General features: G+C 35.1%; 35 protein-coding genes, 1 other RNA gene and 1 pseudogene. 18 read left to right on the plus strand and 19 right to left on the minus strand.

Annotated elements, in window-relative coordinates:
• Nucleotides 1-470 precede the first annotated feature (470 nt).
• Nucleotides 471-2,315, plus strand: a complete 1,845-nt coding sequence (locus tag VKJ25_RS13180) for a hypothetical protein (RefSeq protein ID WP_324237088.1) — start codon at nt 471-473, stop codon at nt 2,313-2,315.
• Between the two features lie 47 nt (nt 2,316-2,362).
• On the opposite strand, the pseudogene VKJ25_RS24635 reads toward VKJ25_RS13180, so the two are convergent.
• The 6 genes and pseudogenes from VKJ25_RS24635 to VKJ25_RS13205 all read right to left on the minus strand — a co-directional run.
• Nucleotides 2,363-2,494 (minus strand): annotated as a pseudogene (locus VKJ25_RS24635) (MerR family DNA-binding transcriptional regulator); the annotation flags it as partial.
• Between the two features lie 895 nt (nt 2,495-3,389).
• Nucleotides 3,390-3,596, minus strand: a complete 207-nt coding sequence (locus VKJ25_RS13185) for a hypothetical protein (RefSeq protein ID WP_324237089.1) — start codon at nt 3,594-3,596, stop codon at nt 3,390-3,392.
• Nucleotides 3,597-3,824: 228 nt separating this feature from the next.
• Nucleotides 3,825-4,124, minus strand: a complete 300-nt coding sequence (locus tag VKJ25_RS13190; RefSeq protein ID WP_324237090.1) for a Uma2 family endonuclease — start codon at nt 4,122-4,124, stop codon at nt 3,825-3,827.
• 222 nt (nt 4,125-4,346) lie between these two features.
• Nucleotides 4,347-6,146, minus strand: coding sequence for a ribonuclease J (locus tag VKJ25_RS13195; protein WP_324237091.1), 1,800 nt, complete (start codon nt 6,144-6,146; stop codon nt 4,347-4,349).
• Nucleotides 6,147-6,978: 832 nt separating this feature from the next.
• Nucleotides 6,979-7,863, minus strand: coding sequence for a 4-hydroxy-tetrahydrodipicolinate synthase (gene dapA / locus VKJ25_RS13200; protein ID WP_324237092.1), 885 nt, complete (start codon nt 7,861-7,863; stop codon nt 6,979-6,981).
• 211 nt (nt 7,864-8,074) lie between these two features.
• On the minus strand, nt 8,075-9,118 hold the full coding sequence (locus tag VKJ25_RS13205; RefSeq protein ID WP_324237093.1) for an aspartate-semialdehyde dehydrogenase: 1,044 nt from the start codon (nt 9,116-9,118) through the stop codon (nt 8,075-8,077).
• Nucleotides 9,119-10,210: 1,092 nt separating this feature from the next.
• Between VKJ25_RS13205 and tig the strand changes: the two genes are divergently transcribed.
• From tig to clpX, 3 genes are all read left to right on the plus strand, one after another.
• Nucleotides 10,211-11,668: a trigger factor gene (gene tig, locus VKJ25_RS13210; RefSeq protein ID WP_324237094.1), complete on the plus strand. Its 1,458-nt coding sequence runs from the start codon at nt 10,211-10,213 to the stop codon at nt 11,666-11,668.
• 290 nt (nt 11,669-11,958) lie between these two features.
• Complete coding sequence (gene clpP, locus VKJ25_RS13215; RefSeq protein WP_324237095.1) at nt 11,959-12,648, plus strand: ATP-dependent Clp endopeptidase proteolytic subunit ClpP; 690 nt, start codon at nt 11,959-11,961, stop codon at nt 12,646-12,648.
• Between the two features lie 12 nt (nt 12,649-12,660).
• Complete coding sequence (gene clpX, locus VKJ25_RS13220; RefSeq protein ID WP_324237096.1) at nt 12,661-14,010, plus strand: ATP-dependent protease ATP-binding subunit ClpX; 1,350 nt, start codon at nt 12,661-12,663, stop codon at nt 14,008-14,010.
• Nucleotides 14,011-14,432: 422 nt separating this feature from the next.
• Here the strand turns inward: clpX and purD are convergent, their stop codons facing one another.
• Nucleotides 14,433-15,740: a phosphoribosylamine--glycine ligase gene (purD, locus tag VKJ25_RS13225; RefSeq protein WP_324237097.1), complete on the minus strand. Its 1,308-nt coding sequence runs from the start codon at nt 15,738-15,740 to the stop codon at nt 14,433-14,435.
• A gap of 689 nt (nt 15,741-16,429) precedes the next feature.
• Between purD and VKJ25_RS13230 the strand changes: the two genes are divergently transcribed.
• On the plus strand, nt 16,430-16,837 hold the full coding sequence (locus VKJ25_RS13230) for a KGK domain-containing protein (protein WP_324237098.1): 408 nt from the start codon (nt 16,430-16,432) through the stop codon (nt 16,835-16,837).
• Nucleotides 16,838-17,114: 277 nt separating this feature from the next.
• Here the strand turns inward: VKJ25_RS13230 and VKJ25_RS13235 are convergent, their stop codons facing one another.
• A complete protein-coding gene (locus VKJ25_RS13235) occupies nt 17,115-18,299 on the minus strand; it encodes a serine hydrolase domain-containing protein (RefSeq protein WP_324237099.1) in 1,185 nt (394 codons plus the stop codon).
• Nucleotides 18,300-19,519: 1,220 nt separating this feature from the next.
• Here VKJ25_RS13235 and VKJ25_RS13240 point away from each other — a divergent pair.
• Both VKJ25_RS13240 and ssrS read left to right on the plus strand, forming a co-directional pair.
• Entirely contained in the window at nt 19,520-20,671 is a 1,152-nt protein-coding gene (locus tag VKJ25_RS13240; RefSeq protein ID WP_324237100.1) for a 5-(carboxyamino)imidazole ribonucleotide synthase, read from the plus strand.
• Nucleotides 20,672-20,900: 229 nt separating this feature from the next.
• Nucleotides 20,901-21,087, plus strand: a non-coding RNA gene (gene ssrS / locus VKJ25_RS13245) — 6S RNA.
• 412 nt (nt 21,088-21,499) lie between these two features.
• Here ssrS and VKJ25_RS13250 read toward each other — a convergent pair.
• Together VKJ25_RS13250 and VKJ25_RS13255 are read right to left on the minus strand one after the other, a co-directional pair.
• A complete protein-coding gene (locus VKJ25_RS13250; RefSeq protein ID WP_324237101.1) occupies nt 21,500-22,924 on the minus strand; it encodes an FAD-binding domain-containing protein in 1,425 nt (474 codons plus the stop codon).
• A gap of 547 nt (nt 22,925-23,471) precedes the next feature.
• Nucleotides 23,472-24,014, minus strand: a complete 543-nt coding sequence (locus VKJ25_RS13255) for an NUDIX hydrolase (protein WP_324237102.1) — start codon at nt 24,012-24,014, stop codon at nt 23,472-23,474.
• Between the two features lie 281 nt (nt 24,015-24,295).
• Here VKJ25_RS13255 and VKJ25_RS13260 point away from each other — a divergent pair, with 281 nt between their 5' ends.
• Nucleotides 24,296-25,234 carry a hypothetical protein gene (locus VKJ25_RS13260; RefSeq protein WP_324237103.1) on the plus strand — a complete coding sequence of 313 codons (939 nt, stop codon included), beginning with the start codon at nt 24,296-24,298 and terminating at the stop codon, nt 25,232-25,234.
• A gap of 358 nt (nt 25,235-25,592) precedes the next feature.
• Here VKJ25_RS13260 and VKJ25_RS13265 read toward each other — a convergent pair whose 3' ends face one another.
• The 3 genes from VKJ25_RS13265 to VKJ25_RS13275 form a co-directional block, all read right to left on the minus strand.
• On the minus strand, nt 25,593-26,468 hold the full coding sequence (locus VKJ25_RS13265) for an ABC transporter permease (protein ID WP_324237104.1): 876 nt from the start codon (nt 26,466-26,468) through the stop codon (nt 25,593-25,595).
• A gap of 490 nt (nt 26,469-26,958) precedes the next feature.
• Complete coding sequence (locus VKJ25_RS13270) at nt 26,959-27,603, minus strand: 2OG-Fe(II) oxygenase (protein ID WP_324237105.1); 645 nt, start codon at nt 27,601-27,603, stop codon at nt 26,959-26,961.
• A gap of 349 nt (nt 27,604-27,952) precedes the next feature.
• The gene (locus VKJ25_RS13275; RefSeq protein WP_324237106.1) at nt 27,953-28,858 is read right to left on the minus strand and encodes a 2OG-Fe(II) oxygenase; all 906 of its coding nucleotides are present in this window, start codon (nt 28,856-28,858) and stop codon (nt 27,953-27,955) included.
• 703 nt (nt 28,859-29,561) lie between these two features.
• Between VKJ25_RS13275 and VKJ25_RS13280 the strand changes: the two genes are divergently transcribed.
• The 4 genes from VKJ25_RS13280 to VKJ25_RS13295 all read left to right on the plus strand — a co-directional run bounded on the left by VKJ25_RS13280 (nt 29,562) and on the right by VKJ25_RS13295 (nt 37,190).
• Nucleotides 29,562-29,759: a DUF4089 domain-containing protein gene (locus tag VKJ25_RS13280; protein ID WP_324237107.1), complete on the plus strand. Its 198-nt coding sequence runs from the start codon at nt 29,562-29,564 to the stop codon at nt 29,757-29,759.
• A 264-nt stretch (nt 29,760-30,023) separates the two neighbouring features.
• A complete protein-coding gene (locus VKJ25_RS13285) occupies nt 30,024-31,427 on the plus strand; it encodes an AtzE family amidohydrolase (RefSeq protein ID WP_324237108.1) in 1,404 nt (467 codons plus the stop codon).
• 689 nt (nt 31,428-32,116) lie between these two features.
• Complete coding sequence (locus VKJ25_RS13290) at nt 32,117-33,796, plus strand: iron uptake porin (protein WP_324237109.1); 1,680 nt, start codon at nt 32,117-32,119, stop codon at nt 33,794-33,796.
• A 1,225-nt stretch (nt 33,797-35,021) separates the two neighbouring features.
• Entirely contained in the window at nt 35,022-37,190 is a 2,169-nt protein-coding gene (locus VKJ25_RS13295; protein ID WP_324237110.1) for an alkaline phosphatase PhoX, read from the plus strand.
• 247 nt (nt 37,191-37,437) lie between these two features.
• Here the strand turns inward: VKJ25_RS13295 and VKJ25_RS13300 are convergent, their stop codons facing one another.
• A complete protein-coding gene (locus tag VKJ25_RS13300; RefSeq protein WP_324237111.1) occupies nt 37,438-39,051 on the minus strand; it encodes an aminotransferase class I/II-fold pyridoxal phosphate-dependent enzyme in 1,614 nt (537 codons plus the stop codon).
• A gap of 715 nt (nt 39,052-39,766) precedes the next feature.
• Nucleotides 39,767-41,605: a fatty acyl-AMP ligase gene (locus tag VKJ25_RS13305; protein ID WP_324237112.1), complete on the minus strand. Its 1,839-nt coding sequence runs from the start codon at nt 41,603-41,605 to the stop codon at nt 39,767-39,769.
• A 402-nt stretch (nt 41,606-42,007) separates the two neighbouring features.
• Between VKJ25_RS13305 and VKJ25_RS13310 the strand changes: the two genes are divergently transcribed.
• The 4 genes from VKJ25_RS13310 to VKJ25_RS13325 all read left to right on the plus strand — a co-directional run bounded on the left by VKJ25_RS13310 (nt 42,008) and on the right by VKJ25_RS13325 (nt 44,794).
• A complete protein-coding gene (locus VKJ25_RS13310) occupies nt 42,008-42,487 on the plus strand; it encodes an MEKHLA domain-containing protein (protein WP_324237113.1) in 480 nt (159 codons plus the stop codon).
• A gap of 348 nt (nt 42,488-42,835) precedes the next feature.
• Nucleotides 42,836-43,045 (plus strand): AAA family ATPase, encoded by a 210-nt coding sequence (locus VKJ25_RS13315; RefSeq protein WP_324237114.1) that lies wholly within the window; start codon nt 42,836-42,838, stop codon nt 43,043-43,045.
• 148 nt (nt 43,046-43,193) lie between these two features.
• The gene (locus VKJ25_RS13320; protein ID WP_324237115.1) at nt 43,194-44,219 is read left to right on the plus strand and encodes an AAA family ATPase; all 1,026 of its coding nucleotides are present in this window, start codon (nt 43,194-43,196) and stop codon (nt 44,217-44,219) included.
• Nucleotides 44,220-44,251: 32 nt separating this feature from the next.
• The gene (locus tag VKJ25_RS13325; RefSeq protein ID WP_324237116.1) at nt 44,252-44,794 is read left to right on the plus strand and encodes a hypothetical protein; all 543 of its coding nucleotides are present in this window, start codon (nt 44,252-44,254) and stop codon (nt 44,792-44,794) included.
• 352 nt (nt 44,795-45,146) lie between these two features.
• Here the strand turns inward: VKJ25_RS13325 and VKJ25_RS13330 are convergent, their stop codons facing one another.
• Nucleotides 45,147-46,010 (minus strand): fructosamine kinase family protein, encoded by an 864-nt coding sequence (locus VKJ25_RS13330; RefSeq protein ID WP_324237117.1) that lies wholly within the window; start codon nt 46,008-46,010, stop codon nt 45,147-45,149.
• A gap of 252 nt (nt 46,011-46,262) precedes the next feature.
• Nucleotides 46,263-47,345 carry a 3-isopropylmalate dehydrogenase gene (gene leuB, locus VKJ25_RS13335; RefSeq protein WP_324237118.1) on the minus strand — a complete coding sequence of 361 codons (1,083 nt, stop codon included), beginning with the start codon at nt 47,343-47,345 and terminating at the stop codon, nt 46,263-46,265.
• 77 nt (nt 47,346-47,422) lie between these two features.
• On the opposite strand from leuB, the gene VKJ25_RS13340 reads away from it, so the two are divergent.
• Nucleotides 47,423-47,809: a hypothetical protein gene (locus tag VKJ25_RS13340; protein ID WP_324237119.1), complete on the plus strand. Its 387-nt coding sequence runs from the start codon at nt 47,423-47,425 to the stop codon at nt 47,807-47,809.
• Nucleotides 47,810-48,822: 1,013 nt separating this feature from the next.
• On the opposite strand, the gene VKJ25_RS13345 is transcribed toward VKJ25_RS13340, so the two are convergent.
• The gene (locus VKJ25_RS13345; RefSeq protein WP_324237120.1) at nt 48,823-50,577 is read right to left on the minus strand and encodes an ABC transporter ATP-binding protein; all 1,755 of its coding nucleotides are present in this window, start codon (nt 50,575-50,577) and stop codon (nt 48,823-48,825) included.
• A 516-nt stretch (nt 50,578-51,093) separates the two neighbouring features.
• Here VKJ25_RS13345 and VKJ25_RS13350 point away from each other — a divergent pair.
• Nucleotides 51,094-51,450 (plus strand): hypothetical protein, encoded by a 357-nt coding sequence (locus VKJ25_RS13350; protein ID WP_324237121.1) that lies wholly within the window; start codon nt 51,094-51,096, stop codon nt 51,448-51,450.
• Between the two features lie 573 nt (nt 51,451-52,023).
• On the opposite strand, the gene VKJ25_RS13355 is transcribed toward VKJ25_RS13350, so the two are convergent.
• A complete protein-coding gene (locus VKJ25_RS13355) occupies nt 52,024-53,010 on the minus strand; it encodes a YdcF family protein (RefSeq protein ID WP_324237122.1) in 987 nt (328 codons plus the stop codon).
• Nucleotides 53,011-54,564 lie beyond the last annotated feature (1,554 nt).

Genomic DNA, 54,564 nt, shown 5'->3' on the forward strand with positions numbered 1-54,564 from the left:
AATTTCTAGATGAGAGTCGTTAACTCACTTGTTAAACCCGCCCCTGAGACGGTGGTTTATATCATTGGGGGCGGGTTTGTGTAATTTCTAGATGAGAGTCGTTAACTCACTTGTTAAACCCGCCCCTACGGTGTCTTTCTTCCTAATGCAGTGTAATTATTAAAACTTCACGAGTATCTAAACAATAATTAAATATTATGAAGAAATATTAAATCATTTAACTATTTGAAAATGAATGTAAACTATGCAATAAATACCAAGTTTTTTGCATAGTTTTTTTTGCATAATTATTGAGTTTTAAACAGCACAATTTTCAGTTAAATTTATTATTTAATTTTTTTTAATAGTTCGGCAAAACTTCCTACCGAAAAGCTCTTTCAATCCTAGAGAAAAGAATCTAAATTATCAAAAGCTGATAATTAATTTTCTTTTGTTTAATATGATGACAAATATTAGGAGATTTGTAGATTATGGCCTCTGGAAATAATGAACTTCTCTGGACTAAGCGTTTCGGTAAAGATTTATCTCAGGAATGGAATTTAGGTAAGCTCATAGGTATTCCGAATGAAGCTGACTATAGTGCATTTTTAGGTATTACTCACCGAGGAGATGGTAAAAAATATGACGATTTATTCGGAACAGAATTTGGTATTAAAGAATTTTTTAGCTTAGATACTGGCAAAATAGGTTTATCTGGTGTGGCATCGGCGAGTGCTAATGCTTCTGTAGGAATTGCTAATTCAAAAGATAAAAACAAGGAAGCATCTATCAAAGCTGGTTTAGAATTAAAAACAGGTTATAATTTTGGCAGTGTAGGTTTTGATTTACCTCTTTATGCCGATTTTAATTTAGGTATTGATAATGGTGAATTAAAATTTGATATAGACACAGATTTTGAAGGTGGTTTATTTAATTATTCTTTGCCTTATTTGTATCTGAATGTTGCTGGAATTTTAGAGTCTGATGCTGCCATATATCTAGATGGCGGTTTGAACTATGAATATATTGATTTTTGGGAGTCTTTTTGGAGCTGGGAGAAAAAAGTTAACCGAGGTTCTTCTGGTTTTAGTGAAAAAGTTGATTTATCCCATAAATTTAGGCATGACTTTATTGATTTTGATACTCGAAAGGAAGAGCAAGTTGTTGATTGGATTGAGGGTAAGGAAGTATTTACATTAGGAAATTCTGCTGGCAATAAAGAGGCAATTGATATTACCAAATATTTTGATTTAGGATTTGAGCTGCCAGATTTTCCTAATCTTAATTTTGAACGGCTAAATTCTCTTGATGGTTTATTAGATATAAATATTCCAGACTTTGATATTGGTGATATTAATATCAAAGATTCTTATGTCTATTCCATTAAAGATGAGTTTAATCTGTTGGAAATGGGAATTGATTTTGACCAAATTATTGCTTCTTCTTATCCTATCAGTTTTGCAAGTAAGGAGAATTTTGAAGTTTTTGGTTACGATGTCGGTTATGATTTATTAGTTGCTCTCATGGATGCAGATCTAGACCTAGGTTTAAAGACTGGATATCAAGTTGATTTTGGAATTACAAATTTAAGTCCGGAAATTAGAATAGAAAATGGTGATTGGTTAAACATAACAGAATTTGGAGAGTTTATAGAAAAGCAAAATTTTGCCATTGGAGATTCAGACAGTAATAGTTCAACAGTCCGAGCGATAAAAGACTTAGATCGAGACAGAGATAAGCAGCTTGATTTTCATATAAGATTCAACCCAGAGTTATTTGTTAATGTCGATGTTTATGTGAAACCAACAGCAGACTTAAAAATGGGTATTGGTGAATATAAACTCGAAGTCGAACCTTTGGGACAGTTTGGTGGTAAAGACAAATATTTATTAGATGTACCAGATATCGAATTATTTGAACTGGATAAATATTCCTTGTTTGAAAAGAATTACAACAAAAAGCTCTCCGATCTAGGAATTATTGATGACATTACTGCCATACCCTTTTCCATTCCTTTAGACTTTATTGACGAGGCATTGAATGTTAGGACTTATATTGGTGATGAAAATGCAAACTTCTATGGAGGTAGTGATGCAGACGATTTAGTTCTTTTTGAGGGAGGTCCAAATCTAACGAGTCTGTCTGGGTGGGCAACCACAAGGCGCTTGATATCACCTGTGCAAATTCTGTCCAAAAGGTCGAGGAATCATTTCCGCTTAAAATTAAGTCCGCTGCCAATTTCTGATACGATTTCCGCTTCTGGGAATCTTGAGAGCAATAGTTCAATTTGTCCCTCAATATCGTCTCGTTGGGAATGGCTCGACACCCTTGCATAACAAACAGTGGTAATTGCCCTGGGCAAACCTGCTGCTTGTTCGATTTCTGCGATTGAGTACCGCCTGTGCCCCGATGGGGTTTTGATTGCTTTGATTTTGCCTTCTTCTTCCCATCGTCTGAGACTTGAGACTGCAACTCCAAGGATGGAAGCTGCTTCTTTGGGTCTGACATATTTCATTTGAAACACTTATTTTTTTCTATCTTAGCACCATTTATTACTTTTTGAGCGTTTTAGATAGAAAAATAATAATTTGTTACAAACTCTTTACTTACAAACCAAGTTTAAGAACATTCTGTCATGGCAATATAAGCCCACAACCACTCTTTATTAATCAGTGGTGACACTTTTTTTGGAATTAGTTGTAATATTAACACGCTTGTTAGAAAAAATCATCTTTATTTTTGTAAAGATTGAAAATTTTTTCTGGAATCCCTTCTATTGATTATATAGCAACAATTACACTACTTTTTTTCCAAAAAATTGCATAGTTTTTGACTTCAAAATACGATATATATTAATGAGATTTTTTTCTCTGCAAAAATTGCATAGTTTTAGATTTCAAAGTTTAAAGTGAAAATAAACTTTTGTAATACATATAGCGCTGCGCCCAGGGAACCGGGAACACTTAACTGGGAACAGAAAGAATGAATGGCCGATAATATAAGGCTTTTATCTATTGGACAGTTCCTGCAATTTGTAAAGATTAAGTGCGCACATTGCTATATCTGTCTATAGTCTATAGTAAAGAAGATCTAATACCAATTTGAAAAAATAATGTTACCAATAGTTTCAAACTTTAGATGTCGAATAATTTGCTGAAGTTATTGAAGCATCAAAGTCTTGAGCTATAAAATCATCAGGCATGAATTTTGACTTTTGAATGGATAAATTCCGTGAAACGGTATAACCGTATCTCTGCAAAGGTAGAGGTTTTTGGCAAAAAAGTCATATGTTTATGCTTTGCTTAAGTTTTTTCTTACAGCATTTTTCATAAAGATGATATTACACAGGTGAACCCAGAAACCCGGTTTCTAAGCTCGTACCGGGTTTCTTTCCGTAAGTCCTAAACTATTTAACTTAGCTCATCAGGATCGATACCCAACTCTCGCAGTTTTGCTGCCAAGCGCTCCTTTTGTTGTTCAGCATTGGCAGCTTGTTGTTTAGCTACTGCTGCTTCCTGTTTAGGTACTGCTACCTCCTGTTCAGCTACTGCTGCCTCCTCTTTGGCTGCTGCTTCCTTCTCTTCTGGAGTCAGTATCAAATCTCCTTCCCAAGTCATCTACCGTAACCAGAGTCTATTTACACTATGAAAACTACCTTGCTATAAACCCAGACTTAGTTTTACTTCCGGAAGCAACAAACGTCCCTGATTTAATTCCGCTCTTTAGTAGCGATCGCCTACCAAATGAAATGCTTGTATTTTATTTGTATAGCGACTAAATGTCACATAATAAGGGACTCGCAGAATACTCTCATAAACTTCCGACAAAGTGGGAAGTTTTTGCTCTTATCTTAGTGTCTGTCCTAAGTATTCACTTTCTGTACCCGGAGATAATAACTCGACCACTACCAAGGGGTTCACTTTTTCATCCCAAACTACATAGCTCCAGCGCAGTTCCCATTGCTCATACAAGTTTGGTACTCCCACAACTGCAAACCAGTCTGGGCGTTTGTACCATTTAGGATGTTTAACATCGTAGTAGAGATTCAGATCGGTACCACAAAATAATTGATCGGGATACCAGTTGCGAGGTTGAAAAGTTTGGCGCCAAAGTTCAGGTTGAAAGTCTAGAAATACGTCTGGCAAACCAGGTGACTCCGGATTTTCGCTTGGTAAGTCCTAGATAGTAGGCAAAGTTGACTTTGCTGACAGTTGTGGTTCATATTTTTTAACGGATATATTTTTCATATTGGTTTATTCCCGGTTTCATAAAAAAAAAGCGCAGAAACCGGGTTGGTTTTAAATGCCACACTATACTATAGCATTATCACCCACAAACCCGGTTTCTCATAACTAATTTTAAACTACTTAAGATGCTACCTTCGCAGTCGATCGCCGTCTCCGTCTTCCCACTGGTTTCGTCGTCACCTGTTTTTCCTCTTCTACTTCACCTTCAACTTCTCCATCTGGAGTTTGCATCAAAAACACCAACAACGGTTGACTTTGAAATTCTCGTCGTAACATCCGCTGAATAGAAGATTCAAGTTCATTTTGCAACCCAAACCAATCAACTTGAGTATTATTATCGCCATTCAACTTAGCATACTCAGACCAACAATGACTCAAATCTTTTTCTAAGACTCTAATCACTAATTCTTGCAATTTTGCTTTATCTATAGAATTTACCACACCACGCAAATGCAACTGAGGTTTACCAATCAATTTACCATCCAAACCAACTCCCAACGCTACTGTCACCACACCATCCTCTGCTAGTTGTTGTCGCTCCTTGAGAATCTTATCTTCAACGATACCCGAACGAGAAGAGTCTACTAACTCAATACCCGAAGATACTCTATCGGCAACATAAATAGAATCCTGAGTTAGTTCGATCACATCACCATTTTGCACCACAACCATATTTTGCCGAGGCACTCCCATACTTTGAGCAGTTTGACTATGTTTCACTAACATCCTATGTTCTCCATGAAATGGTACAAAGAACTTCGGACGAGTCAGCGCCAACATTAATTTTTGGTCTTCCTGACAACCGTGACCAGAAACATGAATACCCTTATCTTTACCATAAATAACATTTGCTCCTAGCATCATTAATTTATCTATAGTATTGACAACAGCGATCGTATTGCCAGGAATAGGGTTCGCAGAAAAGATCACCGTATCTCCTTTCCGAATTTTGATTTGTCTATGTTCACCTTTAGCAATACGAGTGATCGCTGACATTGGTTCCCCCTGAGAACCTGTAGTCAAAATCAATAATTTTTCATCAGGTACATTCCTCACACTATGGAGAGGTACGAACAAACTGTCCTCACATTTAATGTAACCCAAAGTCCGAGAATGAGCAATCACATTCAACATAGATCGCCCAACTACTGCCACTACCCTACCATGTTTTTTCGCTAGCTCCAGAACTACTTGTAATCTGTGTACACTAGAAGCAAAAGTTGTCAACATCACCCTTCCTGGTGCTTCCGAAAATACTCGGTCTAAATTTGGATAAACCGATCTTTCCGAAGGAGTGAAACCAGGTACTTCTGAATTTGTAGAATCACTAATTAAACAGTGAACTCCTTTTTCTCCATACTCTGCCAACTTTTGGAAATCGAATTTTTCTCCATCTACAGGAGTATGATCAATTTTGAAATCACCTGTATGAATAACTACTCCCACTGGCGTTGTTATGGCAACAGTAAAGCTATCCGCCATCGAGTGAGTATTACGAATATATTCCACACTGAAATATTTACCCAACTTCACCACATCACGAGGGCGAACAGTTTTTAATTCTGTACGATTTTGAACACCTGCTTCCTCTAATTTATGATAAAGAAGAGCCATCGCTAGTCTAGGTCCATAGATGACAGGAATTTCTATATTTTTCAAATGGAAGGGTATGCCCCCAATATGATCTTCGTGACCGTGAGTCACAATCATACCCTTAATTTTATGGCGATTTTCCAGTAGATATGTTACATCTGGTAAAACTATATTGACACCGTGCATTCCATCTGTGGGAAATGCTAATCCAGCATCAAGTAAAATGATTTCGTCATTATACTCGAATACACAAGTGTTTTTGCCGATTTCATGGAGTCCACCAAGGGGAATAATTTTTAGAGCGGAAGATGATTTTTTTCTAATCATAATTATCCTATTTTTACTATTGTTTGCTTGTTTATGATTTTTAGTGATTATTAATCATATTTGATATCCATTAACACTTATGAAAACTCATCTCTGATGCACAAAATTAAAGATTAGATAATCATAATCATTGTTTATGTTATTAAGGAATTCAAAAGTTTGTTTCTTTCATTAATTGATAATAGATAGTGCATAATAAAAACTCTCTCTAATTAGGGTTTACTGAAAAAGTCTGTTGGTCAAGGTAGGCAATGGGTATGGCGACAATAGTTACAGGTATTAATTTTTCTACATTTTTTCAAGTTTGGTGAGAAAAAAATCTAGAGTCTTTCAGATTAATTTACTAATTTATTGGCACTTTTTGTCACCTAAAAAAGCCTTTCAGCTTCATCTGTCAATGCGAGCGAGATTTAATCAGCAAACCCTAATTATCAATTATTAATTATCCATTATCCATTAGTAACATAGATTTTGAGCAACCCTGCAAAAACATTTCGCCTGAAAACCAAAGTTTTAGACTAAATTATTTTGATAATATTTAATTGTAGGAAAAACTTTTTTGTCTGTAAAAACAGCTATAGCGCTACTTGAATCGGGAATAGGAAACAGGAAATAGTAGAATATCAAAGGGTTTTAGGATTTAGAAATGTCCGCACTCTTTGCTTCGACTGCTATATCAGAAGTCAGTCAGGGCAAATTATAGACAGGAAACAGTGAAAATCTTGTGGTGCGGCCATCTTGCCCGCTATAGCTTTAGATCATAACCATCGAAAGCGCTGTTGTTTTCCCTAAATTTGAGAATAGCGAAATTCCCTTACTATCCTGGCAACTGCTACAATAAACCTAACTTACCCATTTCTACTGATAATTTTTCAGTGACTTCTGTTGGTGGATCGCATAATGGAGGGCGAGTAGTACCTACTTTCCATCCTAACAGATTCATAGCTGCTTTGACAGGAATGGGATTAGTTGTAGCAAATAAAGCTTTAAATAAATGGAATAGTTGTAAATGAATTTCTGTAGCAAGCTGTACTTTACCTGTTTCAAATTTTACGATCATCTCCTGTAGTTGGTTTCCTACCAGATGACTAGCTACACTGACAACCCCACTGCCACCAAGAGCTATTAATGGTAAAGTCAAAGAATCATCCCCAGAGTAAATCTTAAACTCTGGTGCAGTCAACTTTCTAATCTCACTTGCTTGGTCTAAGTTACCACTTGCTTCTTTAACAGCAACAATATTAGGAATCTCTGCCAGTCTCGCTATAGTTTCCGGCAGCATATTTTGACCAGTACGCCCTGGTATATTGTACAACATTATTGGTAATTCTGGTACTGCTTGGGCGATCGCTTGAAAATGCCGATAAAGTCCCGACTGTGGTGGTTTATTATAATATGGTACCACTTGTAATGAACCGTCTAAACCCAATCTAGCTGCTTTTTGAGTGGCCGAGATCGCTTCTCTAGTCGAGTTCGATCCAGTACCTGCTATAACTTTGGCTTTTCCTGCTACTGCTTTCTGCACTACTTGGAATAGCTGATATTCTTCTTCCCATGTTAAACTAGGGGACTCACCTGTTGTTCCACATACTACTAATGAGTCTGTTCCATTTTCTGTCAACCATACTGATAACTTTTCTGCTTCTTCATAATTAACACTACCGTCCACATTAAACGGTGTAATCATTGCAGTCAAAACTCTCCCAAAGTCTACCACACTATTTCCACTCCTTCTAGATATTATTTGTACTAGATATTATTAAATTGTTAAGGCCATACATAAACCTAATTTTTTTTAGATTCATATCGCCTTACCGAAAAATAAAGGTATAAAGTCTCTCCATTCATGGAGAAAAAAGAAAAAATTTCTTTTAGCCAATCCTCTTTTCTCTAAGAATAAGTAACTATTAATTATTAATTATTAATTGTTAATTATTAATTGTTCCTACTGGCATTTTTAACCAATTTTTGGCAACCAATAATTCAGCTATTTGTACAGCATTCAAAGCAGCTCCTTTTTTGATCTGGTCTCCACTTAACCATAATTCTAACCCACAAGGATGAGAAATATCTTGACGAATTCTCCCCACCAATACATCATCTTTACCACTTGCTTCTATTGGCATCGGGAAATAATTTTCTTGCCAATTTTCTACCAGTTTCACACCTGGTGCTTGACTTAATATTTCCCGTGCTTTAACAACACTAAATGGTTCAGCAAATTCTAAATTAATTGCTTCTGAATGTGCCCTAAATACTGGTACTCTAATACAAGTTGCTGTAATTCTCAGTTCATTAGAGCCAAAGATTTTTCTGGTTTCATTGAGCATTTTCATTTCTTCTTGACAATATCCTTGCTCATTCAGTTGGGTATTGTGTGGGAATAAATTAAATGCTAATGGATAAGGAAAAATATCTGTAGTTGGAGTTTTTCCATCTAATATTTCTTGAGCTTGAGTTCTCATTTCTGCCATTGCCCTTGCTCCTGCCCCACTTGCCGATTGATAAGTGGCCACCATTAATCTTTGGATTGGCTGGACTTGGTGTAATGGCCATATTGCCACACTCATTAATATGGTTGTACAGTTAGGGTTAGCTATTATACCATTATGTGAAGCCGCTGCTTCTGGGTTTACTTCTGGGACTATCAGAGGCACTTCGGGGTCCATCCGAAAAGCACTGGAATTGTCAATAACTACAGCTCCAGCCTCGACTGCTTTTTTGGCCCATACTTTGGATGTAGATGCACCTGCTGATGCTAGCACTAAATCTACTTCTATAAATGAATCATCTGTTACGGCTTCTACTTGTAGGTTTTGTCCCTTAAATTTCAAAATTTTGCCTGCTGAACGTTCAGATGCCAGTAATTTTAATTCTGCTACTGGAAAGTTTCTAGTTTCTAGCAATTCTAGCAACTCTGTACCTACTGCACCAGTTACTCCTAATATTGCGACTCTGTATGAATCTGACAAGTTATTTTCCTCCTTTTTTTACTATCTTAATTTTTTTATTAGTTACCATATCCAGCTAATATTTTCTTTTTACTGTTATTTTTGATAATGATTTACATAATATTTGTTATCTTAAATTATAGCAATTTCCATACTTTTGAGGTAGAAAATTATAGGTTTTAGGTAACAGCGAATCAGAATATATGTACCTTATTACTTTGAGAAACCCTATACATACATGATAGTATATTATAATCTTTAAAAAAATTATGTTATTGGATTAACTTTTCTTCTTTATGTTTATGGAATTAAAACTATGATGATAGTATATTATAATCTTTAAAAAGATTACATTATTGGATTAACTTTTCTTCTTTATGAAATTAAAACTATTTGATTAATAGACTAAAAAAGATATTTATTTTAAACCAACTTAGTCATAATGCAATTGAAGATAACTATATTAAGTGCCCGTCCAAAATTAATTTCCTATTTGATATAGAGAACAAGTAACAGATCAGGAACAACAGATAATCAACAAAATGTGTAATTAATTTGGCTGATACACTTAGTACCATTATAATTTTAATAAAATTTTTTATATAGTTTTTTATCTATAATTTAACCAGAAACATTTTTCTGATCTCTATTCTAATAACTTAAGCATTCAGCTAATAGCTATTTGCACAGCATTCCCAAGGAAATACTTACCCCTTAACAGTCATAATTGCCATTGAAAAAATCATTGATAATGATAACCATATGTAAAAAAAATAATTTTTAAGGCATAGTTATAATTTTTCAACCGACTTATTTATTTGATAAATTTTGACAATATAATACTTAGTCGTTATATACTAAACTACTATTCAATACCATTTTTATGTAAAATCTCAACTTAGTTCTGATTTATCAATAATCAGTAAGTGACAATAAAATTAAAAAAAATCCTAAATTTAAGTCATTACTAGCAGTTTTAGATGGATAATACACTAATCTAAACAGACAACTGTTAGAAATTCTTGGGAAAACTTAACAATTTCCCCAGCCAAGGAATATTCGTATACCTTCATAAAAGAATCATAACTAATAATAACTAAATTAGCAAAAACGATGAAAGTTACCCAGGAAAAGCTACCAGCTAGCCAAATCGGTCTAGAAATTGAGATTACAGCAGAAATGTCCAAGAATGCTTATGAGCAGATAATTAAAAAATATACCCGTTCGGCTAATATTCCTGGGTTCAGAAAAGGTAAAGTCCCTCGAAACATATTGATCCAAAGGATGGGAAAAAATTATCTGACGGCAATGGCCTTAGATGACTTAATCAATAATTGCTTAGAAAAAGTAAAAGAAAAAGAGGAAATCAGGCCAATAGGCCAATTTGAACTAAGCAAAGAGTTTGACGAACTGGTAAAAGATTTTGAACCAGGAAAAGAAATGATTTTCTCGGTCAAGGTAGATGTTGAGCCTGAGGCCAAGGTTGAAAATTATAAGGGATTAGTGGTTAAGGCTGAAGAGGCTAAGTATGACCCTGCCCAAGTAGATGAATTTCTAGAAGAACGTCGCTCTCAAATGGCAACCTTAATTCCTGTAGAAGAAAGACCTGCTCAGTTGGGAGATGTGGCCATAGTTGATTTTGTTGGTGTAATTCCATCAGAAACGGAAGGGGAAGAACCGAAAGAAGTTCCTGGTGGTAAGGCTCAAGATTTCCAAATGGATTTAAAGGAAGGACAATTTATTCCTGGCTTTATTGAGGGAATAGTAGGGATGAAGCCAGACGAAACTAAGGAAATTTCTGCACAGTTTCCTCCAGAATATAGTGAAAAGGATTTAGCTGGCAAACCAGCAGTATTTACTGTAACTCTGAAAGAACTGAAAGAAAAGGAATTACCAGAATTAGATGATGATTTGGCTCAAGAAATTAGTGAGTTTGAAACAATAGCTGCATTACGGGAGTTCTTGGAGAAAAGATATACTAAGGAAAAAGAGGAAAAAACAAAGCAAAACAAGGAAATAGCTATTGTAGAAGAGCTGGTGACTCATTTGGAAGTAGAAATTCCAGAAACTTTAATTAAAAATGAAGTTCAGCAAATGTTAGCTCAAAGTGCGATGGAGTTGAGTCAGTATGGAATAGATGTCAAAGAATTTTTTCAGAGTGATACATTGCCAGAAATGCAAGAGCGTTCTAGACCAGATGCGATTAAACGGTTGAGAAGAGATTTAGCTATAGCTACAGTGGCCAAACAAGAGTCTATTACGGTGGACGAGGCAGAAATAGCAGCAGAATCAGCTAAGGTAATGGAACAACTTAAAGGAAAGGATGTTGACCCAGGTAGGTTAAGACAAGTAGTTACTGAGGACTTGTTAAAGGAAAAAACTATCAAATGGTTAGAGGAAAATGGTACTGTAGAATTAGTACCTGAAGGAACTTTAGATACAAAGTCGGAAACTTCTGAAGAGATAGAAGTGGAAACTCAGGTAGTATCAGAAATACCTACAGCTAGCGAAACTATTCTAGAAGTAGAAGCAGAGCAGGTAACTACGGTCGAAAGTTCTCAGGAGAAATAGGAAAATAATCCTGTAGAATTAGTCCCTGAAGGAACTTTAGGTAGAGAATCAGAAAGTTCTGAAAATATAGAATAAGTAGAAGCTCAAGTAGAGTCACAAATATCTCAAGCTACTGAAACTACTGAACCAGAACAAGTAACTACGGTCGAAAGTTCTCAGGATCAAGAGTAAATTGACAATAGTCCGGTTAATCGGCTACCAAGATTAGTTAAGATCGGGCATAATGTTAACTGACTCAGAATATACTGACTGAGCAAAAAATATAAAATTGGTAAACAAACCAGCATATTATGGTTATATCTCAATATTCTGATAATCTAATTAGTAGTTATAACAAATTAAAAATCTACTCCGGTCTTAGTAACAACATTGTGCCAATGGTTGTCGAACAATCTGGCATGGGAGAAAGAGCTTTTGACCTCTACTCACGACTGCTCCGGGAAAGAATAATTTTTCTTGGTACTCAAGTAGACGATAATTTGGCAAATACTATCACAGCCCAAATGTTATTCCTAGATGCTGAAGATCCAGAAAAAGATATACAATTATATATCAACTCTCCTGGAGGCTCAGTTACTGCTGGAATGGCTATATACGATACCATGCAACAGGTACGAGCTGATGTAGTAACAATATGCTATGGTTTAGCCGCAAGTATGGGGGCTTTTCTTTTATCTGGTGGGGCAAAAGGTAAGAGAATGTCCCTTCCTAGTTCGAGAATTATGATTCACCAACCTTTAGGTGGGGCTCAAGGTCAAGCTGTAGATATTGAGATTCAAGCTAAGGAAATCCTGTATCATAAAGGTAAGCTAAATCAATTATTAGCAGAACATACAGGTCAACCTCTAGAAAGAATAGAGATTGATACGGAGCGGGACTTTTTTATGTCCGCCGAAGAGGCTAAAGAATATGGCCTGATAGATCAAGTGATAACTAGACAGAATCTTCCTGTACCAGGAGAGTCTGTCCCTGCAATGTAAGAAGAGGCAGTTATGTCTAAATACGACTCCCATCTAAAATGTTCATTTTGTGGCAAGTCTCAAGAACAGGTCCGGAAATTAATAGCTGGACCTGGGGTTTATATATGCGATGAATGTGTAGAGTTGTGCAATGAAATTTTAGATGAGGAGCTTTTTGACTCCAATAATAAAGGAACACAACCTCCAGCTCCACGTCCAGCACCTGCACCCTCAAAACGAGGGACTGGTGCTAAGAGGTTGTCTGTTAATGAAATTCCTAAACCTAGAGAAATCAAGGATTATCTGGATGCTCATGTGATTGGGCAGGAGGAAGGTAAGAAGGTTTTGTCGGTGGCGGTTTATAATCACTATAAACGTCTGAGTTTTCTGGAAGCTAAAAAAAATGGTAAGTCGGCTCCAGATGAGGTGGAGTTACAAAAGTCTAATATTTTGTTGATTGGACCGACTGGTTGCGGTAAGACTTTATTGGCTCAAACTTTGGCGGAGTTATTGGATGTGCCTTTTGCGGTGGCAGATGCGACGACTTTGACGGAAGCTGGATATGTTGGGGAGGATGTGGAGAATATTTTGCTACGACTTTTGCAAGTGGCAGATTTAAATGTGGATGAAGCCCAACGGGGGATTGTATATATTGATGAGATTGATAAAATAGCTCGCAAGAGTGAGAATCCTTCTATTACGAGGGATGTTTCTGGAGAGGGTGTCCAGCAAGCTTTGTTGAAAATGTTGGAGGGTACTGTGGCCAATGTTCCTCCGCAAGGTGGCAGGAAGCATCCTTATCAAGATTGTATTCAAATTGATACGAGTAATATTTTATTTATTTGTGGTGGGGCTTTTGTTGGTTTGGAAAAAATTGTAGATCAGAGAATTGGTAAAAAGTCAATGGGCTTTATTCAGCAAGTGCCAGAAGATGATCGGGTCAAGGAGAAAAAGGTGGTAGATTTGGTGAAGCAAATGGAGCCGAATGATTTGGTGAAGTTTGGTTTGATTCCTGAGTTGATTGGACGAATACCTGTTTTGGCGGTGGTTGAACCTCTGGATGAGGACACTTTGATGGCTATTTTGACGGAACCTCAAAATGCTCTGGCAAAGCAGTATCAAAAGTTGTTGCGGATGGATGATGTCAAGTTGGAGTTTGAGGAGGAGGCGATCCGGGCGATCGCTAAGGAGGCTTTTAGGAGAAAGACTGGGGCGAGGGCGCTACGGGGTATTGTGGAGGAGTTGATGCTGGATGTGATGTATGAGTTACCGTCCCGGAAGGATGTGACTTGTTGTACTATTACTAAGGAGATGGTGGAGAAGCGGTCAACTGCTGAGTTATTGCTACATCCTTCCTCTTTACCTAAGCCTGAGTCTGCTTAATTTTTTCTTAGGTTCAAGTATTTGGATAAAGGTTTTATGTTTGTATAGAACTGAAATATAATCATTTCTTTTTTATTGATTAAAAAGTCATGCATAGGGACGAGCAAAGCCCAGTGATTAGACATTAACATAATTTAATTTCGGATGCAAGGGGAATATCTTTATTTAGGGCTGATTTTTTTTGGAGCTTCACAGAATGCAGATAAGGTTTTAACCTTTTTTGGATAAAAAAAGTACCAGCTTTAGGTTGCTCAGATACGGCTCCCGAACAATCAAAAAGTTAGAATTTTGGGTAAGAGTTGAGTAAGAAAATTACTCCCCCTGACCCTATCTCCTTCCTTATACAGACTTTTGAGCGCCAACCCTATAAGCTAAATGAGTCAAAGCTAATCTCTGTTTCAAAGATTAGTCAATTCTAATTTCTAATTACCAAAAACCCGACTACCGATATCTCGACGATAGTACATTCCCTCAAATTGAATATAATTTACTGCATCATAAGCTTTTGCTCTAGCTTCAGCAAAATTCTCTCCTACTGCTGTTACTCCCAAAACACGACCACCATCAGTAATTAAATTTTCTCCCTGGAATTTTGTTCCAGCATGAAATATAGTTACTCCAGTAGCTTCGGCTTTTTCTATCCCAGAAATTATTTTACCTTTCTCATAACTTCCTGGATAACCCCCAGAAGCTAAAACTACACATACCGCTACTCCTGGTTTCCATTTAATAGGAGGCAACTGAGCCAAACGTTGCTCACAACAAGCTAATAATAATTCCTCCAATGGAGTTTCCAACAGATAGAGAATAGGTTGAGTTTCTGGGTCGCCGAATCTACAGTTAAATTCTAATACTTTTGGTTCTCCAGTCGGACTAATCATTAATCCAGCATAAATCACACCTCGGTAATCGATACCACGTTTTTGTAAATTCGTCAAAGTTGGTTCTAGGACTTGTTGTTGAATGGAGTCCATGAGTTCTGGGGTGACAATAGGAGTAGGAGCATAAGCCCCCATTCCTCCGGTGTTAGGTCCTGTGTCTGCTTCTCCTACTTGTTTATGATCTTGAGCTGGTAACAGGGGACGAATAGTTAGTCCATCGGTGAGGGCTAATACTGATACTTCTTGACCTGTGAGCAACTCTTCTATTACCACAAATTGGTTATTTTTGTCAAGTTCTGCTTGTATCCCGCCTGGCACTCCTTTGGAAGGGGGGAACTGGAAAATAGCATCTATGGCATTATGAGCCATTTCGACTGTAGTGGCGATGGTGACTCCTTTTCCTGCTGCTAGACCATCGGCTTTAATTACTATGGGAGTTGTTGTAATGTATTCTTTGGCGGTTTCAGCACTGGTAAAGGTGGCTGATTTGGCTGTGGGAATATTTGCTTCGGCCATGAAGTCTTTAGCCCAAGATTTGCTGGCTTCGAGAATGGCGCCTGCTTTGGTAGGGCCGAATATTCTGAGGTTGGGTTGTTGTAGGTAGTCGGTGATACCGAGGGCGAGGGGTACTTCGGGACCGACAACTACTAGAGAGATATTTTGGTCATTGATGAGTTGTTTGAGTGCTGGAAAGTCTGTGACTGGGATGGGGATATTTTGACATTTTTCCTGGGTGGTAATACCTCCGTTTCCAGGGGTACAAAATATTTGTTGAACTTGGGGAGAGTGGGATAGTTTTTTGGCGATCGCGTGTTCTCTACCGCCGTTACCTATTATTAATATTTTCATAAGTTAGGAAGGAAGAAGTAAGAAGGAAGAAGTAAAGATATTCTATACTAAATCTGGTTATAAATATCTATAGTAACCCACTGTGCAACTTTCTACGAAAGTACAACTGCTTACTGCCATAAAGCTGAAAAGGTTATTTTTAGAACTATCTAAATTTCGTAAGTTAGAAAAAATTGCACATGGCAGATAGTAATCTTAAATTATAATATTTTATCGTCGGTGTTTGGCTTCCAAATCCCATTTTGTTTTGGGTTTGGAGAGCAAATTTCTACAGTTTTTTTTACAAGTTACTATATGTTATGCTTCACTTTACAACTAATCTAATAATAACCAGATTTGGTATTTGTTATCAAGAGGATAAAGTTAAATTTTAAATAATACAGTATAAAAGTATTATTAAAAATTCAGGATAGGTAGCTATACTCATTTTAGTTTAGACTGAGACAAAAATTTATTACTGTCAAAGGATTTAAACTAAAAAAATGTTTTTTTCTTATTTAAAATGACTATAAGTTGATATGTTGATTAATGGATAATGAATCATTACCTCTGGTTAAATCATCTAAGTTTTAACCAAGTTCGGAAATCTTATTTCTTTTTTATCCTTAAAAGGAGAGGTTTTAAATCTCTGAGGATTAATTATTAATTATTGGTTGGTAAAGGTTGTTTGTTGAGATGAGTTGGTTAATATGAGTAATAATTTTGAATTACTTAACAGTAATGATGATATTTTGTTATTTGATCAACATACATTTATAGTAGGAAGATTTAGGGAGCTATGTTTTGAGGAAGTAAGAAGAAGAATTTATTTAACACAGGATAAGTCTATGGTTATTTTTAACCAACTAGATAGATGGCTTAACATTAGTAATGGACTGTCTATGTATTTTAATAGTAGAAAATGGGAATCAATGACTGAAGAAATAGAATGCAAATTTCTAAAAATTGGTGATAGTTGTTGGCGTCAAGGTAAACTTAGAATGAAAAATTATGTTGATTTTTTGCCAGAAGAGTATAGAAAGTATAAATATAATTATCGGTCATTTCAGTATCGGAAAGATAAGATTAAAATAGAACTAGAATTTTCCCAGATTTAACTATTGAATAGGAATCACTATTGGATGATATTCGCTGTTAGTGAAAGATTATAACAATCCTAAATAGGTTGTAAAAAATCAAAAACTAGAAATAAATTCTCAAACTCTTACCGATTGGCTATTGCCGATTACCTATTCCCGAAAAAAGGCAAGACTTTTGACACGGATAAAATAAGATTACTATATAACAAAAACTTAAAATTTCCTTTCTTGTAGGGATATTAGCATTTTTGTTATGCAACCTCCCTACCATTTGTAAAAACATTCATTAAACTTCCTATAACTCATTAGCAACTGCTCGAAATAAAGCAATTGTTTCTACATCATCAATACTTCTATAAATCTTATTACCAGAACCTGTTTTTACTCCAACAAAATTCTTTTCGGGATTAATATAAAGATATTGCCCCCAAGCTCCAGTGGCACAATAATCACCTTTTGAACCTTCAGGAATCCACCAATGATATTGATAACCCCACCTAAAATAACTTTCGTCTGTTGCTCCTGGTTTTAAGTGAGGAATATCGGGTATTGTTGATTCTTTTATCCAACTTTTAGGGATAATTTGTTGTCCGTTAAAATATCCATTATGTAGATAAATTAAACCGAATTTTGCATAATCTCTCAAAGTACAATTCATCCCACAAAAAGTTACCTCAGTTCCATAATTATCTGTTAACCAATAAGCATCTGATTCTGCTCCCATTGGTTGCCATATTTTCTTCTCTAAATAAGTAACAATATTTTGTCCTGTGGTTCGCTTTAATAATAAACTTAATATCTGACTATTTAAACCCATGTATTCAAAAAATTTTCCTGATTTACGTTGAGAAGGATAATTTAAAACTGCTTTTTCCATTGGCTGCATATAAAGAAATAATTTATATAAAAGTTGATAAATATCTGTATTTTGATGACCAAAATCTTCAGTAAATTTGACACCAGATTGCATCTGCAAAATATGTTTAATTGGTACGTTGTTATAACCAGATACTTTCAATTCTGGCATATATTTAGTAATCGGGTCATCTATACTTTCGATGTAATTATCTTTTAAGGCAATTCCTATCAAAGCAGAAATAAAAGCTTTGGCTACTGACCAAGATGTAATTTTATTGGTCTTTGTATAATCTTGAAAGTATTTTTCATAGATAATTATATCATTTTTTACTAATAGAAATCCAGTCGTTTTTAAACGCTGCAAAAATTCTGACATTTTTCTAGTTTCACCCTGGAAATTATAAGATACATTTAAGTCGATCAAGTTTTCCTCAAATTGATATTTTTTTTGAGCACTATAAATAATTGTGCTGGTAAAAACACGATTCATATTACGAAAGTTTATCGCTCTTTTATTGTCGTCAAACAAAGTAAATTTTGGTTCAAAATAAAATTTCCAGAGCATTAAAATTATGGTAACTAGAGGTAGAGTAAAAATGACTATAAATTTGATAATTTTCATGGTTATTATTGAAATAGTAGATAGGTACTAATCCGGTTCATTTTATCATCTGAAAATAAAATTTTCTAGATGTTATTTCAGTTATTGGTTAACAGTAGTTATGGCTAAAGTTATAGTTTAAAATTGAGATTTTATTGCTGGAAAATTCTCATGCTAAAGCATTTATAGCAGGGGTGCATCTCAATTTTGAATAAACACAAAAACTTATTGCTTTTAGGGAACACTTAACTGGGAACAGGGGAGAGCTATACAAGAAATAAGTATGGAGGAAAAAAGTATTTTTGCAAATATTTAAGATGCGCCCTATGGCAGATTCAATTTTGGTAAGGTACACCCACCGGAGCTTTTTGGCTCGCACTGAGAATATTTAATTATTAAATCTGTAGTTTTTATGCTTGGAATTTGCTGTATATTTTTATAGCAAATCTAAATTATTTGGGAAAAAAAGTGTAGGGGTTGAGTTTCTAAACCCTAGCCAAAATGGGATTTGGAAACCAAACATATACCATAAAATGTTACCATCTCTAAGATTGCTATATAAAAAAATATTAAATAGTAACAAGCACTAGAATTAGTTGGTACTTAGTCAGCAGGCTTTTTTAATAAAAAACCTGAATCTATATTTACATATCGTTTGAAAAAAATATAGCAATCTTAAATAGGTTGTAACAACAAAAAGTAAATACAAAAACTGAAGCTTGTATCTATTCCCAGCTCCCTAAAAAGCAATGAAATTTTGTACAGAATTAAAATAGGATTTCTATATATATAGATATCCAAACTAATGTTGTAATATTTTATTCTATGGGTTTGGTTTTTTACTTGATTTTCCCTGGGTTTACAGTTTTTTTTTGTAAATTATTTCATATTGTTATATAGATTATCTATAGCAATCCTATTTTATTCATTTCAAAAATATTTCTACTCTTTGGCAATAGATTAGGAAACAATAATTAATGGGTCATTTCAGTTATCAGTTATCACTGAACCTCCAACTAAAGTTGAGGGCTTGAAATACTGAGTTAAATATTTTTTATCCCCGAACAAGGGGAGGCTTTATACCTCATTTTTTGGTAAAAGTTTCAGAGTTAATTCCTCGTTTTTGAATTTTTACAACCTATTTAAAACTGCTATATTTGTTTTCCTTCTAGTAATTAAGGAAATCACAATAGTTTTTTTGTTGATAAAATACAAAAGTTGTAATTGGATTAATTATAAAAATGAAAAACACTAAAGTTAGTCAAAACGAACCTATAAAAATTCAAAAAGTTGGTGTTATTGGTGGAGGTCAGTTGGCATGGATGATGGCAGATGCAGCTAAAAACTTAGGAATAGATTTAGTTATTCAAACTCCTTATAAAGATGACCCAGCAGTATCTATAGCTAAGGATTTTATTTTGGCAAAAGTTGATGATAGTCAGGCAACTACTAAGTTGGCAAATAGTTGTGATGTGATTACTTTTGAGAATGAATTTATTAATATACATGAGTTGTCATCTTTGATTGAAAAGGATGTAATTTTTCGTCCGAGTTTATCTGTGTTGAAGCCGTTGTTAGATAAATATGAACAGTTGTGTTATTTGCAAAATTTAGGTTTGCCTGTTCCTAATTTTTGGGAGTGGGGAAAAGAAATTGAGTTTTTATCTTTTCCTCTAGTATTGAAAGCTCGTCGTCATGGTTATGACGGACAAGGTACTTTTATTATTAAGGATATTGAAAGCTTAAAATTTCAGGGAAATTCTGAATTTTTCATACAAGAATTTATTCCTTTTGACCGAGAGGTTGCTGTTATTGCTGCTCGTTCCATAACTGGTGAAGTTAAAGTTTATTCTGTGGTAGAAACTCAACAAGAAAATCAGGTTTGTCGGCGAGTTTTTGTACCTGATAAAAATTTAGCATTAGTAACAGAAATTAAAGCGATCGCTCAAACTCTCCTCAATAGTTTAGAGGTAGTAGGAGTATTTGGAATTGAAATATTTATTACTAAAGATGAGAAAGTTTTAATTAATGAAGTTGCTCCCAGAACTCATAATTCTGGTCACTATACTTTGGATGCTTGTGAGACTTCTCAATTTGAACAACATTTACGGGCAGTTTGTGGTCTACCTTTAGGTAACACTGCTTTGAAAACTAAAGGAGCGGTGATGGTAAATTTATTGGGTTATGAATTTGGGGGAAATAACTACTTGACAAAACGGCAAATGTTAGAACAGATTCCTAATGCTTCAGTTTGGTGGTATGGCAAAAAAGAATCTCGCCCTGGTCGCAAGTTAGGTCATGTCACAGTTTTGCTTGATGAAGAAAATTTGGAAATTATGGGTCGAGAGGGTGAAGCGATCGCTGACAAAATAGAAAAAATATGGTACAGCTAAAGCCAAATTTGTAAGATGTGTTAGACGGCTTAAATTGATACTATGAAAGAGATTGAAAAATCTTTTGTAACCTACCCTACTGAACTTTTTCAATTAAAACTGTGCATTAGCTTTTAACTTGAAAATTCTGACTTTGGACTTTTGAATTCAATTGACTTTTGAATTTTGACTTATGACTTTCAAAAAGAGGGGGTGACATATAAAAAATAACGGCTATAATATTTGATAGCTCCTACTGTGGCGTTGGTGACTGCCAATAATGTTTTTTTGACCTACAAATCAAAAAACATTGGGTATCTAGATGTTTGAGTGGCAGTAAACTGGGCTTGTACCCAGAAACTTTAAACTTGGACCGAGAAACCCACCTGGTGTTATCCAGGTCAAAAGCTGAGGTAAGACGGCGTTGCGGTGAGCTATCTTTTTTTTGAAGTATGGAAGAAGGAAGAGGGAAGAAGGAGTAAATCTTAAAATAAAGAGAGAAATGATCAAGATAATTGTCGGCAATTAATTATAATTAATTTTTTCTATTATATTGAGTATTGAGTAAAAAATAGACAAGCCAGAAAATATCTTTATCCTATCTTGCTCGTAAGTATTCAACTTTAAATCCACAGCTTAAAATTGTTCTAGTAAATATTCTTATCAGTCGAAAAAGTCAAGTAACTTCCTAATCAATTTTTCTGTTCTTGATATTTAGGTAGTAAAAAATAGACAAGCCAGAAAATATCTTTATCCTATTTTGCTCGTAAGTATTCAACTTTAAATCCACAGCTTAAAATTGTTCTAGTAAATATTCTTATCAGTCGAAAAAGTCAAGTAACTTCCTAATCAATTTTTCTGTTCTTGGTAAAGAGACTTAAACATTCGTTGTCTTTCTTTATGGTTAACAATAGGTAAAGGATAACCTGCCGCTTCTCGTTTATCCTGAGAAATTTTGCCAATAACCAAACATTCCGCATCTATACTCCTTAACTCCGAAACCCACTGCCAAATATATTCTGCTTCTGGGTCATATCTTTGTGTTTGAGATGTGGGGTTAAATATTCTCAAAGGTTTTGGATCCATTCCACTCGAAGCACTCCACTGCCAACCTCCATTATTAGCAGAAAGATCTCCATCTATTAATTTTTGCATAAAATACTTTTCGCCCCACTGCCAATTAATAATTAAATCTTTAGTCAGAAAACTAGCGACTATCATTCGACAACGGTTGTGCATCCAACCTGTTTCATTTAACTGACGCATAGCAGCATCAACAATAGGATAACCTGTTTTGCCTTCGCACCAAGCTTGAAAATATTCTTCATTATTCTCCCAAGGAAAATTTTGCCAATGTTGTCTATAAGGACCTGTTTCTAGTTCGGGATAATGATACATAACATATTGATAAAATTCCCGCCATGCTATTTCTTTTTGCCAGGTTTCTATGTTTTGAAATGCTTCATCACTACGACAGTTTTGAATTAATTCTTGAGTTTTTTGCCAAATTGTACGAATACTAATAGTGCCAAATTTTAGAGCAGGACTTAGTTGGGATGTTCCATCAATACTGGGGAAGTCTCGTTGTTCTTGATATGAAAATATTGCTTCATTAGAAAATGTTTCTAATTTTTCTAATGCTGCTATTTCTCCAGGTTCAAGAATGAGTTGGTTTTCCCAATTAAATCCTAATTCTTTAGGAGTGGGTAAGTCAATTATTCCTATTTTTTTTGTGTGTTGAAGTTGTTCTTCAGTTAAACCTTGGAATGAGGGAATGTTAACCGGAGCTGATTTTTTTTTGCTCCTCCAATTTTTCCAGAAAGGAGTGTAGACAGTGTAAGGTTTTTTGGTTCCAGTAAATATTTCTTCTGGAGAATTAAGTAGTTGATCCCAAAAGGTTTTTACTTGAATATTTACCCCTTCTAAATTATTTCTAACTTGGCGATCGCGTTCTTTGCTGTAAGGTTCAACATCTAGGTTCCAATAGACAGCTTTTGCTTCTAAAAAAGTGGCTAATTTTGGTATGGTTTCTGTAGGTTTTCCGGAGATTATTAATAGTTGACTTCCTATTTGTTTATAGCGTTTTTGTAAATGTTGTAAACAACCAATCATATAGGTAACTCTTGCCGGAGCAATATCGTCTCGTTTAAGAATATTTTCATCCAGGCAAAATATGCCTACTACTTTTTGAGTTTCTTCAGATGCTTTTGTCAGTCCGATATTATCTGAAATTCGTAAATCACGTCGATGCCAAAAGAGAATTAAGTTAGACATTTTGTTTTAGTTTACTGTTGGAAAAAGAAGGAATAAGGAATAAGGAAGGCAGAAAACAAGAATAATTTAGTTATATTTTTCTGATTAAATATTAAAGCATTGATAGATAAAAGTTTTAGCAATTTTAGGTCGGAAAAAAGTACCATATTTGTGGCAAATAGAGCCTGAAAAATTTAGCATCTGGGTAAGAGTGTGGCAGAGTTGGGGAAGGGGTAATTTTTCCGATTTATCGGGAACCGTGTATCTTTTCTATAACTTCCTACTACCTAACTTAGCAAAAAAAAACTTTTTCACCAAACCCTAGTTATCTAGAAGAGAAGGAAGAAATGAATTGTATTAGCTATTTTTCAGTATATCAGAAAAAAATCTACTTTTTTTTGTAGGATTCTTTTTTCCAAATGCTATAATACCACTTTTAATAAAAGAGTAGATAAAATTCATTTCATACAGTTATCGCTATCATTTTTTCTTTTTTTTTAAATTTACACCTTTTCTCTTAGATCACTAAATTATTCACTCTTCATCCTTCATCCTTTCTCCCTCTTCCTTACAAAAATGATTTAGCTAAGAAAAAACTACAGATTGATTTAGCATCTACAACCTCTCCATCTAAAATAGCCTTTTCTAACTCTTTAGGAGTCATCAAAACCGTTTCTATATCTTCATCAATATCTTGTGCTGGAGGATTTTCTAACTTCTCTAAATCTTGTGCCAAAAAAGCATAAATAAATTCATCTGAATATCCAGGAGCAAGGGGAAATTCTCCTAATTTTTGCCATTTATTGGCTCGATAACCTGTTTCTTCTTCTATCTCTCGTTTGATAGTATCAGCAGGATTTTCATTTTCCTCTATTGTACCAGCAGGAAATTCTAAAATTCTACCTTGAACGGCAAATCTATATTGTTTTACTAATACTAATTTTCCATCTGAAGTAACAGGAATACATAAAGCGCCCCCAGGATGACGAATACATTCCCAGTCTCCTTCAACTCCATTAGGTAGACGTAAATGGTTAACTTGAAAATTAAATTTTCTGCCTTTATACAAGAGGCGTTCTTTAAGAATTTCGGGTGGTTCTTGATTTTCCATAAAACTTAAGTAGGTTGGTAGATATAATTATATAATGAATAATGAAAACTTTCTCTAATTATCAATTAGAGTAATTTTATCCTAAAAAAGAGAGACTTTAAACCTCTAGGAATTAATTTAATTATCCATTAGTAAGCATTCAGCTATTAGCTACTAATTCATTATAGCTTTTGAACCAGAGTTAGTATTGAGAGAATTAAGGAGAATTAACAGTATTGGAAAAAACTTACCTTGACGAGGAAAAGTATATTTTCATTCTGGGCGAAATAGCTAAAAGCTGAATGCTTAAATCAATTATTCATTATCAATTATCCATTATGAAAGATTTATCTGACAATCAAACAAACATATTTAGCAAAATAATTTGGGGTATAATTGGTGGTACTGTTTGGGGTATTCTATTTTTTGCTGCTTTAGCTGGTTTATTTATCGGCATGAATCAAAATTTAACGACTATTATAAGTGCATTATTAATGGGTGTTTTGTGGTGTACAATTATCAGCTTAATTTGGAAATCATTAATGAGTAGAGAAGATGAATCTAGCAAAAATTATGTAATAGGCGGAATTGTTAGTGGTCTTCTTCTAGGTGCTGCTGTTGGAGGATTAATGTTAGCAATATTAAACCGAGATGCTAGCTTTGGTAGAGTTTATATATTAGGAGCATTTCTCGGAGGAAGTTTTGGTTTAGTTTGGAGTTTATTTAAACCTCCTATGTTGTTGGGAGGTGTGAGAATTTGGGGAATATCTGGAGCAATTTTAGGTGGAACTTGGGGTTCATTTTTTGGCTCAATTATAGGTATAGCTGCTACAGTTTGGTTAGTATTTTTAAGTCAAACAAATATTGATATTAGTAATAGTAATTCAACTCAATTATTAATAGCTGCTTTGATTTTTGGTGGTGGAAATGGTGCTATTGGTGGCATAATATCGGGAATTATATTTGGAGGATTAATTATGGCTCCTCCTTTACCTTTAGCATTAGAATTAGTTGGCATAAGAGGTGGACTTGTTGGAGCAATTTGGGGTTCTTTTGTGACGGCGATCGCTGGAGGTATTATTAGCAGTATTTTATCTATAACTATTGGTGATGATTTATTTTTTAATCTGGGAATTAATGGTGAAATAACTTTGCTAAAAGCGATAATTATTGGCGCAGGTATTGGTACAGTTTGGGGAATGATTTCTGGTGCTTTTTGGGGTAGTTTTGGTAGATGGTAATTTTTGAAGGCAGAAGGCAGGAGGATTAGAAAGGAAGATGGAAAAATCACCTTTTAATAACTTGATTTTGTATCATAACTTATACAAAGTCTTATAAAAAACAGGATGGATATTAGTTTAATATAGTTTTGATAAAGGGGGTGGTTTTATCTTACTAAATGTAAAAACTCATTAATTTAACAGGGAAACCTGTCCCTACTATTGCAAAATTTGAGGTATGTTACGCTAGCGTGATTTTAGTCACTAAACTCAAACAAAAAAGGTGTTTGGAAGCCAAACCCCTATAGTTTTCTTTGACTAATTATTTAAGATTACTCAGTAGGAAAAAAGCTTCAACTTCTTACTTCTTACTTCTCCCTTAATTTCTAAATTTAGGGTTAACAAATTCATTCAATCCTTCCCCTAATAAAGATAACCCAATTACCATTAAAGTTAAAGCACAACCGGGAAAAAAAGCAGTCCACCAAATACCAGTTGGTAAAGCATCTAAAGCCAACCTTAAATCATTTCCCCATTCCGCAGTTTCTGGAGGTAATCCTAATCCTAAAAATCCTAATCCTCCTAATACTAAAACAGCATCTGCCGCATTAAGAGTAAATAATACAGGAACGCTCTGAATAACATTTAAAAATAAATAACCAGTTAAGACTCTCCAAGTATTAGCACCCATCGCTCTTGCTGCTTCAATAAAAAGTTCTGTTTTGACACTAACTGTATGGTTTCTAACGACTCGATAATACTGAGGAACATAAGCAATACTTAAAGCGATCGCTGCATTTAAAATGCCTTTTCCTACTACAAAAGCTAAAGTTATGGAAAGTAATAATCCAGGCAAAGTATAAACAGTATCCATAAAAAATATTAAAATTTTATCAATTCTGCCGCCAATATAACCACTTACCATTCCTAATGGTACACCAATAATTAAACTTAATAAAGTTGCTAAAATTACAACTTTCCAAGCAACTTGTGCGCCGAATAAAGTTCGGGAAAATACATCATAACCTTGACGACTTGTACCAAACCAATGTTTGAAAGAAGGTGGTTGATGTATAGGGTTACTTAGAAATTCTTGAGGGTCTTGAATTAAGTTTATATTTTCTAATGATGGAGATAAAGTAGCAATTAATATAAATAAAATTGTAATAGTTAAACCTGCCCACATCATCTGTGTTGAAATACTAGGTTTACTAAATAAACTGGAAGATTTTACTCGTGAAAATATACTTGTCATAATCTGATAATTGGTTAAGTTAGGAAATATAATTTTAGCATAAATTGAATTAAAAAAGGGAGTAGAGAGTATTTAAGGACATTCCATGGAACCTCCTTACTCTGTAAGGATAAGCAGGAAGTTATATAGGAAGTAGTTGAAAAAATAGTTCCTTAATTTTTCTGTCCTAGTTAACCTAAAATACTAAAATTCCTGAACCTGAGCAGGCTAAAAATTTCCACTTTTTCAGCTACTAGAAAGACTGAAACTTTTTTGTATCAATACTTTTATATTTATTTAGCAGAGCAATATTTATGATTGCTATATAATTGAGAAATTAACAATGAAAAATTGATAATTAATAATTACCCATTCTTAAAAGAAGGAGATTAACTAAAAGGAAAATTTTTTTATTTATCCCCTAGGATAGGGGAGGCTTCCAGGGGTGAATTGTTGAATGAATAATTATTGACTATAAATTCTTGATTATTAATTGTTTGGTAAATGATTCTTACTTCTTCCTTCTTCCTTCTTCCTTACTTTTCCATACCCAACCATTAATAGTAAAGCGACTATCTGCAAAATTTTTAGAAGGGCAATTTATTGGTAAAACTTCATGCCAATAACGACTAAGAAAGAATACAATAGTGTTATTTTTTACTGCAATCTTTTTAAATGAGTTAGCCTGTTGATAGAGATTATTATTTATTTTTTCATCATATAAAACTAATTCTCCCCCAGAAAATTGTTTGGGTTGTTGATAAAAATAATAAACGTAGGTAATTTCTCTTTGAGCAACATTTGGTGTTCCATTATCATCATGTGCATGATAATAATTACCATGATTATGAGCTGTTACTTGTGCTTCTATTTTAGCGATAGGAAATTTTTGACGAGCGAGTTTAGCTAAAACTTGAGGTAAAACTAATTTAATTCGATTACTAATTCTAGCTTTAGAAATAGGTGCTAAATATAATACTTTTGATTTGCGAATATTGGTGTCAGTCAAGCCTGAGCTAGTGGTACTTTTTTCAAAATAAGGTTCTAGTTTAATTGCAGATTCGAGAATTTTTTGATTTTCTGTCTGAGTTAAAAAATTCTCAATTTTTACACATTTTGATGGCAGCAGATTTTGATTATATTTGTTTCTAAACATAATTATTAATGTTTCTCCTTAAAAGGTGGGGTGGCGCCACCCAATTATTTTAATAAAATTGTACAACCTAAGTGCAAATTTATATAGATAGCATTTCTGAAGTTAGTGAAGTATAGTTGTTTTTCTTCTTTTATATTTCCTGCTCCTTAATACCAATTCTCATCCATTAATGCTATACTTAGGCAATACTTCAGCAAGCCCTAATTAGTAAAATTAGTAAAAGCAGAATCAATTTTTTTGCTAATTTAATATTAATTATTCTTATTTTTACCTCTCCTCCACTCCCCTACTTAATAAAATGTAGAAAAGTTTTTGAGAAATCGTGTTACTCCCTACTCCCTAAAGAAAATTAATTATTTCTCCGTATCCAACCATTAATAGTAAAGCGACTATCTGCAAAAGCTTGAGAAGGACAAGTTACTGGCAAAACTTCGTGCATATAACGACTGAGAAAAAATATAATACTATTATTGATAGGTTCTATAGTTTTAAATGTTTCAGCTTTAACATAATGTTTTCCTTTAATTTTACTATCATAAATTATTAATTCGCCTCCGGTAAATGCTTTAGGTTCTCGATAGAAATAGTAAACATAAGTCAGAGTTCTCGTAGCAGTATCAGGAGAACCATTATCATTATGAATTTTATAGAAATTATTATCGTTATGAGCTGTTAACTGACTTTCAATTTCAGCAATTGTAAATGGAGAAATATTTAATTGTTTTAAGACATCAGGAAAGATTTCTGCAATTTTTTTGATTATTAATTCTCGAAATTTTGGGAAATAATGCAATACTAAAGAACGACGATAATTTTCAGCTTTAGTTGATGTTGTAGTTGGCACAAAATCTGATTTACTTTGTAAAATATAGTCTAATAATTGTTGATTTTCTGATTTGGTGAAGAAATTTTCTATCTGTAAATAACGAGATTCTAAATTATCTTTTGTAGGAGTATAAGTTTTAATATTAGATATACTTTCTTGTGGTTGTAAATTCTGCAAATAAATTGGTGGTTCAGTTACCATTCCGACTAAATTTTCACTAGGAAAACATAAAGCAGCATGACCTTCTGCTAGAGGAATTTGAAATAGGGTAGAATTTTCAGTTTTTTGATGTTTAGATAATAATGTTTTAGCTAAAAGTTGGAGTAAGGGTGCATCAGATTTGAGATAAATAGTATATTGATGTCCTCCCATTAATAATAGTTGAATTTTTATTTCTTGTGCTATATTTTGTGGTGATGTAGCTGTCATAATTTTTGCCAAATTATCAATTTTTTAAGTTAGTTAATAAACTGTAATAGTTCAAAGATCTTATATACTATACTAATATGTCTTTTTACCAAAAAATTCGGCTTCAAATTTCCCCTTTCAACCAGTTATATAAAATCCGGTTGAATACTCGTTATATAGTTGTGGGAGATGGGGAGATTGAAGTGTAGATAAAATTATGAATATATACACTTGTAACCGGATATATTAACCACTGAAAAAAGACCCTTGACTGCCCAAGTTGTCAGTCCAGGTCTAGAAACTAAGACGCCTAAAATGGTGCAGATCAAACCCGACCCTACTAGACCGTTTGATCTAAAATGGTGCATTAGGGAGTAGGGGAGTAGGGAAGTAGGGGAGTAGGGGAGTAGGGGAGTAGGGGAGAAACATTTTTGTAACCTACAGCTATTGCACCATTTAAGGTGAAGCAATGCACTACAAAAATTCTTTAATGCACATTCATTAGTTGTCCCATTCCAGTCATGTGTAAATATACCAGCGCACTTTGCTATAGAATTTTTAACCAGTATCCACCATTCCCTGCTAAAAGTCTGGGAAGATTTTTTTCACAGGACTTACGCAGAAACTGGGTTTATCAACAAAATCTTGTGGTTTGAACTGAACCCAGAAACCGGGTTTCTTTGCGTAAGTCCTATTTCACTTATAACTTTGAACTTTTCAGAATATGAAAAATATCGAAAAATATGTAGAATTAACGGCAGAATTAATTAACTTGCCATTACAGTCAGAACATCTTCCAGGTGTAGTAGCAAATATGGAAAGAATAGCAGCGATCGCTCAATTAATAATATACTTTCCTCTGCCACCAGAAATAGAACTTGCACCAAAATTTGACTTAGAAAAATGGGAAGATAGGGAATAGGGAATAGGGAATAGTACAATATCAAAAGGTTCAGGATTTAAAAATGTCCGCGCCCTTTGCTTCAACTGCTATATTAATTATTAATTCTTGAAAACATGACCAAGAAATAAGCTCTCAAGCTTCCCCTTGACTGCGCTACGAGCTGTCGCTCTACAAGGGGATGAAAAAAATTGATTCAGTATTTCAAGCTTCCTACTTCAGGAGGAGGTGCTGATAACTAATAACTGATAACTGATAACTGATAACTGATAACTGATAACTGAAATGACTATCAACCTCAACCAAATAGACGCAGTAGCGATCGCCACTGCCATTAAAACTGGAAAAACTACCGCTGAAAATGTAACCAAAAAATGTCTCGAACAAATTTACCAGCGCAACCAAACTCTAAACTGTTTCACCGCCATCACCAGAGAAAGCGCACTCAATAGCGCCAAACAAATAGATCAAGATATTGCTCAAGGCAAAACCCCCGGCATTCTAGCAGGAGTTCCTTTTGCCGTCAAAAATCTCTACGACATTGCAGGTATAACCACCCTCGCTGGAGCCAAAATAAATGCCGAAAACCGACCCGCTACCCAAGATGCAACCGCCGTTGCTAAACTCAAACAAGCAGGTGCTATCCTAGTTGGCGCTCTAAATATGGACGAATACGCCTACGGTTTCGTCACCGAAAATAGTCACTATGGTGCCACACCCAACCCCCATGACCTCACCCGCATCTCTGGGGGTTCCTCCGGTGGTTCCGCTGCTGCCGTTGCTGCGGGTTTAGTCCCCATTACTCTCGGTTCCGACACCAACGGTTCCATCCGCGTACCTGCTTCTCTGTGTGGTGTCTTCGGGTTCAAACCAACTTATGGACGCTTATCACGAGCAGGAGTATTTCTGTTTGCCAGTAGTTTAGATCATGTTGGATCTTTTGCTCGTTCTGTGCAAGATATTACCACAGTTTATGATATTTTGCAAGGGTCAGATGCTAGAGACCCAGTTTGTACTAACCGCCCTCCTGAAAGTTGTTTGCCTCAACTAAACCAAGGTATTGCAGGTTTGCGCATTGCTGTCGCTGACGGTCACTTTGCCAAAGGTGGAGAACCAGAAGTGTTCGCAGCAGTGGAACAGGTAGCAGAAACATTGGGTGTGACTCAGCGGGTGACAATACCAGAAGCACATCGAGGGCGAGCTGCTGCTTATATTATTACTGGTGCTGAGGGGGCAAATTTGCATTTAGATAATTTACGCACCCGTCCCCAAGATTTTGATCCAGCAACTCGCGATCGCTTTTTGGCAGGTGCTTTAATACCGGGAGACTGGTATATTCAAGCTCAACGTTTCCGTCGTTGGTATCAAGGTTGCGTTGAGGAAATATTTAAGGAGGTAGATATTATTTTGGCTCCTACTACTCCTTGTGTTGCACCATTATTGGGGCAGGAAAAAATGACGATTGCTGGAGAAGAAATGTTAGTGCGTCCGCATTTGGGTTTGTATACGCAACCCTTGTCTTTTATTGGGTTGCCAGTTTTGTCGGTTCCGGTTCGTCGTACTAATGGTTTGCCTTTAGGAGTACAAATTATTGCTGCACCTTATAATGAAGCGTTAATTTTGCGAGTGGCAGCATTTTTGGAGCAAAACTCTCAAATATTGGATGTTGCTGAATTAAACGATGAATAGAAGTGGGATGCGCATCCTACCCATCCGAAAATATCAAGACCGGGCAAGACGTCTAATTCTTCTACCTTCTGACTTTTCCTTTATTTTAAATAGTAAATCTCTCTTCCAAACAAGATTTAGTCAAGACTTAGGTACTATCTATAGAGTTCAAAAACTATTGCACAATGGTTGTAGACTCTATATATAGCGTTTCTGTGTAAGTCCTATTCAAAATGGTATAAGTTCTGTTACTATAACTTAAGCATAGATTCAGATATCATACTAAATCTGGTTATCAAAAGCTACTTGGTCTAAATCATTCTAACCGTTCTACCTTTTGCCCTACCCTTCAAATAAACTTCCTATCTAAATAAAATAGAGTTTATTATTATCCCTTGACTATTTCCAACTAAGATTTAATAATAAAGCTCAATAAGTAAATACCTTCTGACCAGTCTTTCAAAGCAGTCATATAGAACCCCTAAACGGGTATCTAAAATTAGTTGGGGAGATGGGAAGATAGGGAGATGGTGAATATAAAGCTCTAATTCTAGCTTTTTCCCTATTTCCCCTCCAGGGAGGGGTTAGGAGTAGGTTGACTCCTGACTTACTTCTTTGGCAAAAAAAACACACCTTTGTAAAGATACGGTTAGGAGTTCTATAGAATTTTATTTGCTTTTTTTGGTTTTTACCCTTTAATTTGGTAACAAATGACAGAAAAATTAACAGCTATGAGTCAAAATTCAATAAAAATTATTTTCAACAAGCTGAGAAAATATAGTCCAACTATTCTCAGTACCACATTATTTATTGCTAATCCTGCTCAGGCTATTCCCCCAGCACAAATTACCCAAACATCTGGTTCTCTACCAATAGATGACTCCTCATTAACAATACCTGGTGTATCAGAGCTAGAAGCAGAACAGCTAATGGAGCAGGTAACATCTGTCTCTCAATTATCAGACGTACAACCTACAGATTGGGCATTTCAAGCATTACAATCATTAGTCGAACGTTATGGTTGTATCGCAGGTTATCCCGACGGAACCTACAAAGGCAACCGCGCCATGACTCGCTATGAATTTGCAGCAGGTTTAAATGCTTGCCTAGACAGAATCACAGAATTAATTGGAGCAAGAGACGATCTAGTTACCAGAGAAGACTTAAGTGTATTGCAACGTTTACAAGAAGAATTTGCGGCCGAACTAGCAGCATTGCGAGGGCGTGTAGATGGTTTGGAAGCACGCACAGCAGAATTAGAAAGTAATCAATTTTCTACAACCACCAAACTTAATGGAGAAGTTCTGTTTTGGTTGAGTGATACCTTCGGAGACAGAGCAGAAGCAGGTGGAGTATCTTCTGCTAACGATCCAACTCAAACTTTCTTTGCTTATCGCGTTAGGTTAAACTTTGAGACTAGCTTTACTGGAGAAGATTTACTCTTCACTCGTCTACAAGCAAATAATACTCCTGACATCAGTACACCGGAATTAACCAATACTTTAATGACTCTTTCCGGTATTGATGAAGGCGATGGTAGTAATAATGTTGGTCTTGACCTGATGTTCTATAAGTTTCCCATTAGCGATCGCCTCCAAGCTATAATTGGAATTGTGGGAACTGGTTTAGATGACCTTTCTGAAGTTCTTTCACCCTTTACCGATGAAGGAAACGGGACAATTTCTAGATTCGGGCGACGTAACCCCACCAGTTTCCGGGGACCAGCTAATGCAGGTGTAGGTTTTAGCTACGCATTTAATGATGTGTTTCGCGTCAATATAGGTTATTTAGGAGACGATCCAGCAAATCCTGGTGATGGTGCCGGATTATTCAATGGTGCTTACAGTGCATTAGGTCAAATTGTCGTTGAACCATCAGATAGTTTGGCATTTACCCTGGGTTATGTGCGTAAATATTGGGGTAAAGATGGGGTTGATATTACTAACGGTACTGGTAGTTTCAATGCTCAAGATCCTTTTGATGGTGCTGCGACTACTGCTGATAACCTTGGTTTCCAAGTTAATTGGAAAGTGAGTCAAAAGTTTGAAATAGGAGGTTGGTTTGGTTCTACCTGGGCACGTCCTGTATCTGGAGATAGTGATGATGTGACTATTCTGAATGGAATGTTTTATCTTGCTTTCCCAGATTTGTTCAAAGAAGGAAATCTGGGTGGTTTGATGGTTGGTGTACCTCCTACTATTACTAATGGCGGTGATAATAGTTCATTGGAAGATGATAATACATCTCTACATATAGAAGCAATTTATCGTTTTCAAGTTAATGATAATATTTCTGTGACTCCTGGTTTATTTGTGATTACTAATCCTAATCACGATGATGTTAATGATACTATTTGGATTGGTACTCTCCGCACTCAGTTTGTGTTTTAACTAGGACAGGAATTACGCATTGGGAACAAATTTTGGTCATTGTAAGATTGCTTTCCTGAGGTCATGCTCCGCAAACGCACCTCGCAAGAATATCGCCAAGCTGCGAGTCGCGCCATGACAGAAATAGGTTGCTTTGCGTAAGTCCTATAGAAAAAGGTTGAGACAGAAACCGGATTAATTCTTTATATAGACTAAGTGTATCTATAAAATTAGGTGGGGAGATGGGGGGATGGAGTGATATTAAATCCGCTAGCTTCGGAGTAATATAATTCTATCTTCAGTAGGGGCGAACGGCCGTTTGCTTCGCATACTTCGTAACGCCCCTACAATATAGACTATTTTCCCCTAATGCTGAATTATACCAAAGTTAACCCACCCCTAACCCCTCCCAGGAGGGGAATTTAGGAAGAATAGTATTGATAATTTCAGTATTTTTCATACCAGGTGTCGGCAGGTGTCAGTCCTTAAATTTTATTATAACTGATTATCCGAACATGATATTAGACATCTCCAGAAAAGAGGGAGTAGGAAGTAGAGAGTAGGAAGTAGGCAGTAGGAAGTAGACAGTAGGGGGAAAGAATAGATGATTTCTGTTCAATAATTGATTTAATTTTTTATTCTTGGAGATGTCTATTGTAGAACGTTATTCTTTAAAGCAAGCAAATTTGATATTAGACATCTCCGGAAAAGAGGGAACAGGAAACAGGGAATAGGGAATAGGGAAGAGTAATTGATTCTTTATGGATAAGAATTGATTCTATTTTTTATTTTTGGAAATGTCTATTAGTTCCTGAGAAAAATTCAGAGAAAATTGTTCCAACTAATACCTCTATAACTCCTATTCATTCTCACTCTTAACTACTCCCTACTCCCTATCCTAAAAAAAAGACTTATTCAGCAAACCCTAGTAGTATTTTGGAAATAAAAAAACGTTAATATTTATAAATATTAAGCATTTATCATTTATCTGGAAAGAATATTATTTTTTTTAGATACTTTTTCTTTTTTTATCTAAATAAAGTCTTAATACTTCATTTTTATCACAACATTAATCTTCATTTAACCAAAACTTATCCTTATTTAACCAAGATTTATCCTTTTGATATAGTTCCCTTAAATTCAGTATGAGATTGTTAATTTATACGAGGTTTATTAATAGTAATTGTCTCTTCAAAATTCAATTACCAGAAACCTTTTTTGTTGTCCTAAAATAACGGTCTATATTATGGTATTAACAACTCAACCTGCTCAAATGAGAGGTCTGAATAGTTATGAAACTTTCCCTCTGTTCACTATTGGTGAAACTGTTAACGATTACACTCCTCCTGGTATCCTAGATGGTATCGGAGCTTATGAACTTGATGACAATACTGTTCGAGCTTTAGTAAACCATGAGTTAAGTAGCGGTACTGGATATGCTTACACTCTAGCTAATGGAACTGAACTAACTGGTGCTAGAGTTAGCTATTTTGACATAGATAAGGATACCCTGGAAATAGTCGATACTGGTCTTGCTTATGACACTATTATCGCTCGTAATGGTGAGGAAGTAGATGAGGCATCTGACCTAGAATTTGGAGAATTAGTAGATGAAGACGGAAGCACTATACTTGGAGGCATCAATCGTCTATGCTCTGCTATCTACGTTGAAGCTAATCAGTTTGATAGTGGTTCAGGTATTGTTGATGGCATATTTTTCACAGGAGAAGAAACCGGTAGTGGTGGAACTGAGTTTGCTTTAGACGTTGAAACTAACACTCTATATGCTCTCCCTTGGTTAGGAAGAGCTGCTTGGGAGAGCGTCACTCAGATAGATACTGGAAACTCTGATACAGTAGGGATATTAATCGGAGATGACCGTGAAGCTGCACCTCTACTTTTTTATGTGGGTGAAAAAGATGAAACAAGTGATGATTTTCTAGAACGTAATGGTTTAGCTCAAGGTAAGATCTATGTTTGGGCTCCTGATGAAGAACTAGGCGATACTCCAGATAGCGTAGTAGATGATGAAGGAAACCCAGAAGACCCAGATGATTATCCAGATCCAGCAGGATTTAACGGAACTGGAAACAGTGAGTCCGGAACATTTGTTGAGATTGAATACTATAACCCTGATGAAGCAGGAAGTGCGGTAGATACTGATGATGATGGCAGTATTCAAGATGAGTTAGGTTATGATGAGTTAGGATTTGCTACTCAAGCTCAACAAGATTTCCTAGCATTTGAAGCAGGTGCTTTCCAATTCTCTCGTCCTGAAGATGTGGCCACAAATCCTGAAGATGGTACAGAAGCAGTTCTAGCTTCTACTGGTCGTCCTGGTCGTTTTCCTACTGATTCTTGGGGAACAATTTATAATGTTGACATTGAATTTGGTGACAACATAACTGCTAACCTGGAAATTCTCTACGATGGAGATGATGCAGGTGACGGACAGTTTGCAGGTCCTGATTTTGGTCTACGTAGTCCAGATAACTTAGATTGGGCAGATAATGGCAGTATCTATATCAATGAAGACCGTTCCATTGGTGATTTTGGTCAGACATCTGGACAGGAAGCATCTATCTGGCGCTTAAGACCATCAGATGGCAATTTGGCTCGTTTTGCTCAAATGGATCGTTCTGCTTTGCCAGGAGACCCTATTCCTCAAACTGATGGAGACCCTGATGATATAGGTAATTGGGAATCATCTGGTATTTTAGATGTTTCTAACTTATTCGATAAAGCTCCTGGTAGCTTCTTCTTATTTGATGTTCAAGCTCACAGTTTGAGAGATGGAGTTATTGAAGAAGAAGGTCTAGTGCAAGGTGGACAGTTAGGTATTCTTGCCAAAGTTAACGGAACAGTTATTGACCCTGATGCTGATAATATCTTCCGTGGAGGCAATGGTGACGATAAAGCTGCTACTGGTGGCGGTAACGATCGCCTCGTTGGTCGTGGCGGTAATGATCGCCTGATTGGTGGTAGCGGTAACGATGTACTTAACGGAGGTAATGATAACGACAGACTCTTTGGACAAAGTGGCCGCGATCGCCTCATTGGTGGTAAGGGTAACGATGTACTTAACGGAGGTAATGGTAACGACAGACTCTTTGGACAAAGTGGCCGTGATAACCTAAATGGTGGTGCAGGAAACGATATTCTTGTAGGTGGTCCTGGTCGCGATAAGTTTATCTTCAATACCAATCAGCAATTTGCATCAAAGGATTTAGGTGTAGATACAATTCGTGACTTCCGTCCTGGTGTAGATAAAATTATACTTGACGGAGATACCTTCACAGACGGCCTAGGTTCTGTTGTATATGAAGCAGGTGCTTTATCCTACAATGGTGTTGAATTTGCTACTCTCAATGGTGATCCAGACCTGACAGCAGGTGAAGACTATCTAATCAGATAATACAGCGGATTCCACCAGGCGTAAGGTACACCCATAGGAGCTAGAAAGCTCGCACTGGTAATATTTATGTAATTATTAATATTTGTACTTCATCTAGTTGGAATTTGCTGTATCTCTGGTGAATAAAACAGGAGGCAAATTCTCCTGTTTATAGTAATTTTCACTTAGATAGACCAAAGTAGGGACGTTCCATGGAACGTCCCTACAACGTTGAATGCAACGTCTCTACTAGATGCTCTACTAACTCCTAAACACCCATTAAACTTAGCTCTTCTGACAAAGCATCTATAGTGAAGCGGATTTGCTCCTCTGTATGATTACAAGTGATAAAAAAGCGTAGTCTGGCTGCATTTTGTGGTACAGATGGGTAAAACATAAACGGAACATTAATCCCTCGTTTAAATAAACTTTGGGATAACATTACCGACTTAGTAGACTCCCCTACAATAATAGGTATCACTGGAGAATCTTTACTCATACCAGTATTTAACCCTTGTTCGCGAGCGCACTGCAAAAATAGTCGAGACCTTTCCTGTAGTCGCGCGACTCTTTCTGGTTCCCTCTTCAATAGTTGAATAGAAGCTAATACTGATGCTGTATCTGGTGGAGAAATACCTACACTATAAACAAATCCTGGAGAAGTATATTTAAGATATTGTACTAATGCTTTACTGCCAGCAATATAACCACCACAACTAGCAAAAGATTTACTCAGAGTACCCATCCAAATATCAACATCATTAGGATTGATCGCACAATACTCACTCACACCGCGACCAGATTTCCCAATAGTACCGATAGAGTGAGCTTCATCTACCATCAAAAAAGCCTTATAATGTTTTTTGATCTCAATAAACTTTGGTAAGTCTGGAATATCACCATCTGTACTATACACACCTTCGACCGCAATAAGTACCCGCTTATAACGATGACGGCGATCGCTTAATAACTTATCTAAAGCTTCCCAGTCATTATGAGGAAAAGCAATAATAGTTGCCCCTGATAATAAACAACCTTGGAAAATACTATTGTGACTTAAAGAGTCATGGAGAATTAAATCATTTTGTCCGAACAAATGACTAATAGTAGTTACATTAGTTGCATGACCACCCACATAAAGAATGCTATCTTCAACCCCAATAAAATCAGCAATTTCTCTTTCTAATTCCTGATGTAATGGCTTTTCTCCTGATAATAACCTACTAGCAGAAACGGAAGTTCCATAAAGGTTAATAGCTTCCTTTGCAGCATTAGAAACAAAAGGGTCGCCACACATACCTAAATAATTATAGGTCGCATAATTTATTAGCTCTTTACCACCAATAACTGTAGTATTATTATTAATCCGTTCTTGAGGTATAAAAAAAGGATTTCCAATACCAGTAGAATTAAAATAAGCTAATTGCTGTTGCAGTTGTACATATTCTGGATAGAGGTGAAAATTATAATAATCTAAAGGAATTTCTTTAGTTTCTGTAGTTGGATTAGAAGTTGAGACCTCAACCTCATCTTCTAATTTTTTATGGATATTTGGCCCTGTATCCTCGGAAGTATCTTCTACTAAATATTCAGCCAAGGACTCAATGGTAGGATAATCTAACAAAAGAGTAGGAGGCAGTCGCCGACCCAGAAGATTTTCTAATTCTCCAGAAAGATTGACCACTTCAATTGAGTTAAGACCATATTCAGTAAAATCCCGCTGAATATCTATCTCATTGGTTTCCAATTCTAGCCGTTCAGCTAATTGGGAGACCAACCAGGATTTGATATTTTCTCTGACTGGAGATGATTGTGGGACTTGCAAAGCAGGGTCTCGATCATTTTTCACTATAGTCAGGTTTTGGCCGTCTTGGTCATTCATAAGCTGGTTCAACAGTTTCATTGTTCACTCCTGCACCACGTTAAAATTGCTTGTCACTTAGTTTTGCCTAGTAGCTTATCAGTTATCAGTTATCAGTCAAAAAGTCCATGAATAAAATCAGAAATAAAATTTCTGGGTTTATGGAGAGTAACTTTCTGACTGGCAATTACCTAAAATTGCTAACTATTTCCACTGATTGACCCAAAAAAAAACACTAGGGGAAGTTACGATGGCTATTGTGCCATCATCTTATACAAAGTAGGAAGGAAGAAGGAAGAAGGAAGAAGTTTTTTGAAGTTAGAAGTCAGAAGTTAAATTCAGGACTTACGCAGAACCACCATATTTAGTAGGGGCAAATGGTATTTACCTCTACAGATAGCGCATTATTTCAGAATTTGCGTAAGTTCTGATTATAGTGGACTGACACACCTAAAAATCTAGTTTGGAATGTAGGTTGGGTTGAGGGACGAAACCCAACAAAACCTTAATATTTTTGGCTTTCATCCCATGCTGCGCAACGCTGACGGGTTTCCTGACGGAATACTCCACAAACAAACATATCGCGGAGTGCGAAACAACCCAACCTACGCTTATTGCACTAGCTCTCTTAACCGAAAAGTACCAGCTTTTCACAACATAAAAAGGCTAAAACCTTTATATGTAAAGACTTTTAGATTTAATTAACAAGCCCTAATTATTAATTATTAATTATTAATTATTCAAATACTTGTAAAGTTCCGTTTAAAAAGCCTTCCCGACAAGCATAACGCTGGACTTTTCCACTAGAAGTTTTGGGGATAGCTCCTGGTTTCAGGAACAATATTCGATAAATCTGTAAATCGTGATTTCTGGATACAGACCTTTGGATAGATTTAATTAAGTCTTCATAATTATCAGGATTTTCTGTCCCATACTTACCATTACGCTCACTGAAAAAATCAATCTCTATTGACGCAAGAGATTCATTAGTCAATCCGTACTTTTGACTTTTGACTTTTAATTTTTGACTTCCATAGAGTAATTGCCGAAAATTACGTTCTACCTCAGCTACTATAACCAAACGTTCCTCTCCAGCAACTTCTAAAGAAAAACTAGCAGTACAACCTGGTCTAATCAGAGGGTGACTTTGTTCTACAGTATATTCAATATCTTGAGGATAATGATTCCGACCATTAATAATAATCACATCTTTAAGACGACCAGTCACAAATAATTCCCCTGCTTTCAGAAAGCCTAAATCTCCAGTTCTCATAAATGGTTGGGGAGCTTCAGCTAAATAAGCCTCAAAAATTTGCTTCGTTTCTTCTGGTTTGTGCCAATAACCCTGAGCAATACTTGGCCCCGATACCCAAATTTCTCCCACCTCTCCCTCCGCACAAAGAGTTAATTTTTGGGGATGGACAATTCTAATCTGTTGCTCTGATAAAGTTTGTCCACAACCGACTAATGTTTTGGTTCCTTCTGTTTGAGAAACTGAGACGATCTGGTTTTGTTCTAATCCACTAGCTGCAATAGTAGTTTTTACTGGTGGAGAAAATTTATTACCTCCAGAAATAATTAGGGTGGCCTCTGCCATCCCATAGCATGGATAAAAAGCTTCTGGACGAAAACCACAAACAGCAAAAGTATTAGTAAATCGTTCTAAAACTTCGGCACTAATAGGTTCTGCACCATTAAAAGCTACTTCCCAACTACTTAAATCTAAAGTTTGTATCTGTTCTGGCTTAATTTTACGGACACATAAATCATAAGCAAAGTTGGGTCCACCACTGGTAGTACCTCGGTATCGAGAAATAGCTTGTAACCAACGCACTGGACTTTGGAGGAACATTAGGGGAGACATAAGAATGACAGGGAAACGTCCATATAAAGGTTGTAATATTCCACCAATTAAACCCATATCGTGATATGGAGGTAGCCAGATTATGCCTTTACTTTGGAGAGAATGTCCAAAACATTGATGGATTAGACCAGAATTATGTAAAAGATTCTGATGGGTAATCATTACGCCTTTGGGTGTGGCGGTGGAACCGGAAGTATATTGAAGAAAGGCAAGGGTCTTTTCGTTAATAGTGGGTTTTTGCCATTTCTCAGCCAAACTTTCAGGAATATGGTCAGTGGCTAACCAACCTAAATTATCTAATTCTGGAGTTTCTGAAGCGCGACGTTCGAGACTAGAGATGATAGACTTAGTTGTTAAAGCTATTGTGGCCTTGCTGTCTCTAATAATTGTTTGGATACGTTCTAAGGAACGATTTGGTCTAGGTGGATAGGCGGGAACTGCTATGATTCCGGCATAGAGACATCCAAAGAAGGCGGTAATATATTCGAGTCCCGGTTGATAGAGGAGTAGGGCAACTTCTCCTGGTGGACATACTGATTGGAGGTAGGCGGCGATCGCTCGTGAATATTGGTCTAGTTGTTTATAGGTAAGGTTAATTGTGTCTTTTTCTCCATCTATTAAGAAGCTATAACCTATTTGTTTGGGGTTTTGGATAGCTCTGTTTTGTAATAAATCTACTAATGTTTTAATTTTTTTATCTAAACTATTCATTATTATTAAGGCAGAAGAAAGAAGGAAGAGGGAAGGAAATTATATGAGTCTATGGATCGATACCTTATGAGTTTTGGTATTATTAGAACTCTATCGTAGAGTAATTAGAATTTTGTACTTTTTAATCATTTTTTTGAGTAATTTCTAGAGAGTACATTTGCCAAGATAATACTAACAAAATTAACACAGATAAATTTTTCATTTAGTTTCATGTTTAAGTCTCTCTTTGACTTTTTTTTAAATCGGTAAATCTAAATATTTGCCAAAATACTTTTTTTCCTGTTCCCTGTTCCCTGTTCCCTGTTCCCTATTCCCTATTCCCTAAAAATGAAATATTATTTCCTTTTCAAAGGTAAGAAGTCAAGATAGAATTTATGATCATTAATTGTTGAAAAATTATCAATGACTGAAAATATCTTACATCCCTGGAAACAAGAAACTATAATTCGCCATACTCAAAGATTATTATTGAGTTATAAATATTGGACTGGTAAATCTCTACTGGATACAGATGGAACTCCAGAATTGATAGCTCAAGCATTATGGGAAGCTCCATTTATTGTTTTTTCTCATGGTATGGAATCAGATCCAATTTACAACTATGGTAATCGGAAAGCTCTAGATTTATGGGAAGTCGATTGGGAACAATTAACTCAAATGCCTTCAAGATATTCAGCTGAACCAATGGAACAAGAGGAACGTGTGCGAGTTCTTAACGAAGTAACTAGCAATGGTTATATTAGTAATGTTGGAGGTGTGCGTGTTTCTCGGAGTGGTAAACGAATAAGAGTTTCTAATTTTACCATCTGGAATCTTCTAGATGAAAATCAACAAAAATGTGGTCAAGCTGCTACTTTTAATGAGTGGGAGTATATTCAGTAGTTGTGAATTAAGATTAGGGAAAAAATATTAAGTATTTTAGACTTTATTTTCTGTGTAATACTTTACCATTAGAATACTGAAGTTAAACAATCTTAAATTGATAATTTTTTTGTTTTTTTTATCTAATAAAACTACTATAAATACTAAGATTAATTTAAATGTTATAATGTCAGTAGTTAAATAGATACTTTGCCGAAATTACCTGATAAATTAACGAAAAAAATCAATTTAACAGATGGTAAATTAGCCTTACTTAAACCATCAAATCATTAAAATTAAACTATTGGGAGTGGTCAAAGTTTTCCTGCCGAATGCAGAAATAATAACCATTTTTAGGAATTAAAAAGAATGAAAATTAAAATCCAAAATTTAGGTGTTTTAAAGGAAGCTGAATTTACTCTTGCCGATTTGACAATTATTTGTGGAGGTAATAATACTGGCAAGACTTATGCTACTTATGCTTTATTTGGATTTTTATCTACTTGGAAACGGATACTTTCTATTGATGTTGACGATAAAATTGAGGAGTTACTTGCTGAAGGTGTAATTCACTATTGACATACAAAAATATATTAAACAGAGCAAAAAAATAGTTGCTAAAGGTTGTCAAGTATATAGCAAGCAATTACCAAATATTTTTGCAGCAGCACCTGAACGGTTCAAAAAAACAAAATTTGATATTATTTTTAATCTGAATAACATTCATTTGAAGAAGGAAGTTAAGGGTAAAATTAGTCTTCCAAGTGGAGAGCTTTTTTCACTTAATAAAAATGATAATAGTACAGAACTAGTTGTGACTCTTTTAGTTGAACAAGAAAAAGTAAAAATTCCTACTGAGATTCTTCAACATGTTATTGCAGACGCTCTCAAAGAAATTATTTTTTCTCAACTTTTTCCTAGACCTTTTATCGCTAGTGCAGAAAGAACAGGTGCTGCTATTTTTCGTAAAGAGTTAAATTTTGCTCGCAACCGTTTGCTTGAAGAAATAGGCCAGGCAGATTATAAAATAGATCCAAGAGAGCTTTTATTTAGAGGATATCAAGATTATCCACTTCCAGTTGAACAAAATGTCGAGTTTACACGGGAACTAGAGACAATTTTCAAAAAACGTAGTTTTCTTTATAATAATCATCCTGAAGTTTTGAATGATTTCGCCGATATTATTGGAGGTGATTATACAGTTACTTCTAATGATGAACTTTATTATCTTCCACAAGGGAAAAGAGTCAAATTATCTATGCTTGAAAGTTCTAGCGCTGTACGTTCTTTACTAGATATTGGTTTTTATTTAAAGCACGAAGCTCAACTAGGAGACTTACTAATAATAGATGAACCTGAGTTAAATCTACATCCTGAAAACCAGCGTCGTGTTGCTCGACTGTTTGCTCGACTTATTAATCTAGGAATTAAGGTTTTTATTACTACTCATAGTGATTATATTATTAAAGAATTAAATACACTAATTATGCTGAATCACGATAAACCTCATCTTAAACGCATTGCTGAGGAAGAGGGTTATCAAAAATCAGAATTAATATCTGCTGAACAGATTAAGGTGTATATTGCGGAAGAAAAAGATATTCAACGAGAAGGTAATAAAAGAAAAACTAAATGTCAGAGTTTAACTCTAGCAAATATTGACCCAGAAATGGGTATTGAACCTCGTAGTTTTGATACAACTATTGAACAGATGAATCGTATTCAGGAAGCAATAGTCTGGGGCGAAGATTAATGGTTGATTCTGATATTTCTATCCTTAAAAAGATGATTCAACAGACAACTATAGAGAAATTAAAATTTAAAGATAAGAAGAATATTGTCGAACTTAAAGAAGAATCTGATGATTACACTCTAACTATTCATAGAATGCCAGATGATAAAGAAGTTATTGTGATTAAGGTAGATAATTTTAGCGCACCAACCACAATTTTTCAGGGAACTAAAAGTGAATGTAAACGTACAGATTTTGTTATTATTGCTGATATTATCAACAAAGAAAAATTCATCGTCTTTATTGAAATGAAGGCAAAAAAAAAGACATCTAAAGAAAAGGAGATTATTCAGCAATTAAAAGGGGCACAGTGTTTTGTTGAATATTGTCAAGCAATTGGTAAATCATTTTGGGAGAAACGAAATTTTCTTGATGATTATAAATACCGTTTTGTCAGTTTTAAGAATATTAAAATTCCTAAGAAACCAACACGATCTAAATCTAAAAATGCTATTCACGATACTCCAGAAAATATGTTAAAAATTAGCTCCCCAGACTACATTTGTTTCAATCATGTGATATGGCGCAAAAAATAATTCGGGCAATCTGATTAAATTATGAAAAAATTGACAAATAAAAATTTTACCATTTTTAGACTGATAAAAGGTAAGCGTTTCCTGCGGAATGTTGTGAAACAGCTATTCGCTATCAGCAATAAAAACCTCAACCTTACAACGCTTTTCACTCTCAATGAACCACATCGCCATAACCAAAATCTTGTAGGGACGTTCGCATTTTTGTTATGCAACGTCCCTACTCTGGTTTACCGAAATGAAAACCGCTGTAGAACATTTCTAAATCCTGTTTGCGGAGCATTTCCCTATAGGAAAAATCCTTTGATAATCTCCTGTTCCCTGTTCCCTATTCCCTATTCCCTATTCCCTAGCACTATAAAAATTGTTGCATCATCCTTTCTGCTTGAGAATCATAACCACCACCAAATAAATTAAAATGATTCAAAATATGATAGAGATTATAAAGAATTTTCCGTTGCTTATACCCATCATCTAAAGACCAAGCTTCATTGTAACCACGATAGAAAGCAGTGGGAAAACCACCAAATAATTCCGTCATCGCCATATCAACTTCGCGATCGCCCCAATAAGTCGCCGGATCAAAAATCACTGGTTCCCCATCCGCACTCACCGCAGCATTTCCCCCCCATAAATCTCCGTGAACTAAAGAAGGTTGAGGTTGATAACCTGCTAATATTTCTGGAATAACTTTCAGGAAGCGATCGCCCTGACTAAAACTCCCACCCCTACGTTTTGCTAACTTGAGCTGATAACCAATGCGATATTCTGCCCAAAATTTTGCCCAGTCTCCACACCAAGTATTTATCTGCGGTGTCGAACCGATAGTATTATTAATATCCCAACCAAACTCATTTTTTCCTTGATAGCGATGTAAAGCAGCTAAGTTACGCCCCATCTGTTCCCAAGATTTATCGTTACCGCGACCACCTAAGTCTAACCATTCCAAAACTATATAACAACTATTTCCCTCAGTTCCATAACAGATAGGTTGAGGAACGCGAATAGTCTGAGTTGAATACATTTGCTTTAATCCTAATGCTTCTGCTCGAAACATTTCCACTAGGGAAGCTTGATTAATTTTCACAAAATAGTTACGACTGCCATCAGTTAGTTTGTAACCATTATTGATGCAACCTCCACTGACGGAACTATGGTTAGTGACTTCAAAATTTTCTCCAGTGACTTCGGTAATATGTTCGGCAATTTTTTTCCACATAATATTGTTACTAGACTGAAACAGTTAATTTTCTGGGTAAGTTTCATAAATGAAGACCTCTCCCCCAACTCCTCTCCTGCTTTTGAGAGAGGCGAAGTCTTCTCCCCTTTCCCTTGTAGGGAAGTGCAATAAGCGTAGGTTGGGTTGTTCCCGTTAGGGTTGCGCAGCAAGGGACGAAACCCAACATTAGTAAAGTTCTGTTGGGTTTTACTTCGTTTAACAAGGGCCTACATTTTTAGGTATGTCAGTTTACTACAAACTCAAAACCTTCAACAAAACTTCTCCCATTTCCTTACATCCCACCTGTTTCATACCCTCCGACATAATATCCCCAGTCCGATAACCCTGCTCCAATACCTCAAAAACTCCATTTTCAATTTTGTCTGCTGCCACAGGTTGCTCCAAAGCATAACGTAACATCATTGCTGCACTCAAAACTTGCGCCAAAGGATTAGCCTTATCCTCCCCTGCAATATCTGGCGCAGAACCATGAACAGGTTCAAAAACCCCTGGCCCAGAAGCACCTAAACTCGCCGAAGGTAACATCCCAATACTACCCGTTAACATAGCAGCAGCATCAGACAGAATATCCCCAAATAAATTGCCCGTAACAATAGTATCAAATTGTTTTGGCCAACGAACAAGCTGCATGGCCGCATTATCTACATATAAATGAGATAATTCCACATCTGGATATTCTGGAGCAAGTAGAGTAAGGCGATCGCGCCACAACTGAGACACTTCCAAAACATTTGCCTTATCGACGGAACACAACTTACCCCCTCGTTTCTGGGCAGTTTCAAACCCCACCTTAGCAATACGGTCAATTTCTGACTCAGAATAGGCCATCGTATTGACACCTCGTTTTTCTCCAGTCTCTGTTTCAAAAACGCCCTTGGGTGTCCCAAAATAGACCCCACCTGTTAATTCTCGGACTACCATGATGTCCACTCCTTGAACTATTTCTCGTTTGAGAGTCGAAGCATCTATTAATTGGGGCAAAATTTTAGCAGGCCGTAAATTAGCAAATAATCCTAATCCGGCCCTTAGTCCTAATAGTCCAGTTTCTGGCCGTTGATGGCGAGGTAAGTTATCCCACTTATAACCACCGATGGCTGCTAATAATACGGCATCGCTGTTGCGACACATTTCGAGAGTTTTTTGAGGTAGAGGTTCTCCAGTAGCGTCAATAGCTACTCCACCGATGGGAGCTTCTTGAAATTCAAAGTTGAAGTTAAATTGGTTGCCAACCACTTTCAAAATATCTACCGCCACTGTCATAATTTCAGGGCCAATGCCGTCTCCGGGAAGTAGAGTAATGCGGTAGTTCATCATGTTTTTTTATCTATAATTTTCTATGAAGTTATCAAGATTATAATATTAAATAATGAGTTCAATTAAGTAAGTTAAAAATGAAGAAATTATTATTTATTCAGAATAAATTAATTACAACTCTAGTTATTTCTATAATATTAGTAGGCTGGGTTGGTTTTAATAATAAAATTCAGGCTAAAACTGAAGAAAAGCGTGCAGCTTGTGTTCTTATTGATTTTGATGGTAGAGTTAGAAGTTCAGGACCTTGTAATGTTATTTTAACTACCACTAATTCTGCCGTTGAGTTTGATATTGAATGGGATGGTACTTATAGAACTCAATTTTCTATGCGTAAATTTCCTACTGATGGAACTTATAATGTAAAAATTAAGGATGGAGGAAGAGCTAGTCTTATAGTTGAAAAAGAAGGTAGTGTATTTATTTTTAACAGTCGCGATTTTAGAGGTAGAGTAATATTTCCTTAGAATAAAATACAAAGAAAATTGATTAAGTATTAGTAGAGTTTGTTTTGAGATAGTCAATTCAAAATCCTAATATCAGGGTGCATTAATTAACCACAATACAAAAATATTTGCCATCCTCCCAAGTCCGCCATGGAATTTATTCTATGGTTCAAAGCAGAACTCATCTTTAGTCATCTAAAGATAGCTGATTTATTATGGTTAATTAATGAAACTTGATCTAATAGCTGAATGTTTACTTATAACATCAGGCTCCATTAATTAATTACAATACATCAAGATAGAATAGATAATTTAGTCATATGAAAGATAATTTCATCTCTGAGTCAATGATGAAAATCCTGAACAGATTTCTGATAACATTAGACGGCATTAATTAATCACAATACATCAAGATAGAATAGATAATTTAGTCGTATGAAATATAACTTCATCTCTGAGTCAATGATGAAAATCCTGAACAGATTTCTGATAACATTAGACGGCATTAATTAATCACAATACATCAAGATAGAATAGATAATTTAGTCGTATGAAAGATAACTTCAGCTATGAGTCAATGATGAAAATCCTGAACAGATTTCTGATAACATTAGACGGCATTAATTAATCACAATACATCAAGATAGAATAGATAATTTATTCATATGAAAGATAAGTTAAGCTCTGAGTCAATGATGAAAATCCTGAACAGATTTCTGATAACATTAGACGGCATTAATTAATCACAATACATCAAGATAGAATAGATAATTTAGTCGTATGAAATATAACTTCAGCTATGAGTCAATGATGAAAATCCTTGGCGGTATTTGTCATCCGCTTCATTAATTAACCACAATACAAAAAGATTTTTAATCCACCAAATTCGCCAAGAAATAAATTTCTACAGCCAGTAGCTAAAGTCATCTAATATGACTCGCATATATCTAATTTGTTATGGCTAATTAATGAGAGTTAATATAACTGAATAATTCATAAATCTTAAAGCTAATAACTGATAACTGAAACTCCTCCTATTCTAATAAATTTTTCAATTTTTGTTGCTCCCAAAGTAGCTGATATAAACCAAATTTCCCTACTAACTCCACATGATTTCCTACTTGCACAATTTTCCCTTTATCCATCACAAAAATTCTATCGGCAGTAGCAGCAGCCGACATTTGATGAGAAATAAAAATTACAGTTTTCTTTTGAGTTCCTGTTGATAAATTTTGCAAAATATTAGTTGCTGTTTGATTATCAACACTGGAAAGTGCATCATCTAAAATTAATATTGGTGCATCAACTAATAATGCTCTTGCTAATGCTGTTCTTTGTCTTTGTCCGCCTGATAAAGTAATTCCTCTTTCTCCAACTATGGTTTCATATTGTTGGGGAAAATTGAGAATTTCTGAATGAATTTGTGCTTGTTTGGCAGCAAATTCTATTTCCTTTTGTTCTCTTAACGGCTCTCCATAACAAATATTATTTTTGATAGTTGTACTAAACAAAAAACTTTCTTGAGGAACATAAGCGATCGCCCGACGTAAATCTTTTAATTTGACTTGAGTCACATCATAACCATCTATAAATAATTGGTCAATATCTATATTTAAAAGTCGAGGTAATGTATTTGCCAAAGTTGATTTTCCCGAACCAATAGATCCAACAATAGCAATAGTTTCTCCTGGTTTAATCAGAAAATTAATGTTGTCTAAAGCAGGGGTTTGACTACCAGGATAAGTATAAGTTAATCCTTTGCTTTTTATCCAACCTTTTACCACTTCTGGAAAAGGTAAAGGTGATTCATGGTCTTTAATTTTTGGTTCAACTGTCAGAATAGCTTCTATACGATCAATACTTACTTCTCCTCTTTGATAAGCAGTAATTGTAAAACCTAATAATGCGGTAGGAAAAACTAAACGTTCAATATAAAGAACTAAAGCTACAAAATTACCAACTGTTAATTCACCACTTTCCAAGTAACTTGAACCACTAACCAATAATATTAACAAACTTGAACTTGCTAAACTAAGGAGAATAGGAAAAAGAATATTACGAGTTCTAGCTAAATCTAAATTAACATCTAAAAGTTGTTGATTTATTTTCCGAAAAGCTTGTCTTTCATTTTCTTCTTGAGCATATATTTTGATTAGAGAAATACCATTCATATCCTCTTGAATCAAATCACTTATATTAGAAAGTTTTTCTTGCACAGCTAATTGTTGACTTTGCAATTTCTGGCTAAATATTTTTACCAAAATTAGCATGACAGGATAAACAGAAATTGCGAATAAAGTTAACCGCACATTAATAGAAAGCATAACCGGAATAGTTAAACCATAAGCAAAAATTGTATTGCTAATACTTAAAACTGCAAAACCTAATAGTCTACGAATATTATCAACATCACTTGTGGCGCGATTAATTAAATCTCCAATTCTATTATTATTAAAGTAGGATGGTTCTAATTTTAAAAGTCGATTAAAAATTTTTTGTTTCAGGTCAAATTCTACTTTTCTCCCTACTCCAAATATGAGAATACGGGAAAGTATTCTTATTACCCACATAATGGAGGCAAAAATTACAATTGTTAGGACATAAAATAAAAATTCATTAAATTTAGTTGCTACCTCCAAATCATCTATAGCTTGACTGATTAATTTAGGAATATAGATTCCTAAAGTATTGACTATAAGTAGGAAAAAAACCCCCAATAAAGACTGTCGGTAATGAGGACGCAAATAGGAGACTAATTTTTGGAATCGTAATTGAGAAGATTGAGTCATAGAAGTAATATTGAGATGTTTAATAATGCTATAACTGTAGATAGTTAAATATAGAAAAAATTGATATTTGATTCAACAAAAATTCTCTGAATTTTTGCTTAAACCAATTTGTACCAAGTACATGTATCACTACTAAATAATCTTGTCTGAGATTAAACTCAAAATATTACTGCTGGACTAACACAGTTAATTGTGTAGATTAGGGCGATTATTTAGTCTTGCGTTTGAGCATTAAAATTTTCACTAAAATCTGTCCCTACTATTACATAATTTTAAGTTTGTTAGTCTAGTACAATCTTTTAATATAACATTTTTCATGTTACAGAAGTAAAGTTGTTTTGTTGGTTTTTTATCGAATAATTAATAACTATTAATTGCTGAATCCCCTACTCCCTAAAACCAAGGAATTTTTTACCGAAAATTTGGGGTATGTGTTTCCCCTTTCAAGGGTATGAAAAAAATCAATTCAGTATTTAAAAGCTACGAGATACTAATAACTGATAACTGATAACTAAAATGCATGAGAATTGCTATATATTCACTATAATATTTGCCACAATAGGATTAACAAATATGAGCAAAGAATTTTCTCTTAAATTTAATGTCAATGATGATGACACTATTGATACTAATTCTATTAAAATTAAACTTGAAAAACCCAAAAAGAGACCACCAAAAACACCACCAGGACAGGATTTTACTATTATATTATTAATGATAATTTTAGGTATTATCTTGATTGTTAGATTTTTCATACCAGCTAGTGTAGAGAATACAACCGAACAATCACCTGAACCTGAACCTACTAACTCTCAAAATAATTCAACTGCTAAATCTTCTAATAGTCTTCTAGTAGAAACCGGGAATAGATAAGATATTCTTGAGAAGAATGTAGGGATTTTTTTTACTTTTACTTTGGCAATAATTCTCATACCAATTTCATACAATTTTGCTATATTCACGATGCAGAGAATAAGGAAAATGGAGAATAAAAATATAATAAAAAAGAGGAAAAAGTTTAATTATTACAATTCAAAAAAGCCTTAAAGTTAAGGTTAACGTTGGCATTAGTGCAGCTCCTATGCAAGAGGCAGTATTCCGTAGGAAAGTTCCTCTGTTAGGGAAGTTCATCCACAGGAGGAAAGAGACAGCTAACTTCTGTTTGCGGAGAATTAAGGAGGAAAAAATTCACGAAAATTGATTTTCGCTAACAGTAAAATTTTCGTTTTTTATTTCTCCAATTTTTTTCATCAAATAAAAATGCCCATCTCTCAAAAAGTTTTTTAAGCAGGGCATAAACTCTATAGCAGTCCTATTTTATTTGTCAAAAATATTGGCACTTTTTGGGAATTAGCAATTGGCAACAATTTCGGTGTTTATTTCTAATTTTTTAATTCTTACATCCTATCTAAGATTGCTATGTTTGTGATGAAAGAAAAAAGTTATTTAGAAACCAGGAGCTAACCAACCACGGAGGAAATAGTAAAATAATGCCAAATATTCTTCCCAAATATCAGTAGTAAGTAAAAGTGCTTCTGTGTTCGGAAGAAAATCTGCTAGTACAAAACGATAAGAAGAATCTTCATAAGGGTTAACAGTATTAAAATCTGTAGGAGCTGGAATAACCTTCATACCTAAATCAGTAAAAGTTAAACTAGCACGACGAATTTGAATAGCAGAAGTAACCAGAATAACTTTAGGTTCTAAACCTCTTTCATCTAATATTTCACGACTTTCAATAGCACTGTCATGTACCGTAGAGCTATTTGGTTCAATAATAATAGCAGAACTTGGCACATTCAATAAAGCTAAAACTCTTTTAATATCCTGAGCTTCAACTGTATTCAGGTCTTCTCCAATTCTTGGACCAGCACTAACAATAATATAAGGAGCTAAACCTTTTCTATATAATTGAGCTGCATGAATAATTCGCTCTGAAGTTTTAGTTAGCTGAACTTGTATTCTATCAGGTATTATTGGTTGAGTTGTTCCTTGACCTAATAATACTATTGCATCTGCTCTTTCATCACAACAAGCTGAAGCAGAAACAGCCTCTATCGCATCCTCTTCTGCTTGTTGAGCTGCCCATATCGCAAATACTGGTGCGCTAGTAATTATGAGAACTATCAAGGCCGTAATAATTAGACTTGGTGCCGGATTTTTTATTCCCCCACCCGATATTAGAGTAGTGGCATAAATCAACAATATAATCGAAAAACCAAGTGGTTTAAATGCAAAAGCTAGAAACCTAAAAACAGCAGCTCCCACTGGACTATCTGGTGCATAAAATGCCAGTATTAATAGAATAACTGAAAATACCAGTAACAACTTAGAAATTAAGTGTTTCTGATCACCACCTGAATTGTCCCAAAGTGATTTAAGTATAGAAATTAATAGTATGCAAAATACTATTCTAGTTAAGATTATCAGCATAATTTTTTGGATTTTTGTCTTGAGAAAATAGTAATTTTTGGTTTACTAAATATAAGCATTCAGCACTCAGCTATCAGTTATCAGCTAATAGCTTCATTACCAAAAAAAAAGAGGTATAAAGCCTCCCCTTGTTCGGGGATGAAAAAAATAAATTTCATTGTTTCAAGCCTCTAGCTGAACCCAGAGGTACTGATAACTGATAACTGATAACTGATAACTGAAATTACCTTTGATTGATAACTAGAGCTAGTCGCTATTGTGCTTCAATTCTCTGGTTAAAAATATAGTAGTATAGTAGAAGTTAAGCAAATGTTTACTTTATTAATTAAAAAGCTAATAGCTAATAGCTGTTTGCGCAGTATTCCCTAGGAAATACTTACTACTAAACTAACTGGGTTGATATAATATTGCCCCTAAATTAAAAATAAAAATCAACTGCTTTTAGCGAAACTTCAGTTAATAATTAGTTGCTTCTGTTACCAAAAAAATAGGTATAAATCCTCCCCTTGTTCGGGGATGAAAAAATTTTAACTCAGTATTTCAAGCCTCTGACTAAATTCGGAGGTTTACTCTCTACTGATAACTAATAACTAATAACTGATAACTGAAATGACTGCTTGGATTACTTTAACATGACCATAACGTATATTATCATTCACAATTACAATTAAAGTCCAATATATAGCAATCCTATTTGATTCGTTTATAAAATTTCATTCCTTTTAGGGAGTAGTGGTGCGACCCCGCGTAGGTGAAAATTGCAAGTGGTCAGACCCCTTGCCAGCCTTCCCTGGCGCTGGCCAAGAGAGAAAACAGGTGGGAGTTTCAGTTTATTATTTACTTTATTAATTTGTCACAACCTATTTAGGATTGCTATATAGTTAGGTGTTTTATACCCTAACCCTAAATCACAAGTTCATACTGTAATTAAAACACAGATATTTTTGATGACACGCCCTAGAAATAAAAAACAATAATTTTCAACTATACCAGGGCTTAGGCAGCGACCCTAGATATAGTGCTTTTAACCCCATGCGCAATAGTTTTTTAACTCTATATCATAGTACTTTTGTGTAAGTCCTGTATACTTTGTATTAGGAGTTACGCAGAAACCGGGTTTATCAACGAAATTTTGTGGTTTGAACAACAATATCACGGCAATAAACCGGGTTGATTGGTTGTTTTGCGCAAGCCCTATTTATGTGAAGTATGTCATTTCAGTTATCAGTTATCAGTACCTCCTACTGAAGTAGGAAACTTCAAATAAATCAATTTTTTTTTCATCCCCTTGTAGAGCGACAGCTCGTGGCGCAGCCAAGGGGAGGCTTGAGACCTTATTTATTCGTCAAAATACTCATTCATTCTTTATTGACTTTTAAACTTTATTGTGTTATAGAGAAAATTTTTTAATATTGTAGTGTATTAATAAAACTTATAAATAAATTAAAGAATAAATTACTTAACACCCCTTTACAAATAGAAATAAACTAGCTAAAGTAATATTAACGGTCAAGGAAAAAAAACCGAAGACCGCCGTACCTCGAAAATTTCATA

Source organism: Okeania sp., assembly GCF_035285525.1.
GTDB lineage: Bacteria > Cyanobacteriota > Cyanobacteriia > Cyanobacteriales > Microcoleaceae > Trichodesmium.

Excerpts from the sequence above, each read along its gene's own strand:
- VKJ25_RS13180 (WP_324237088.1), top strand. The coding sequence starts at position 471 with ATGGCCTCTGGAAATAATGAACTTCTCTGGACTAAGCGTTTCGGTAAA.
- VKJ25_RS13185 (WP_324237089.1), bottom strand. The coding sequence starts at position 3,596 with ATGACTTGGGAAGGAGATTTGATACTGACTCCAGAAGAGAAGGAAGCA.
- VKJ25_RS13195 (WP_324237091.1), bottom strand. The coding sequence starts at position 6,146 with ATGATTAGAAAAAAATCATCTTCCGCTCTAAAAATTATTCCCCTTGGT.
- tig (WP_324237094.1), top strand. The coding sequence starts at position 10,211 with ATGAAAGTTACCCAGGAAAAGCTACCAGCTAGCCAAATCGGTCTAGAA.
- clpP (WP_324237095.1), top strand. The coding sequence starts at position 11,959 with ATGGTTATATCTCAATATTCTGATAATCTAATTAGTAGTTATAACAAA.
- clpX (WP_324237096.1), top strand. The coding sequence starts at position 12,661 with ATGTCTAAATACGACTCCCATCTAAAATGTTCATTTTGTGGCAAGTCT.
- purD (WP_324237097.1), bottom strand. The coding sequence starts at position 15,740 with ATGAAAATATTAATAATAGGTAACGGCGGTAGAGAACACGCGATCGCC.
- VKJ25_RS13230 (WP_324237098.1), top strand. The coding sequence starts at position 16,430 with ATGAGTAATAATTTTGAATTACTTAACAGTAATGATGATATTTTGTTA.
- VKJ25_RS13235 (WP_324237099.1), bottom strand. The coding sequence starts at position 18,299 with ATGAAAATTATCAAATTTATAGTCATTTTTACTCTACCTCTAGTTACC.
- VKJ25_RS13240 (WP_324237100.1), top strand. The coding sequence starts at position 19,520 with ATGAAAAACACTAAAGTTAGTCAAAACGAACCTATAAAAATTCAAAAA.
- VKJ25_RS13250 (WP_324237101.1), bottom strand. The coding sequence starts at position 22,924 with ATGTCTAACTTAATTCTCTTTTGGCATCGACGTGATTTACGAATTTCA.
- VKJ25_RS13255 (WP_324237102.1), bottom strand. The coding sequence starts at position 24,014 with ATGGAAAATCAAGAACCACCCGAAATTCTTAAAGAACGCCTCTTGTAT.
- VKJ25_RS13260 (WP_324237103.1), top strand. The coding sequence starts at position 24,296 with ATGCTTAAATCAATTATTCATTATCAATTATCCATTATGAAAGATTTA.
- VKJ25_RS13265 (WP_324237104.1), bottom strand. The coding sequence starts at position 26,468 with ATGACAAGTATATTTTCACGAGTAAAATCTTCCAGTTTATTTAGTAAA.
- VKJ25_RS13270 (WP_324237105.1), bottom strand. The coding sequence starts at position 27,603 with ATGTTTAGAAACAAATATAATCAAAATCTGCTGCCATCAAAATGTGTA.
- VKJ25_RS13275 (WP_324237106.1), bottom strand. The coding sequence starts at position 28,858 with ATGACAGCTACATCACCACAAAATATAGCACAAGAAATAAAAATTCAA.
- VKJ25_RS13280 (WP_324237107.1), top strand. The coding sequence starts at position 29,562 with ATGAAAAATATCGAAAAATATGTAGAATTAACGGCAGAATTAATTAAC.
- VKJ25_RS13285 (WP_324237108.1), top strand. The coding sequence starts at position 30,024 with ATGACTATCAACCTCAACCAAATAGACGCAGTAGCGATCGCCACTGCC.
- VKJ25_RS13290 (WP_324237109.1), top strand. The coding sequence starts at position 32,117 with ATGACAGAAAAATTAACAGCTATGAGTCAAAATTCAATAAAAATTATT.
- VKJ25_RS13295 (WP_324237110.1), top strand. The coding sequence starts at position 35,022 with ATGGTATTAACAACTCAACCTGCTCAAATGAGAGGTCTGAATAGTTAT.
- VKJ25_RS13300 (WP_324237111.1), bottom strand. The coding sequence starts at position 39,051 with ATGAATGACCAAGACGGCCAAAACCTGACTATAGTGAAAAATGATCGA.
- VKJ25_RS13305 (WP_324237112.1), bottom strand. The coding sequence starts at position 41,605 with ATGAATAGTTTAGATAAAAAAATTAAAACATTAGTAGATTTATTACAA.
- VKJ25_RS13310 (WP_324237113.1), top strand. The coding sequence starts at position 42,008 with ATGACTGAAAATATCTTACATCCCTGGAAACAAGAAACTATAATTCGC.
- VKJ25_RS13315 (WP_324237114.1), top strand. The coding sequence starts at position 42,836 with ATGAAAATTAAAATCCAAAATTTAGGTGTTTTAAAGGAAGCTGAATTT.
- VKJ25_RS13325 (WP_324237116.1), top strand. The coding sequence starts at position 44,252 with ATGATTCAACAGACAACTATAGAGAAATTAAAATTTAAAGATAAGAAG.
- VKJ25_RS13330 (WP_324237117.1), bottom strand. The coding sequence starts at position 46,010 with ATGTGGAAAAAAATTGCCGAACATATTACCGAAGTCACTGGAGAAAAT.
- leuB (WP_324237118.1), bottom strand. The coding sequence starts at position 47,345 with ATGATGAACTACCGCATTACTCTACTTCCCGGAGACGGCATTGGCCCT.
- VKJ25_RS13340 (WP_324237119.1), top strand. The coding sequence starts at position 47,423 with ATGAAGAAATTATTATTTATTCAGAATAAATTAATTACAACTCTAGTT.
- VKJ25_RS13345 (WP_324237120.1), bottom strand. The coding sequence starts at position 50,577 with ATGACTCAATCTTCTCAATTACGATTCCAAAAATTAGTCTCCTATTTG.
- VKJ25_RS13350 (WP_324237121.1), top strand. The coding sequence starts at position 51,094 with ATGCATGAGAATTGCTATATATTCACTATAATATTTGCCACAATAGGA.
- VKJ25_RS13355 (WP_324237122.1), bottom strand. The coding sequence starts at position 53,010 with ATGCTGATAATCTTAACTAGAATAGTATTTTGCATACTATTAATTTCT.